Raw genomic sequence first — 40,504 nt, 5'->3', positions numbered from 1 at the left:
TATGGAAAAATTGTGAGCGTAAACTTAACACCAGCTTGCAGTTTATTCATCTGGCCTTCATGGCACTGATACTCAGAAGATCATAAACAGATTCTAAGACCCTGGCCACACCCACTATTTTAGGCATTCCCAGCTGGGTGATGATTCGCTCAACCTAAACACGCAGCGGAACTGCCGCTTAGGTCAAGCTATTGAGAGTGATCTTGCTATCGAAGTGCTTGTTGAGCTATCGCATCGGTGAAAAACTCATACGCACCTGCCAGGATGAACTGTACACCGATGGCCACCAGGATCAAACCAAAAAAGCGCAGTAATATCTTCTGACCAAGAGGGCTAAGCAGTCCTTGGACGCCTTGCGACAACAGGAGCACGACCCAGAGCACCATCGTCAAGACCACGATCGCCGTCAAAGCGACAGACAGGTTCTTCCAATAGGGCTCGGCAAGCGCAATGGTGATCACGGTGGTGATCGCTCCGGGTCCGGCAACGAGCGGCATGGCGATGGGCACAAAAATCTTGCTTCGACGTTCGTTGTGAGTGAGTGACTCCTGCTGGACACTCGAAGTACGGCCTTGCAGCATCGTCAGCCCCATCAGCAGGATCACCAATCCGCCACCACAACGAAACGCGGAGATGGAAATACCGAAAATGTCTAGCATCCAGTTCCCCGCGACGGCGGCAACGAACAGGATGGTGAAAACAGAAATCGCCGCTAGCAAAGCGGATTTCCGTCGCTGCGTCCTGTCGAGACCATCGACCGCTTGCAAGAACACAGGAACTGCAGAAAGTGGGTTGGCAATCGCAAGCAATGCGACAATCGCCTGTATGTACTGGTCCATTGGGTTGATCATTCTAATAGAATCGTTGCAGCAGTTTTCGGGGGATTACGTGTCAGCGAAGGGGAGCACAAGCGTTCGGTTGTTGCCATCCCTGCTTTCCAGCTTCACAAAGCCATGGTGCCGGTAGACGCATCGAACTCGTCATCCTTTGCAACTACAGCCAATGCAAACACACTGATATCGAGTTGCCGAACCTTGTAAACTGCGTCGGCCAAAAGAGATCGCGCAAGCCCGATGCCTTGATAGAATTGGTCAACCGCTAATCGGCCCATCATCACGATGGGAACCACAGGGTATCGCGGCAGCCGCCTCAAAAGGACATTCGATAGTCGGTAAGACTAACCGAACCGGATGACAGCGTTAAGGGTATGGGAAAAACAAACGCCCTTTTTCATAAAAACCGAATGTACTGGGAAACAGTTTGGTCGTCAACCTGACCGGGAAGCCACCCGAAATTCTTAAATTTATTGTTGATCAGCAGCAAAAAGTGTTGGTTTGAGGCTCTTTTTCGCTATCTGCGTGAAAGACACCCAAAGGTCAAGGTCAGCCCAGTGATGAAGAGAACTGATAGGAACGAGCACAGGATCAGGTTGGCTCGAACGGATTAAAGATCTGCGCAGGTACTCTAGGCGGCGCTCGGGGGGACAAGCCAGGATAGTCAAGAATTTTAGTGATTGCGCCAGATTCCAGGATGGCGGCGATGATTTTCAGGGTCCCCCCGCAATGCGGGCAATCCTCAATCAATATTGAACACCCGCTTGAGCAAACGCGCAGCGCGGCCCCCTCGGTGCGCCGGCCAAATCCGAGTGCCAGCACGAAGTGCTCAGCGCAACCGCCAACAACATCCTTTTATATCAGCGATACGAATATGCTACTTACTGGCTTATTACCCACTAAAATGGGTAGTACAGGTATTTTTTATTGCTACGGCACTGGACAAGTGACAACCTCTTACGAACATTACTGGCCTGTGAAGCCAACACAACTCTGATTATCGGAGATAATTTATCTGCTGCAGTATTTTTCTGATCGTAAGTTGACCCAGCCTGCCAATTACCTGCTTCAGCACGAAAAACTCTAATCTCAGGGAAAAACCATGAACCCTCCCAGCATTGTCTCCACATTCCCCGCTACAGAAGAACTTATTGTATTGTCCAGGGAGCGCACAGCCAAATCCCTGGATTTCAGCAAACTGGTGGATGCCATTGCCACCGCCGCCCTAGAGTACGATGCCGGCCAGATTCAGAGCCCGGAACGCATGGTTGTACCCTTTGGGATTGGTGGCGTAATGCTGAGCATGCCGGCCACCGCGCATGATATCGGGATTCACAAACTCGTGACTGTACAACCCGCAAACAAGGAGCGGCAACTGCCCACCATCCACGGCACGGTAACTGTGTGCGACACGGAAACCGGCAAACCCATCTGCCTGCTTGACGGCCCGGAGGTGACTGGACGGAGAACGGCCGCTGTCACGATGCTTGCAATCCGTACCTTCCTGAAGCAAGCGCCTCATGAAATCCTGCTGATTGGAACAGGTGTACAAGCGCGCCACCACGTTCAGGCGCTCTACGCATTGTATCCACAATCAAAAATATGGGTACGTGGACGCAGTGAAACTGCTTCGGCAGCTTTCTGTGACCAGTATCAGTCCCTCCATGGCAAGCTTGTTCCCGCAGAGCAGTTGATTTCCGATAATGTAAATGTCGTCATTACTGTCACGACAAGCACACAAGCTGTCTATAACGAAACTGCCTTACGCGATCGCCTGGTGGTCGGCGTAGGTGCTTTCACGCCGGAGATGGCCGAACTTGGCAAGGTCACACTTAATAGTAGCGCTATCTTCGTTGATGATCTGGTCAGTGCGCGTCATGAGGCTGGCGATCTCATTCAGGCTGATGTTGACTGGTCTTGCGTGCGCTCGCTGGCTCACGCCCTTCAAAACCAGCTCGACGAATCCCGCCCCAGGGTTTTCAAAAGCGTTGGCACTGGCGCCTGGGATCTCGCGGCCGCGCGTGTGGCACTGCAAGCCATTTAGACCAAAAAGCACCAAGTCAGGTATCAAGACCAGACGTATCAGACACATATCCCGATCCTGTTTTCATCCCAAACTTTGTATGCGTACGCTCCTTTAGATGCCCATTAAATGCAAGCGGCGATCTCGATCCACAGGGCAAAGCGAACCAGGCATTACTCGCGATGCCACCGCACAAGATTCGCTTCATCCAGAAATTTTCACAGTGTCTGATCAACCTGTAAGCTCACATGCATCCTTGCTTTATGAGGTAATGGGACGATTGATGCTTGGGTTTGGATTGATACTGATTGCTTTCAATTTACGCCCCCTGTTTGCCAGTCTTTCTGTCCTGCTACCCGATATGTTGCAGCAGCAAGTACTCACCTCTGCACAGGCTGGCTACCTGACAACCTTACCAGTGTTGTGTCTCGGTATTTTTGCACCACTGGCACCCTGGCTGTCGCAACGAATAGGAAACAAACGAACCCTTTTGGTCGTCATGGTACTGTTGACTGCAGGTACAGCCATGCGTGGATGGGGAAATATCTTGCCCCTGTTTCTCGGGTCAGCCATGGCAGGCATGGCTATTGCAATCGGCAATGTACTATTGCCTGCCATGGTCAAAAAGGAGTTTCCTCAATCCCCTGCATTAATGACCGGATCGTATACCATGGCACTGTGCGCGGGTGCTGCCGTTGCAGCAGCCGGCACTTTACCACTCACCCAATCGCTGGAAACAACCTGGGCAACCGGACTGGCACTCTGGGCGCTACCCGCAGGAATAGTGATGCTGCTATGGTTGCCGTATGCTGTTGTGCCAGATTCGGCTCCACAAAACAGACAACTTCAGACAGTCAGTTTATGGCGAGACTCACTCGCCTGGCAGGTAACGTTTTTCATGGGATTACAGTCTGCACTGGGTTACAGTATATTCGGCTGGATTGTCCCTATTTTGCATGATCGGGGTTTAGATGGCGTACAAGCCGGATGGATACTGTCCATTTCTATCGTAGTGCAACTGATCGCCTGTTTTGTCCTGCCCTCTCTGGCAGTACGCTGCAAGAACCAGAGCCTAATCAATGCAGCAATGGCGCTCACTGCTGCAATCGGCTTTCTGGGAATGTTGTTCGGCCCAATTGAATTAGTCTGGGAATTCGGCATTTTGCAAGGAATCGGGCAGGGTGGCTTGTTTGCACTCGCACTGACCATAATCGTCCTGCGTTCTCCCGACGCTCACATCGCAACACACTTATCCAGTATGGCGCAGAGTGTTGGTTATACGCTGGCGGCACTGGGCCCCTTGCTGATTGGCATGCTGCACAGTCTCACTGGCGGGTATGCCGCCAGCGGCTGGTTATTTACCGCTCTGTGTCTGGGAGCAGCCATCAGTGGCTGGGGTGCCGGACGCACCAGGCTGGTGCAGGCATGCTATACAAGCAAGGTGCGCCATTAAGGAGCCGCTGCTTGTGAGCTGACTTTGCCGTCTTTGCGAACATCCAAGGGGTGAAGCAATCCAGCGAAGTGGTAACGACAACACTGGATTACCACATCACTGCGTCCCTCGTGATGGCAGGGAAATTACATACCAACTCGACTCAATCCCTTTGAAATCAGGGCATGGGTGTTTCTATGGAAGATGATATGGGTGAGGAAATCACCTTAGGTCTCAATCCCTTTGAAATCAGGGCATGGGTGTTTCAATGGAAAGGTGTTTGCTCGTCGAAGTCTATCCGGTCTCAATCCCTTTGAAATCAGGGCATGGGTGTTTCGAAATAACCGGATCGACCCCATACAGGCCAGCGACGTCTCAATCCCTTTGAAATCAGGGCATGGGTGTTTCAATGGAAAGGTGTTTGCTCGTCGAAGTCTATCCGGTCTCAATCCCTTTGAAATCAGGGCATGGGTGTTTCGTCTCATCCAAATGCATTAGTGTTTGGATGTGAACGTCTCAATCCCTTTGAAATCAGGGCATGGGTGTTTCAATATCTCTAATGTTGAACACTTCTTTTTTCTTGTGTCTCAATCCCTTTGAAATCAGGGCATGGGTGTTTCGAATATGAGCGCCGGCATCAGAATGGTATTGGGTCTCAATCCCTTTGAAATCAGGGCATGGGTGTTTCTAAATATGAATGTTTGAATGACGCATTTGTAGGTGGTCTCAATCCCTTTGAAATCAGGGCATGGGTGTTTCGATGCGATAAATAACAAAGTAAAGAAACTAGGACTGTCTCAATCCCTTTGAAATCAGGGCATGGGTGTTTCTACGAGATAGGTGAAAAGTACGTCAAATCTCGTGACGTCTCAATCCCTTTGAAATCAGGGCATGGGTGTTTCGCTGCTGCTGTTCTCATATTAGCCCTACATTTAGGTCTCAATCCCTTTGAAATCAGGGCATGGGTGTTTCTGATTGCTGTCATTTTTCTCTTTATAATCAATCCACTGCACGGGGCAAAGAGGAAAAATAGCGGGATGCAGCAAGATGTCTCCTCCAAACAATAATTTCTTTCAAAAACGCTTCATTTTACCAGGCAGCTGGTGGCTATTTTTCCCTGGGCCACAATCTGTCATCTGCAGTGTTTTCAGCCACCAACAACCAGCAATTTCCAAGGGAACAGGCAGATATTACTGCTTTTTCTGTCCTTTCAGTTTGTAAAAGTATTGCCATTTTTCATCCATATTCGCGTGACCGGTCTTCGACCGAAATGAAATCGTATATCTCCATTCTGATCAAGGCAACACGTACTCTGACCGGCAAGCTTGCCGTCAGCTTGTCGGCCAGCAGCTAATACACAATGCACTCCGTTCTGCTTACCGGAGTAATTTTTATATGTTCGAGCTGGCACCAACTTGTCGCGTTAATCAGATTACTGAAAAAGCAGCGAAGGATATGGCGTATGTAACCAAGAGTACCTACACCAAGCTCTCTGGCGGATGGTTGCAACCAGAAGGCAGGGTATCCATAGACTGGATTTTTGATTTTATTTACGAAGAAAGCCTGGCTTCAATCCTGAATCAACCCGAAGCAGAGCGGTTGTATGTACAAAAATTGATGCTAGAGGGGAAGTATCAGTCCTTGCGTATCAAAAAACAAACATTCTCGCCTAAGTATGTTTTTAGTGTAGGCATGCCAAAATTCCATAAAACCAACGAGTGCCACTATCTCACTGTGGATTTCACCAATTATCTCGTTCCACCACAAATTAGCGCGCGTGGTGCGCAGGAAGTTAGAAAATTTCAGGCGTTTTGCGAGCAAACCAAGAAAGAGCTTAAGGGAAGGCCGGATGATGTCTTCTGGGCGCGCGTGGGTGCCAAGTTCCACATTCAAATTAACCCTCAATCGGTATGCTATGAAAACAGCGGAGTTCAGGGCGTATCGGCAATGACGATCGCAGAGCTGCAACAGCAGATTCGTAAAACTGTTGACGTATCTCTCGATATGCAAAATGGAGATGATGGCGCAGTCATCAAAAGAGTTCGCCACGCTCCACACATTCAAAAAGCACTTGCCTGCACAGCTGATCCTAAAAGGAGAGCGATTGTGGAACAGTTTTTCACGTTGAAACGGCAGTTGATCAACCTGCTGTTTGAGCTGTACCGGAAGCAGATGCGCGTAGTCAACCATGTGCTTCCCATTCATTTACTGCAGGCCAGTGGGCTCGAACCCTGCCGGAAATGTTGGGGTGAGCGAGAAGCAATCCAGAGATTCTCTCTGAAAAACGCAGACGATGGTCTTCCGCCAATCAAGGCAGAAATAGCCTGAAAATGTTCATTTACTGCCTGTAAACAGTATTTTTCCACCCTTTTGTTATTTCATTTCGCAGAAGTACTGCCATCTTTCGCCGGTATTCGTGTGATTAAACGGCCGGTCAGGGTGGAATCATCTATTCCTGTTCCAGTCAGCGGATGCAGGTTGTCAGGGATAGCATGTTTATCCTGCTTGGCAAGCTTGCCCCCGCACTTGTCAGTCAATGGACGATACACAATGCGCAATCGTCTTGTTTACCGGAATAATTTTTATATGTCACTTCTACATTCATCCTGTCGCGTAGCCTTTTCTGCCTTGTTACATGATCTTGGCAAGTTTCACGAAAGAACCGGTCAGCCGGTTAACGGTGATCTCGCTGCACTAACCACGCTCTATAAATATTCGCATGCTGCCCATACCGGGGGGATGTGGGATGTCGTGGAAAAGTTTGCTCCAGATCTTCTGCGCGGTGATGTCTCTCCTTTCTCTGGCCGTACCAGCGGTGTCGATATTACCGACAGCATGGCCAATGCTGCGGCTGCGCACCACAAACCGGGAACACTGCTGCAGTGGATCATTGCTACTGCTGATCGGGCTGCTTCAGGCTTCGAACGCAAAAAATTTGACGAATACAATGCCGATGCCGAAGGGGAAACGCCGCAGCATAAAAACCGTTTTCAGGCACGGATGATGAGCTTGTTCGAACAGATCAGAACCAATCCACAGGCCCCTGCCGGCCAGTTTGCGTATGCCTATCCCCTGCGGGCGCTCGGGCCGGAGGCCATTTTTCCTGACAAACGTGCGGCTGTTGAGCCGGACGGAGATAAATCAGCACAGACTGAGTATGCTGCATTGTGGGAGCAATTCATGCAAGCGCTGGCATCCATTCCACAATCGCACCGCAACAACTGGCCACTGTGGCTGGATCATTTTGATTCCGCCTGGCTGGCATACACACAGGCCATCCCTTCAGCGACCAACCGAGGGGTGGTACCAGATGTTTCTCTCTACGACCACAGCAAGGCAGTGGCTGCACTGGCAGCCGCCCTGTGGCGCTGGCACGAGGAAACCGGTAATACCGGTGCCGATGCACTGGCAAAATTGAGCAATCCGGAACGCCCTGACTGGGATGAACAAAAGCTGCTGTTGATCCAGGGGGATTTTTTCGGAATTCAGAACTTCATCTTTGCGCAGGGCGCACAAACCCAAAAGCACGCCCACAAACTGTTGCGCGGGCGCTCCTTTCAGGTGGCACTGCTAGCTGAAATGGCGGCACTCAAATTGCTGGAGACCCTGCAACTGCCATCGACCAGCCAGATTATCAATGCTGCCGGCAAGTTTCTCATCGTCGCGCCTAATACCCAATCGGCGCGCGAGGCGGTGGAAACCTGTCGACACAGTTTCGATCAATGGTGCCTGCAGCACACCTATGGCGAGATTGGTGTGGGGATTGCTCAAACAGCAGCCAGTTGTAATGATCTGGTCAGCAAACAATTCAAGGCGCTCACGCAGCGGCTGTTTACCGAGCTCGATATTGCCAAACATCGGCGTTTTGACCTGTGTGACAACACTGCTGCGGTGCGCGAAATTTCCTTTACTGATGGCCCTTGTGGCTATCATGGCCGATACCCGGCTGATCGCGCCGCCAAGGGAGAAAAACCAGCTTCCTGCGCGTTGTCACGCGACCAGATCGCCATTGGCGAAGCGCTCACCAAACATGCACGACTGCTGGTATTGAACACAGCTGATAGCTTCAAAAACCCACTCGATCTGGATTACTTCGGCTACCGCCTGGTGTTTGTCAACGAAGCGGATGCTTCCGGTCATCACGGCAAACTGGCCGAACAAGGGGAACTGGTACGCGCCTGGGATTTTGATCTGCCAGAAGCGGATGGTTCGTGTTTTCACGGTTATGCCCGCCGCTTCGTCAACAGTTATGTGCCGATATTCGATAACTTCGATCAGCAACTATCTGACAAGTACGGTCGCTGGGAAGATGAGGCTGAATTTGATCGTGAGCACCCAATCAAGACATTACACCATATCGCCTGCGAAAATCGTCGGTTGCAGGAAAACGGTAAATGGCTGGGTGAAATTGCCCTGGTTACGCTCAAGGGCGATATTGACAACCTGGGTGCATTGTTCCAGAACGGGTTGGAGGAACCCACTTTTGCCAGCTGGGCGGCATTATCTCGTCAGGTGAATGCGTTCTTTGCCTTGTGGCTGCCGTGGTACTGCGCCCACGGTGAAAATGGGCGCTTTCGCAACACTTACACCGTATTTGCCGGTGGAGATGATTTTTTTCTGATCGGCCCCTGGGAATCAACGCTTGAGCTGGCGAGCGCCATGCGCAAGGCTTTTACCCGTTATGTTGTGCGTGATGATATTACCTTCTCGCTCGGTGCCGCCATGACACAGCCGAAAGTACCGGCGCGCCAGCTTGCCATTGCTGCCGAAGCCGGATTGCATGCCGCCAAGCGGCACGATGACGATGCAAAGAATGCCGTCAGCCTGTGGGATGTCACTGTCAACTGGACTGAGTGGCGAACACTCATGGAGGAACGTCGCGATGCGCTGGCGCAGTTGATCAGTGAAGCAGGCAATTTATCCACTGGTTTTATCTACAACCTGCTGTTGTTATCTGACCAGGCGGAACGTGATCGCCCAGAAACAGCCAATCGCCGTCCGGAAGATGCGCTGTGGCGTTCACGCCTGGCGTACCGTTGCGCCCGGTTGCCGAAACATCAACAGGCGACTGGTAAAGCGCTTGCCCGTGAATGTGGCGAAGCCTTGAAACAATATCGCGGCGCTTACCGCTTGCCAGTTTCGGTGCTGCTGTATCGCCAGCGACAATGACGACAAGCTTGCCGCCCGGCAATCAAACCGGGCAGCCATTTATTATCAACACCTACTATCGACAACATACGGAGATCACAAAATGACACTTGATCTGAAAACCAATCCGCCCCCTGCCACCCTGTTTTCGAAAGATGCAAAAGATATTGCTGAGTTGCTTAATAAGGACACAAGCAAAAACAAATCAACTCAAATCCGGCGCTTTTATGATGAACTGGTCGGTTGGCAGGAACGCATCGGAACAGATGAACAAAAATTCAAGGATTATGAAGCGTTTATCCACATGCTTAATGCCAAGGCTGCCTATGCACAGGGCCGCAAACTGGTCACCCAGGAATTCGTTGAGTGGTTGAACAGTTGCATCAAACAGGTAACAGATACGCGTACATTGAATCATTTCCGGCTGCACTTTGAAGCCATGCTCGGATTTCTTAAGTTCTTCAAAAGAGATTAATTGTGCCCGTGACATCAACTTTCCAATTATTTGTCGCCTAAAGGAATCCATCATGCAACTGACTCAAATCCAGAAAATCATCGGTACCATTGTTCTTCAATCCGGCCTGCATATTGGTGCGGGCGACAGTGAAATGCGTATCGGGGGAACCGACAGCCCGGTAGTCAAGGACCCGCTTACTGGTCAGCCTTATATTCCCGGCTCCTCATTGAAAGGCAAAATCCGCAGCTTGCTGGAATGGCGTCACGGCCTGGTGCTGGCAGCGGGAGGTGCGCCTTATTCATTCAAACAGCTTGCCCAGGATGAAAACAATTCCGCCGGGCGCGCTGTTATCAAACTATTTGGTGGTGCACCGGACAAGGCGGAAGATCAGCTCGTCACCAGCATTGGTCCCACTCGCTTGGCTTTTTGGGATTGCCCGTTGAGCAACGATTGGAAAATAGAAGAAGTCGATTCCCGGAACTTGCTGATTACCGAAGTCAAGTCGGAGAACTCCATCAACCGTATTGCTGGTACAGCTGAAAGTCCGCGCTTTATCGAACGGGTAATTGCTGGTGCATGCTTTGATTTCACCCTGACGCTCAAGGTATTGGCGGGTGATGATCTGCTTGATACCGTGCTACTTGGTCTGCGACTGCTGGAACTGGATAGCCTCGGCGGGTCCGGCTCGCGCGGCTACGGCAAGATCAAATTTGCGGCGCTGAAGCTCGACGGTACAGATTTGATGGAACAGTTTCACGCCATCATCCCATTCAATCAAACGGCTTGAAACAATGACTCCACTGCGTGTAACTCTTCGGCTGCGTTCGCCACTGGGTACCCCGTTGGCGGGTGATACCTTGTTTGGTCAGCTTTGTCATGCTGTCCGCGAAATGCTCGGAGAAGAAAAACTTGAAACCCTGCTCACCGGTTATTCCGCCGGCTGCCCCTGGCTGATAGTTTCTGATGGCTTCCCGAGTGGCTATCTGCCGCGCCCCACCGTTCCGGCTGCATTACAGGCAAACAACGAGGAAGACCCGGCAAAACGTAAGGAAGCCAAGGGCAAACGCTGGATTCCACATGATAAGGTACATTTGCCGCTGCGTCAGCTACTGGATATCGCCGCCTCTGATGAAGATGTTTACGGTAAAGAGGTTTGCGGTAAACAGAACAAGCCGATCCAGGCGGCTGCATTTCACAACACGCTTAACCGGCTGACCGGCACAACGGGCACAGGTGAATTTGCACCCTACACCCAGTCGCAAATTTTTTATCAACCGGATCAGCGCATGGATTTGTGGTGTGTGCTTGATGAAGATCGCCTGCCATGCGCAACACTGCTCCAGTTGCTTGAATATATTGGCAATGTTGGCTACGGCCGTGATGCCAGCATTGGCCTGGGTAAATTCGCTGTGGAACAGATAGAAGAAGCGACATTATTCAAACAAACGTACCCAGATGCCAATGCGTACTGGACACTGGCACCCTGTGCACCGCAAGGGCAGGGTTTCGATATCACGCGCAGTTACTGGCAGGTGCTGACCCGCTTTGGCCGGCATGGCGGCACGCTGGCGCTGGGTGCCAATCCGTTTAAGCAGCCGTTACTGCTGGCAGCAACCGGCGCCATTTTTACGCCCACAGGCAACAGAGCGCAAACCCGCTTCATTGGCAATGGCCTGGCAAAGGTATCACTGATGCAAAAGACGGCAGTGCACCAGGGTTATGCACCAGTGCTGGGAATCTGTATGGAGGAATCCGCATGATGGCCCCGCATAGCTATCCACTGAAAATTTCCACGTTATCGCCAGTACATATTGGCTGCGATGAGGTTTTTGAGCCGACCAATTTTGTTATCAATGAAGGGTTGCTGCATGTACTTGATCCGGCAGATATTGCCGCTGAGCTTGATGAAAAAGAGAAGCAGCAGCTAATACAACTGGCCGATAGCCGCCAACCAATCGGTTCGATCCAGCATTTTTTCAAGGAAAGACGCGCCCGGCTTGCGCAAATTGCCAGTCAATGGGTGGATGTTGCACCGGATATTGCCCATGAATATGAGGAAAAATCTGGCAAGCCACAGCAGCGAAGTGGGGATGGCAGGACTGTTTACAATCTGTTCCCCATGGCGCGCACAGCCTTCAAGCCGCTGGATGGTGCGCCGTATCTGCCCGGCAGTTCGCTCAAAGGTGCGATCCGTACCGCCTGGCTGAATTATCAGAACAGAGGAAAGCCTTTGCTTGAAAAGCAAGAAAGCCCGACACAGCTTCAGCAACGGTTGCTGGGTTATCAGGCAGGTAAATTTGAAAATGATCCTTTTCGCAGCGTGGCGCTGGCGGATGCGCGTGTGCCAGATGATCGTATGGCACCACCTACGCGCATCATTTATGCCGTCAGCAAAAAGAAGAAACCGAGCGAGCGCGGCAGTTCACCTGAACTCAAGGTATTTCTTGAGACTGTGCGGGAAACCATGGTTGATGCCTTTGCGGGCGAGTTGCGGTTGACGGGCAGAATCGGCTGGCAATCCTTATGTGATGCCTGTAATGCGTTTTACCGCCCACAACTGGAAAATGAGCTTGATCATGAACAATTCCGCACACTGTTTGATCCGCAGTGGCGCACATTAATCAAACAATTACTGGCCGGAGAATTGGGCGAGCTGATGAAAACACGGCAGGGATTTTTGCTGCGTGTTGGCAAGCATTCAGGCGCTGAATCCCTCACGCTGGAAGGAGTACGCAGCATCAAAATTAAAACTCCAAATGGAAAGCCGGATCAATATAGACCCACCACTACCGAAAAACGCTTTGCCAGTACAACGCGCGCAGCGACCAGTCATCTGCTGCCATTTGGCTGGATCTGGGTGCATGCTTGTGATGATGCACACCAATATCTGGCAGCCGCTGTACAAAATCAAGTTAATAAATATGCAACGCCGATTCTGGAAGCGCATGGTGAGCGCATCGTAGCAGCTGACGAGCGTATCGCGAATCGTGCCAAAGCTCGTGAAGAAGCAGTCCGCCGCCAGGCAGAAGCCGCTGCAGCCGAGCAGGCCAAAGCCGCAGCACAAGCCGCTCGTGAAGCTGCACTGGCGGCCATGACGGAGAATCAGCGCCGTGTTGAGGCTTTTGTATCCAGGTGTGTTCGGCGCGCGGAGCAGCTCCGGGGCGGCAAGGAAAATCCCAATGCTGCTATTCACAATGAAGCACGGGCATTGGTAAAAGCAGCGCAGGAAGGCGCGGACTGGACAATCAACGAGAAACATGCTGTTGCCGATGCGATCGAAGAATGGCTGCCCAAACTGGTCAAGGTGGAACTTAAGGAGGAACGTAAAAAGCTGAAGTTGTCAGCCTTACGCCTCTAAATGAACCTATCCGATCGGAATTATGAATACACATTACCTGACTGAACCTGCCTCTCCTGTCCTGTCGTTGGGGCGTTACCGCCTTGACTGGCGAGTAACTCGTTCGATTCGATTGCCGGATTATGCCGGTTCCATGTTACGCGGTGCATTTGGACATGCTCTGCGCAGCATAGGCTGTATCACACGCGAGAAAGATTGTGCAACCTGCCCGTTACGGCGCGATTGCCCCTATACCCTGCTGTTCGAGTCGGTTCCGCCGGAACATCACCCATTGCAGGATTTCAGCAGGATTCCGGCTCCTTATATCATCGAGCCCCCCGAGTGGGGCGCGCGCGTGCTGCACCCCGGGGATACGCTGACTTTCCATTTTACGCTGGTTGGTCGTGCCGTGGAGGAACTGCCCATTGCCATCCTTGCCTGGCGGCGGGCACTGGCGCGCGGGATTGGCTCAAGCAATGGGCAAGCAGAGCTGATGGGTATCTGGCTGGAACGACCGGAATCTTCGCTGGCCATTTACACACCGGAAAATGGCAGCATTCAGAAACATGACACACGATTGGCTTGCCCACCTTTGCCCGGCGACAGCGTGCGCCTGCATCTTGTCACCCCGCTGCGTCTGCAAAATAACGGAGTTCCCCTTAAGGCGCAAACCATTACTGAGCGTGCTTTGTTGATGGCGCTGGTGCGACGGCTTGCACTAATGAGCGAATTTCATGGCGAGCTTGCCTGGCAACCGGATTTTCACCATCTGGGTGAACTGGCCAGCAGCATCCAGGGTAACCGACAACTTTCCTGGCGCGATTGGAAGCGTTATTCCAGCCGTCAACAACAGGAAATGGCACTGGGTGGCGTTACCGGTCGCTGGAATTTGCACGGCAAGCTATCTGCATTCTGGCCGGCATTATGGTTCGGGCAATGGCTGCATGCCGGTAAAAACGCCAGCTTCGGGCTGGGCCACTATCAAATTTGTGTTGCATGACCATCTGGCTTGTTACCCGCCACCCCGGCGCAATCGAATGGGCTGCTCGCCAGGGTATCCAATGGGATAAACATGCTGCCCACCTTGATCCGTGTGAAATCACTGCGGGCGATACCGTCATTGGCTCGCTGCCGATCAATCTTGCCGCAGAAATCTGCAATCGCGGCGCACGTTACTTCAATCTTTCGCTTAATCTGCCGGCTCATCTGCGCGGCCAGGAGCTGGATGCCGCAATCCTAACGGCGTGCGAAGCAAGGCTGGAAGAATATATCGTAAAAAAGGCAAATTCATGACTACCCTCATCAGCTTCCTCGGCAAAGGAATTGCCGATAAAACCACTGGCTATCGCACTGCAACCTACCATTTCGATGATAGCAGTAAACGTACTACTCCCTACTTCGGCTTGGCACTGGCTGACTATCTGAGGCCCAAGCGTCTCATTCTTGTCGGTACAGCAGGCAGCATGTGGGATGTGTTCTTCGAACAACAAGATGCTTCTGATGACGACATGCTGGATCTGCTGATTGAAGCAGTGCATGAGTCTCGTGTCGATGCTGCAATGCTTTCCATTCAAGAGGAAAGGTTGACGAAAAATCTAGGTTTGCCGGTCATTTGTCGATTGATTTCCTATGCCCGAGATGCTGCAGAACAGACAAAAGTCTTGCTAACTCTGGCTGAACTGGTGCATCGCGGTGAAAAGGTTTTCCTTGATGTTACCCATGGTTTTCGCCATCTGCCTATGCTAGCGCTGGTCGCCGCACGTTATCTTGCTCATGTTAAAGACGTGAAGGTTGGGGGGCTTTATTACGGCGCACTAGAAATGACTCCGACAAATGGTGAAACACCCGTGTTGCAACTGGATGGTATGTTGCAGATGCTTGATTGGGTTGAATCTCTGGCCACCTACAACAAGGACGGTGACTATGGCGTTTTTGCACCTCTTTTACAACAGGATGGACTACCTGAAGACAAAGCCAAACAGCTTACCCGCGCTGCTTATTTCGAACGTAGCAGTAACCCGGTCAAAGCACGTGAAACTCTGGGCAGTGTCTTTTCTGCCATCAAAACGCATAACGGGCCGATGGGTGCACTGTTCCGCGATGCGCTGACAGAACGTATCAACTGGTTTAGTGGCTTGGATCGTGCTGCTTGGGAATTGGCACTTGCTGATGCCTACCTTGAACGCCGTGATTATGTGCGTGCTGTGATTTATCTCTATGAATCTCTTGTTACACGTGCCGTGCTAGAGCGCAAATTCAATCCAAACGATTTTTCCCAGCGTAATGAAGCTTGGAAAGATGCCAAGCAAGGTAACAATCAGGTCAAAAATCTCGAGTACCTGCGCAACTCTTTGGCGCATGGCATTAAATCTGATAATGCCAAGATTAAAAATCTTGTCATTGATGAAAACCGTCTCGCCGCTGAGCTCAAAAAATTTCGTCATGACCTGTTCGATTGATAACGGCAAGCTTGTCATGCGCCATCATGGCAATGCAAAACGATAAACTTTGCATCTGTCAGATTTTCTCGTGTTGTGTCATGAATCCATGCAAGGTATGACCGAGTTATCTGCCTACATTGGAAATGATTTACTTTTTCAAATCAAGGAGAACAAAATGTTAGACTCGATTATTGATGTTCTGGGAGATGTGTTGGAAAAAGCCAAGGATATTCCGCCAGAGAACCTCGCCATCATCGGAGTGACCTTTATGGGCATCATTGCAATCCTCAAAAGTTCCGATTCAGAGAGAAATTCCCTCTGATTGGTGATTCTCCAATCACCCATTTTGGCTGTCATCGCGAAGCCACAAGCCGTGGCAATCCAGTATCTTTGTATTACCAGCTTGGGTTGCTTCGGTGTATCCACCTCTCAACCATTGTTCAAACATAGGAAGACAGTGTCTTTACTGCTATAGATTTGCTTGCTGAATATCTGCTAGGGAAATTGTTCCACTATGTCAAAACTACTGCAACCCCATGAATATCCGCGTCGCATCCTGCTATGTGTTACAGGACTGTCACCGCAGATTGTTACTGAAACGCTGTATGCCCTGGCTGTGGCACGGACCCCACCCTTCATTCCGACAGAGGTACATTTACTGACCACCACTGATGGAGCGCGATTGGCGCGGGCAGCATTGCTGCATCCCGATGGTGGCCATTTCCATGCGCTGCTGAATGATCAACCGCAGATCGGCCATCCTCGTTTTGATGAAGACTGCATCCACATCATCAGCCATCATCAGAAAAAGCTCGCCGATATTCGCACACCAGCCGAAAATGCCGCCGCAGCTGACACAATCACGGCGCTTGTCGCTCAACTGACCGGCAACGCAGATGCGGCGCTGCATGTTTCGATTGCCGGCGGGCGCAAGACCATGGGCTTTTATCTCGGTTATGCCTTCTCACTGTTTGCCCGGCCGCAGGATACGCTCTCTCATATTCTGGTTTCATCCCCCTTTGAAGGGCATCCGGATTTTTTCTATCCGCCTCGTCAGCCCCGTCGACTGGTAACACGGGATGGGCATCATATTGATACCGCTGAGGCCGTTGTCACCCTGGCTGAAATTCCTGTGGTACGGTTGCGACACGGCCTTCCTGTTGCGTTAATCACCGGTCGTGCAGGATTCAGTGAAACTGTCGCCACCTTGCAGCAAAGTTTTGCACCACCACGCCTGCTGATCGATCTGGAGCAAAGACACGTTGTCTGTGGCACAACTACAGTTACCATGAAACCGCAATTACTTGCCTGGCTGGCGTGGTGGGCTACGCTTGCCCGACAGGGACAGCCTGAAACAACCTGGCGTGAAGCTGACGCTGGATTATTTCTCGATATTTACCGGGCAGTAGTTGGTATTGATGTCATTGATTACGAGAAAACTGCCGAGCTACTCAATAACGGGATGGAGAAGGAGTTTTTTCAGACCAAAAATGCCAAGGTGGAGCGTATATTAAAAGATGCACTTGGTTCGGCAGCAACTCCCTATCTATTGATGACTGCCGGTAAGCGTCCGCATACCCGGCGCGGCCTGACCTTGCCGCCGGAAAGTATTCAGATCAGCGGCTTTGACAACAAGCAAGATTAACCGGCAAGTTGCTGATTATCCACAAATCAGTACCCATGGAACAAAAAATCCAGCGCTGCTGTGCTGCGGGCTTGCATATCAGCAAACGAGGCCACGGGGGATTTCAAGATACGCCGTGGCACCGCACTCATCTTTGGAGTTTCCAGCAAATAATCTTTACCCTCGATGGCCAGTAGCGGTGTAAGACGTGTTGGCAATCTGACCTCCGGGAAGTTTTTGAGCCGCGCAGTGGAATTACCATTCGGCTATCCAGCCCATCAAGCAAATCGCTCTGCACATCCAGTAAATAGAGCGTTGTTGGCATGGCTGCCCGGATTGATATAGACATCGAAGCCCGCCATCAGAAGCTTTTCCACTCATCCAGTGGCAAGCCTTCGGCTTCGATGGTGGCATTGTAGGTAGCGATGAATTCGACGTGATCTTCACGCTATTTTCGCTCCTGCTCACGACGAACGATTTCACGCAGGTGATTATCGTAAATCTGGGAAATGTTGATGTCGAGTTGTCTGGCTGCATCCAGCACATCAACTGCTTAAGCTCAGATTGATTGCTCGCTTGCCGGGCAAGCCGGTGCGAGCGCGCCGCGTATTGTGTATATCTGACATGGCAATCTCCGTGCGCATTTTAATTCGCATTCTTCCCAAAATCCATGGCATCACCGAGATCGCACTGTTCAAAACGCCGAGCCATTTCTCCCAGTTGATGTTTGATCAGGACCACTATTGGTATCTGTCGCATCCCGCATATAGTGCGGCATCATCGCAAATATTACGATCCATCCGGCAAACAATGTACACAGATAGTTACTGATACTGGTCTGTTTGATGCTGCCAGTGGCAAGCTTGCCGGCGTACAGTCTGCGCAAGGTAAACCCTACAATGCTGCACATGAACCGAAGCCTGTATCTCGTCGCTTATGATGTCTGCAATCCACGCAGATTGTATAAAGTTTGCCGCTATCTCAAACGTTATAAGGTGGGTGGCCAGAAATCGGTTTTTGAACTTTGGGTAACATCAGCCGAGCTGCGCACCATTCGCGCTGATCTGGATGAACTAATGGATGCGCAGGAAGATCGCCTGCATATTCTCAGTCTTGATCCACGTATGAAGCCGCGTTGTTACGGCAAAGCCAGCACATTCACGGCACAGTATTTCTGCATCACCTGAAAACAAGGAAAAACGATATGACCAGCCTGTTTGTTGATCGTCGCGGAGTAGTGCTTGAACTTGAATCCGGTGCCATTGTTTTTCGCGAAAATGGCGAACGTATTGGCACGGTGCCCATTGCGCCACTGACGCGCGTTTTTCTGCGTGGTGATGTCAAGTTGCCAGCCGCCCTGTTGGGGAAACTGGGTGAACAGGGGGTGGGTGTTGTCATCCTGAGCGGGCGGATTGGCCGTCCCAGTTTGCTGCTGGCACGCCCACACAACGATGCAGCCCGGCGTGTTGTCCAGATCCGCCTGAGTTTTGACAAACCGTTCTGTTTGCAGATTGCCAAGGCACTCATCGAACGTAAGCTGACACGTCAGATCGAATGGTTTGCCGAGCTACGCGAAAACGATATGCAGGTACGTTACGAACTCAGCCACGCCTTACGCGCACTGGAGGAGCATCGGTCTCGTATCGGCCATGTCAGCAGTGCTGCCAGCTTGCGTGGTGTAGAAGGTTCCGCTGCTGCGCGCTATTTTTCCGGTTTGCAGGCTGTTGTTCCGGATTCACTACATTTTAGTGGCCGCAACCGTCGCCCGCCGCGTGATCCTTTCAATGCCCTGCTTTCGCTCACTTATACCCTGCTGCATAGTGAAATTGCCATTGCGCTGTATGGTACCGGGTTTGATCCTTACGTTGGTTTTTATCATCGTCTGGCCTTTGGTCGGGAATCACTCGCTTCCGATTTGCTGGAGCCTTTGCGCCCGCTGGCGGATCAGTTTGCGCTTGCACTGATACGCAAGAAAGTATTGGAAAAAGATCATTTTTCGACGACAGAAGCAGGTTGCCTGCTTGGCAAGGCTGGCCGTACGCGCTATTACGCTGCCTATGGGGAGCACAGTGAAACCCTGCGCAAAGGCATTAACCAGGAAATTGAGTGGTTAACAGCGCAGGTGAACGAGATTCTGGCCACAGCGGAAGATGATGTGCAACCAGATGATAGTTTTGAAGATTTCGGCTAGAGTAGTTAATGAGTGATTTTATTATCTGTTATGACATTACGCACCCGCGACGGCTGGCGCGCTTGCATCGCTATCTGGTAAAACGTGCCGTACCGTTGCAATATTCTGTATTTTTGTTTAGCGGAGATGATCGCCAGCTTGAACACTGCATGCAGGGGGCGATCGAACTGATTGATGAAAAAGTGGATGATTTGCGTGTTTATCCGTTGCCGAGTCGTGGGCTGAAGGCTCGCATCGGTCAACCCGCCTTGCCAGAAGGCATCCAATGGAGTGGATTGCCCACTGCGTGGTAGCGTACAGCTTTTCTGAAGCGATCAATCGTCTGAAAAGAAAGCCAGATCAGTTACAGTTCGCTCTTGTAAACATGGCGGGATCGTTCAAAATATCAGAAAATAAACCAACCTCAGATATTTAAACTTTACCGATTATTGTATTAATGGAACAAATAACCAACTGACAGGAGACATCTTGCAGCTTCTTACCATTTTTCCTCTACACCCTTTTCAAGGTATTGATTGTAAAGAGAAAAATGACAGTAGTCAGAAACACCCATGCCCTGATTTCAAAGGGATTGAGACAACTAAGAACATTGACACCAGCATCTGACAGGTCGAAACACCCATGCCCTGATTTCAAAGGGATTGAGACCGTATGATGAGTAACCTTCTCCGCCTTCATTTACCGAAACACCCATGCCCTGATTTCAAAGGGATTGAGACCTTCACCTGATTGGGGATTGGCGTACGCGTATGGAAACACCCATGCCCTGATTTCAAAGGGATTGAGACCGTGAGGAAATCTTCCAATTCTTCTTGGTTGCAGGGAAACACCCATGCCCTGATTTCAAAGGGATTGAGACTGATCTCGTGAGCGTGCTTGACGGTGGCGGCAAAGAAACACCCATGCCCTGATTTCAAAGGGATTGAGACGTTTGGATCTTCCGCTTGCGCCCATTTGTACACGGAAACACCCATGCCCTGATTTCAAAGGGATTGAGACGCTGGCCATCCTTGATTTTAAACTTTCCAAACAGAAACACCCATGCCCTGATTTCAAAGGGATTGAGACCGCTGTCTTAAACAGCGTATTAATATAACTACTATAGAAACACCCATGCCCTGATTTCAAAGGGATTGAGACGAACGTTTGTATCATTTGGTATTGGGTCGAGTGAGAAACACCCATGCCCTGATTTCAAAGGGATTGAGACTTGTTTTGAGCCGGGTATATCGTGTACATAATTGAAACACCCATGCCCTGATTTCAAAGGGATTGAGATTGGCATACAAGCCGGTATTTGTTTTCCTCGTCATCACGAAGCCGTCAGGCTATGGTGATCCACTACCACCGCTACCACTTCACTGGATTGCTTCACTCCTTGGGTGTGTGCAAAAGCAAGGGCAGTGAACTGGGTTGCTACGTCAGCCTGGCCACTACCTGCTTTCCGCTGCATTATGCTTGTGGGCGCAGTCGCAGTTAAAGGCTGGTTTGCTCACAATGGCACGTCAGCTCACCAAGACAAGACGCTGTATGCTTGGCTTCGCACGGTTCATTCCCCATACCCCCCCTGCACAACTGTAAAATTACAGAATTACGCAGAAGTCTTTTTGTAAAAAAGACTGTTATCTTGGACAAGGAGTTTTCGTAATGGATAAAGCAATATATAAAGAAAGGTTTCCGGATTTCTTTGCTGATGCGCCGGCTGTAACCCTACGCGATCCGCTGGCACAGTTTCTCGGCACAGCACGTGACGGGATCATGGAATACCGGTATGCCGATGCGGTACGGTTGGCAGGGCATTCCTGCCCGACAGTAGCTGGCACCTGGTTGATGACGCTACATGGTCTGCGTGCGCTGTACGGGAATGAATTGCCGGTACGCGGTGAAATTGAAGTCTACATGGCTGATGCACGCGATGCTGGCACTACCGGCGTCGTGGCTACTGTGGTGCAACTTGTTACCGGCGCAGCACCAGAAACCGGCTTTCATGGTATTGGTGGGCGTTTCGGGCGTAATAATCTACTGCATTTCGATCAGCCCTTACAGGGTGAAATCGGCCTGCGCCGCAAGGATACGGGCGCAGCAGTACAGGTGGTGCTCGATGCTTCCGTCGTACCCTGGCCGAACGAGATGCGCCAGTTGCTTCCGAAGGCAGTCAGTGGACAGGCCAGCTCTGCCGAATTGCAGTACTTTGGCGAGTTATGGCAGGAACGGGTGCGCCAAATGCTGATTGAGCACGCCGGCGATGCCAACCTGGTACAAGTGAATACCTGGGTTGTAAATTAATTGATCCTGCGAGTTATCAATCTTTATCATGTCAGCGTTCGCTCAAAAAACACTCAGGCGCTTCTCAAGGGAATTGAAATGCCGTCGCAGTAGCTCGACCGCAAACATCACCCGTCTGAATTTTTGCGTTACTTGTTATACTGCCTGATAAAAATTAGCGATCAAACTATATCAATGGAGGGATAAATGGACGTTTTGAGTCTGGTGGCAGGATTTTTGCTGGGTGTTGTCGCAACTTATCTGATAAGCGCCTTTCTGTTAAAACCTGGCCTGCAAAAGTCATCCGATGCAGCGACAGGGGTGATTATCACAAGCGATACCCAGAATCTGTTTGATCAATTATGGCAAGCACATGAGCACTTGTTGAACGAGATGAAACAGGATTTGGACAATCCGGATTTCAAGTTTCATCGGGAATTTTATGTGTTAAAGAAAAACTGGTGGGACTGGAACCGCTGGGGATTCCATCGTAAAGGACCCTGCCTTGCCTACTTTATTGATGATCACAACGATTTACTGCCACTGCTTGATGCGCTGACCTCGCACGGATTGATTAGCCAGATAGGGGAAGCTGACAAAAAGTCGGCCAAATTTCAGTTAAGCGAGAAACTGATTGAGCTGCTACACGGGAAAAAGCCAACCAAGCATGCAGCCTGATTGATCCCACATAGTTATATTGTGTTTTACAGACGGTACTCAAAAGCAATGAATGAGCGATTCCTTCACAAGGAACGCGATACTGTCATCCGTCTGTAAAGCCAATACTCGAAAGGAGTAACAAACAGGCTGCCTTTTTTACCAGTACTGCTACTGGATTGCTCCGTACCTGTTGGTGTTCGCAAAAACAGCCACAATAGACAATAGGATCGTAGCAATACCGTCAATCCTGCAGTAACAATTTCTCCAATGTCAACCGGTATATACGAGATAGTCGCTCTATATCCGCAACTTCCACGGATTCATTAATCTTATGAATAGTTGCATTGCGTGGTCCGAATTCGACCACCTGCGAACAGATATCAGCGATAAAACGACCATCGGAAGTACCGCCCGAGGTGGAAAGTTCCGGCTCAACGCCTGTTACTTCGCGAATGGCTGCACTGAGTGCATCGGCCAGTATTCCCTTGGGCGTCAGGTAAGGCTTGCCGGAAAGCTCCCAGACCAGTTCATACTCCAGTCCATGCCGATCCAGAATCTCATGCACGCGCGTCTTGAGTGATTCAACCGTACTGGCGGTAGAAAAACGGAAATTGAACAGCAGATTGACTTCTCCCGGAATAACGTTGGTTGCGCCGGTGCCGCCACGGATATTGGAAATATGCCAGGTGGTGGCAGGGAAATATTCATTGCCATCATCCCATACGGTTTGGGCAAGCTCCGCAATGGCAGGTGCAGCAGTGTGAATTGGATTTCTGGCCAGATGAGGATAGGCAATGTGTCCCTGGATACCTTTAACCGTCAGATTGCCTGACAGACTGCCGCGCCGCCCATTTTTAATAGTATCCCCTAGCCGGTCTGTACAGGTAGGTTCGCCCACGATACAATAATCAATCACCTCTCCGCGTGCCTGAAGGGTTTCCACGACTTTAACTGTCCCCTCCACCGCCGGCCCTTCTTCATCCGAGGTAATCAGCAACGCAATCGAACCCTTGTGATCCGGGTGCAACTCAACAAATTCCTCAATCGCAGTAACAAAAGCAGCGATAGAGGACTTCATATCTGCTGCACCACGGCCATAGAGAAAGCCATCGCGGACTGTTGGTGTAAAAGGATCGCTATCCCACTGCGCAACCGGCCCAGTCGGCACAACATCCGTATGCCCGACAAAACATACCAGCGGCCCGTCAATACCTTTTCTCGTCCAGAGATTCTCCACCTCACCAAAGTTCATGGCTTCACTGTTGAATCCCAGTCCGGCCAGCCGGTGAACAAGAATTTTCTGGCAACCGTCATCATCTGGCGTCAGGGAACGACGTGCAATCAGCATCTGGGCAAGTGTCAGGGTACTATTGGGCATGGGAGTTTCCTTGGTTTGAGATTTAAGTGAAATAATTTGGCAGCAAAATCAGAGTTGCTGAAAAATGCGTAATGCATTACGCCCGCGTGCCCCTCCAAAAAAATCTTTAATAAACGGATGTCGCCCGTTGGCAATAATATCCGGTATCGGCCCCAGCGCGACAATGCTCCGGTTAGCCAGCACAACCACTCGATCGGAAATTGCAACCAGTGTATCCAGATCATGTGTGACCATGACAATCGTCAGCGCCAACTCTTCACGCAAAGAGCGTATCAGCTCAACAAAACTTTCACTCAATGCGGGATCAAGGCCGGCAGTTGGTTCATCCAGAAATAACAGCTCCGGATCCAGCGCCAATGCACGCGCCAGGGCAACCCGCTTGATCATTCCGCCTGATAATTCTGACGGCATCTTGTGAACGTGCTGTGCCTCAACCCCGACCATACCGAGCTTCAGCATGACCAGATCGCGAACCATGGTTTCGCTCAATATACGCAACTCCCGCATGGGCAAAGCAATATTGTCAAAGACCGTCAAAGCGCTAAACAGCGCTCCCTGCTGAAATAAGACACCCGAGCGAGTGCGCAGCTCCCTTTCTTTTTCATGGCCGCAATCATAGTGCGTCGCACCGAATACTTTGACGCTGCCTTGTGCGGGGGTGATCAATCCAAGCATCTGGCGCAGTAGAGTGGTTTTGCCGCTACCAGAGCCACCGACCAGTGCCAGCACCTCTCCCTTGAGCACAGTCAGATTGATATTTTCATGAATGACATTCTGGCCGAAGCGAGTAGTCAATCCGGCAATTTCGATAACTGGTTCAGCAGTTGTCATCAGCCTGCAACCCTGATGCCGATACTGGAAAAAGCCACTGCAAAAATGGCATCAATGATGATCACGGCAGTAATCGAAGTCACCACTGAATTGGTAGTGCCTTCTCCCAGGCTTTCGGTATTCGGTTTGATGCGCAGCCCGAAATGACAGGCAATCAGGGCAATTGCCATGCCGCAGACCACTCCCTTGCCCAGTCCTAACCATAAATTAGCGATTGGTACCGCATCGGGCAAGGTAGTCACCGCGTAACGAATACTTAATCCCACTTGCAGATCCGCCGCTAAAAGCCCGCCCAGCAGCGCAACTGAGCTAGTCCAGAGCACGATCAGCGGTAAAGCAAGACTCAGACCGATAATTTTGGACAATACTAGTCGCAGGCTATGAGGAATACCCATTACCGTCAGTGCATCCAGTTCTTCGGTCACACGCATGACCCCCAGCTGGGCAGTCATGGCGGAACCGGAGCGCCCAGCAACCAATATGGCAGCCAGCATTGGACCCAGCTCCCGGATGATACTCATCCCGAGAATATTGACAATGTAGATATCCGCTCCAAGCATATGTAGCTGTTCAGAGGAAAGATAGCTCAGCACAATACCGATCAAAAATCCGACGATGGCAGTAATGCCAAGTGCCTGTGCGCCAGTACGATACAAATTCGCAGAAATTTCCCGCACAGGAATCCTGCTTGGATGGGTCATCAGGTAAACGATATCCAGCACAATCTGGCCAGAAAGGCTAATCATGCCAGCGAGGTGATCAAAAAAACGGAGGAGCTGTTGCCCGAGCAGGGAGACAGGCAAAAACCATTTGCGCTGTGTCGGTTCAGGCAGCGATACCACTTTTTCCAAGCGCTGAAACATTTGTTCTTGCTCGGGGCGCAGCAGCAGATGATCAGGACGCTGCTCGCCCCAAATCTGCCACAACATCACGGCGCCCGCGTAATCAAGCTGGTGGATATTCGTCAGATCCCAGTACAGGCCAGGTTGACTGGCCAGCTGCGCCAGCTCCCTTGCAACTGCGGGTAATGATGGGTTAAGCGAAACGAGGGTATAGCTACCGGTAAGCTGCAGACAGGAATTACCTGCTTCTGTGGTAATAAGTTGATGCCGGGGATTGTGGTCAACCGGCAAATCAGAGGGCATGACTATCCCAATCCATTTTGACTGTTAGCTCCGGTTTTTGCGTTTGTTCCGCGAATCCTGGGCAATCTTTTCCGGCTTTTGGTCATGCCGGTATGCCCAGAACACCAGTGCGACACCGGCTGCAATCATCGGCAGTGATAACCACTGACCCATACTAATCCCCAGGGTCATGACGCCGAGAAAACCGTCATCCGGTTCGCGAAAGAATTCGCAGAATGAGCGAAAAACGCCATAACCAATCATAAACATTCCGGAGATAGCACCCAGTGGTCTTGGTTTGGCTGAATAAAGCCACATCAGAATGAAAAATGCCAACCCCTCCAATGCAAATTCATATAGTTGGGACGGATGCCGTGGCAGATTGTCTACATACGGAAAAATCATCCCCCAGGGCACATCCGTAGGTCGTCCCCATAATTCCCCGTTGATGAAATTACCAATACGTCCTGCACCCAGGCCAAGCGGAACCAGTGGTGCGATAAAATCAGTGACTGATAACCATGACAGCCTGTATTTGCGTGCCAGCCATATCATAGCCACAATAACGCCGAGAAATCCGCCGTGGAAAGACATTCCACCATGCCAGATCGCCAGAATCTCCAGTGGATGCTGCAAAAAATAACCTGGCTCATAAAATAAAACCTGCCCCAGCCTACCACCTAGCACGACACCCAGCACGCCGAAAAACAGTGCATCATCCAGCATTTCCCGGGTAAAGATACAACCGGGCTGATGCCGGATACGATAGCGCCCGAGCACAATGAACAAGAAAAACCCGAGCAGGTACATCAACCCGTACCAGCGAACAGCAAGCGGACCTATGGAAATCGCAATCGGATCAAATTGTGGATGAACGAACATGGCAGCAGCCTGACTTACGGTAAAATACGCATTATACGGCAACATCTGCTGACCACAGCAATCACCCCCAGCAATCGTTACCTTGCCTAACTATATTCATCACATCTATCTATCTATCTATGAGGGAATAATATGCCAGACAATCGACGCAGCCAGGCCATCACTAAAGGTGCGAAACGTGCTCCCAATCGCGCCATGTTACGTGCAGTTGGATTCGGTGACGGAGATTTCGATAAGCCCATTGTCGGCATTGCCAACGGCTTTTCCACCATCACGCCTTGCAACATGGGGCTGGATACGCTTGCCAAATGTGCGGAACATGCATTGAAAAATGCCGGTGCCATGCCGCAAATGTTCGGCACGATTACGGTATCGGATGGTATCTCCATGGGCACCGAAGGCATGAAATACTCACTGGTATCACGCGAGGTAATCGCTGATTCCATTGAAACCTGCGTGCAGGCGGAAAGCATGGATGGCGTCATTGCCATTGGCGGGTGTGACAAAAACATGCCTGGTGCCCTAATCGCGCTGGCTAGACTGAACGTGCCATCCATTTTTGTCTATGGCGGCACCATCAAGCCCGGTCACTACCAGGGTCGCGATCTGACAATCGTCAGTGCGTTTGAAGCGGTTGGGCAACATAGCGCACACAAGATTGATGATCAGGAACTGCTGGAAGTTGAACGCCATGCCTGTCCCGGCGCAGGTTCGTGCGGCGGCATGTACACCGCCAACACCATGTCCTCTGCGATTGAGGCGATGGGCATGAGTCTGCCCCATTCCTCCACTATGGCTGCGGAAGATGAGGAAAAGCGGATCAGCGCCACCCGCTCTGCCGAGGTGCTGGTGGAAGCAATCAAAAAACAGATTCTGCCGCGCAGCCTGATTACCCGCAAGTCACTCGAAAATGCAGTAACGGTAGTCATGGCCGTAGGCGGCTCGACCAATGCTGTGCTGCATCTGCTGGCCATCGCCCACGCAGCAGAAGTAGATTTTCATATTGACGATTTCGAAGCGATTCGTGCCCGTGTGCCGGTGTTGTGTGACCTGAAACCTTCCGGGCGCTACGTCGCCACTGATCTGCACAGAGCAGGCGGCATTCCACAAGTGATGAAAATGCTGCTCGTGCACGGTCTGCTGCATGGTGACTGTCTGACCATCAGCGGACAAACTATCGCTGAAGTACTGAAAGATATTCCTGAACAACCGCGCGCGGATCAAAACGTCATCCGCACCTGGGACAACCCGGTGTATGAACAAGGTCATCTGGCGATCCTGAAGGGTAATCTTTCGCCGGAAGGTGCGGTGGCCAAGATTTCCGGTGTAAAAAACCCCAATATTACCGGGCCCGCCAGAGTGTTTGAATCCGAAGAAACCTGTATGACTGCCATTCTCGATCGCAAAATCAAGCCGGGTGATGTTGTCGTTATTCGCTACGAGGGGCCACGCGGCGGTCCCGGCATGCGTGAAATGCTCTCCCCTACTTCGGCGCTAATCGGTGAAGGATTGGGTGATTCGGTCGGATTGATTACCGATGGCCGTTTTTCCGGCGGCACCTACGGCATGGTCGTAGGCCATGTAGCACCGGAAGCATACGCCGGGGGAGTGATCGCTCTGGTGGAAGAAGGAGATTCAATCACAATCGATGCGCATCGCCGCCTGTTACAACTGAATGTTTCAGAAACAGAATTGGAACGCCGCCGGGCTGCCTGGCAGCCGCCTGCGCCGCGCTACACACGCGGTGTACTGGCAAAATATGCCAAACTGGTATCAACCGCCAGTCGTGGTGCGGTTACTGATTAATCTCCCTACAAAAAACAATGCCTAACCACCTTGCCGGAGAAACCAGTCCTTACTTGCTGCAGCACGCAGACAATCCTGTGGACTGATCCATGGGGGAAAGAGGCATTGTAAATCGCACAAACACAGAATAAGCTGATATTGCTTTCCATCGGCTATTCCGCCTGCCACTGGTATCATGTGATGGCGCATGAATCATTTGAAGATGCTGAAGTGGCTGCGCCATGAACACGCATTTCGTCAATATCAAGGTTGATCGTGAAGAACGCCCTGATATTGACCAAATTTACCAGAGTGCACACTATGCGCTGAATCATCGTTCCGGCGGCTGGCGGCTGGCCACTGACCATGTTCCTGACACCCGAACAAAAGCCTTTTTTCGGTGGCACTTATTTTCCAAAGGAAGCACGTCACGGTATGCCGGGATTCCTGCAACTACTGCCAAAAGTGGCAGAGACTTATCACACTCGTACAGCGGATATCGAACAGCAGAATGCAGTATTACTGAAATTGCTTGCTCAATCACTGCCCACACCCAAAACCGATGCTTCCGTACTTTCCCGACAACCAATTGACCAGGCATGGCAACAGTTGAATCGCCAGTTTGATGAAATGTATGGCGGATTTGGCGATGCGCCCAAGTTCCTTCATCCGGCTGAATTGCAGTTCTGCCTGCGACGTTATATCGCTGATAATAATACTCAGGCACTGCATGTTGTGACCCACACTCTGGAAAAGATGGCGCAGGGTGGTTTATATGACCAACTGGGCGGAGGATTCTGCCGCTATAGCACTGATCGTTACTGGCGGATTCCACATTTTGAAAAAATGCTGTATGACAATGCGCTGCTGCTGTCCCTCTATGCAGAAACCTGGTTGATAACCGGCAACCCGCTTTTCAAACAGGTTGTTGAAGAAACAGCAGCCTGGGTCATGCGGGAAATGTAAGCCAGTACAGCAGCAGGTGGGGGCTGTTTTGCCTCACTGGATGCTGATTCTGAACATGAAGAAGGCAAATTCTACGTCTGGGATCGGCAGGCGATTGCCGCGATTCTCACCAGGGAAGAATATGCGGCGACAGCCCCTTACTTTGGCCTTGATCGCCATCCCAACTTCGAAGGTCAGCATTGGCATCTTGAAGTGGTGCAATCAATCGAGGCAGTTGCAGCAAATAATCAAATCCATTCGGAAGCTGCGCAACAGCTCATTGACAGCGCACGCAAGAAGTTACTAAACGAACGTGAGCAGCGTATCCGGCCGGGACGTGATGAAAAAATACTGACCAGCTGGAATGCGCTGATGATCAAGGACATGGCGCGCGCCGGACAGATTTTTGAACGTGGGGAATGGATTGATTCAGCCGTGCAGGCAATGGATTTCATCCACGACAGGCTATGGCAGGATAGCTGCCTGCTGGCAACGTTCAAGGATGGCAAAGCGCATCTGAATGCCTATCTGGATGATCACGCCTTCCTGCTGGATAGTCTGCTGACGCTGCTGCAAGCCCGCTTTCGACAGGCAGATCTTGATTTTGCCATCACCCTGGCAGATACACTGCTCACCCGGTTTGAAGATGAAACATCCGATGGATTTTTTTTCACCAGTCATGATGAGATACTTATTCATCGGCCTAAAACCGGTCACGATGGCGCCATTCCAGCCGGAAACGGTATTGCCAGCATAGCCTTGCAGCACCTGGGCTATCTAGTGGGCGAGCCACGCTACCTCGAATCTGCCAAACGTACACTGGATATTTTCTCTGATGTGTTGTCACACCAGGCCAGTTCGCATTGCAGCATATTGGTCGCGCTGGAGGAATTTCTGGAACCAACCCGGACAGTGCTCCTGTCTGGAGATGAAGCAGAATTGCAGACATGGCTTAAGGCACTGGTTCCCTGTTCATTGAATATGATATCAATCGCATTGCCTCATGAACTTTCCGGGTTACCCGATGGTCTTAAAAAACGCTCTGCCCCAGATGGAAAAATCAGCGCTCAAGTATGTGAGGGCAGGCGTTGTCTTCCGGAGATTCATTCACTGAATGAACTGCTGCAAGTCTGCAGGGTTCACGGTAGAATGGCACTCCCTTAATCATTCATAAAAGGAAAAAACTGATGAAAACAGCTTGGTTAGGTGTATTTGCTGCTTCAGCGTTGTTAGTGGCCGGTTCTGTTCAGGCCAGCCCCGAATTGGCAGCAAAAAATAATTGTGTCGCTTGTCATCAGGTAGATGCAAAACTTGTTGGCCCTTCATTTAAAGAAATTGCAACCAAATATGCGGGCAAGGATGATGAGACCGGATACCTGGTAAGCAAAATAAAAGGGGGCAGCACTGGTGTATGGGGTCAGATTCCAATGCCTCCAAACGTCAATGTCAGTGATGGGGATGCCAAAGCACTGGCAGAATGGATCTCGACACTTAAATGATCTGATCATCAGCTATAAATTTAAGCCGATACCGGGAACCGTATCGGCTTTTTTGTTTCCGGGCCGCCAATCCAAGCTATCAAGAAAGACCGCTTTATTTGACAACGTACCTGGCTTTCAATACATTTCTTTGAAACATTCTTTTTAAATATCCAGCCATATAACAATTATGCTTACGGTTTTCCTTGATTTCGGCTCCGTCACGCGCGGTGATATTGATCGGGCAGCGCTGGAGCAGGCCGTATCTCCCTGGATTTATCATGACAACACCTCCCGTGAACAGGTTACAGAGCGGATCAAGGGAGCTGAAATCATCATCAGCAATAAAGTGCAGCTGGATCGGACAGCCATATTTGCAGCAGATCAGCTAAAACTGATTTGTGTCGCAGCCACCGGTTATAACAACGTCGATCTTGCTGCAGCCGCTGAGCGCAATATTCCGGTATGTAATGTACGCAACTATGCCACTAGTTCCGTTGCGCAACACACGCTTATGTTCATGCTGAACTTTGCCTGCCGTTTCGTGGAATATCGGCAGCTGATAAAAAAAGGGGGATGGCAGACCAGCACCTACTTCTGCCCGCTTGATTTCGGCGTTATGGAATTGGCAGGAAAGACGCTTGGTATCATCGGGCATGGCGAGCTCGGTAGTGCTGTGGCAAATATAGCCAAAGCATTTGGTATGAAACTGTTGATCGCCGAATATAAATCCGCCTCATCCATCCGGCCTGGGCGCATGGCATTCAATGATGTTATCCAACAAGCGGATTTCATTACGCTGCACTGCCCGTTGTCGGCAGATACCCGGCATTTGATTGGCAAGTGGGAATTTGATCTGATGAAACCCTCGGTATACCTTATTAATACAGCCAGAAGCGGCCTGATCAATGAAGACGACCTGCTGCAAGCCCTTTATTCTGGCCGTATTGCCGGCGCAGCTATCGACGTCCTGCAAGCAGAGCCGCCGGTTAATGGCAATCCCTTGCTGGATTACCCTCATCCCAACCTGCTTATTACACCCCATTCCGCCTGGGCCAGTGTGGAATCTAGACAACGCATGATCAACCTGCTGGCAGATAACATACGTAATTTCCTGCAAAACAAGCCTTTTAACCAGATTAATACAGCGTTGCAGTAATTCTGGATACGCATATAGACCAGGTAATGTCCACCGCCGCACTCTACTGCTTAGAACCTGTTCAAGGAAAAATCTGAATGAAAGCCACACCTCTTGCGATTCCTGATATCTATCTAATCGAACCCAAAGTATACGGCGATGAACGCGGCTTCTTTTTTGAAAGCTTCAATCAAGCCAGTTTTGAAGAAATCATCGGCAGGCCGGTTCAGTTCGTGCAGGATAATCACAGCCGCAGTATGAAGAATGTCCTGCGCGGCCTGCATTATCAGATTCAGCAACCGCAGGGCAAGCTGGTGCGTGTGGTGCAAGGTGAAGTGTTCGACGTAGCGATTGATCTGCGCAAAAGCTCAGCAACCTTTGGCCAATGGACGGGGGAAATCCTTTCTGCAGAAAACAAATACCAACTCTGGATACCTGAAGGATTTGCCCATGGTTTTGTCGTACTGAGCAATACCGCCGAATTTCTCTACAAAACCACGGATTACTATGCACCTGTCCATGAGCGCTGCATTCTCTGGAATGACCCAACACTCGACATTGCCTGGCCAGCAGGTATTCAGCCTGCTCTATCCACCAAGGATGCCCTGGGAACCCCATTTGATCAGGCCGAGGTCTTTGACTAACGCAAGAGCTTCTGCAACACCAATGGAAATGTGCGCCAACTCCTGGCGCAATACGGCTTGAAGTATCCTGACAGCCCGGAAATCTCGAAGAAACTGATTTGACTATGTCCCACCCTTTTTATCAGCATCGCCGCATACTGATTGCAAGCCTAGTCGGCACAACCATCGAATTTTATGATTTTTATATTTATGCCACGGCAGCGGCACTGGTATTCGGACCTTTATTCTTTCCTGCAGAATCTCCGTCTGCACAATTAATGTTGTCATTCCTGAGCTTTGGACTCGCCTTCCTCGCGCGGCCGGTTGGCGCAATATTATTCGGCCATTTTGGTGATCGTATTGGAAGAAAATCAACACTGGTCGCCTCATTGTTGCTGATGGGCATATCAACCCTGCTGATTGCATTCTTGCCCACCTACGCGACAGCAGGCTGGATAGCTCCGTTACTATTGTGCACCCTGCGTTTTGGTCAGGGACTGGGACTTGGCGGCGAATGGGGCGGCGCGGCTTTATTGGCTGTTGAATACGCTCCCCCGGGATGGGGTGCGCGGTTTGGTATGATTCCTCAGTTAGGTGCTCCAATTGGATTCATTGCCGCAAACGGATTGTTTTTGCTTCTCGGTACGGCGTTGAGTGAAACAGACTTTGCAGCATGGGGATGGCGAATCCCATTCCTTACCAGTGCAATTCTGGTTGGACTTGGTTTATGGGTGCGGCTGAAAATTAATGAAACACCCGAATTTACCCGGGCACTGGCAAAAGATCCTCCCATTCCGGTTCCCATCGGCGAGCTGATACGCAAGCATGCCGCTATCACCTTTGCCGGAACGTTTACAGTAGTTGCCTGTTTTGCCATCTTTTATCTTTCAACCGCTTTTGCACTGGCTCATGGCACTACGACACTTGGATACGATCGTGAGCTGTTTCTGCTCACTCAGCTTGCAGCAATATTATTTCTGGCTATTGGTATCGTTCTCTCGGGAATACGTGCCGATCAGCATCACGCAAACCAGGTACTGGTATGGGGATGTGCAGCGACAATTATCCTGGGCTTAATATTTGGACCAGCCTTGGGGGCGGGATCGCTATGGCTGGTCTGGATGGTGCTTTCGCTTGCCCTGTTTATAATGGGGTTTGTTTACGGCCCGCTTGGCGTATGGCTACCATCACTTTTCCCTCCGCGAATACGCTATACAGGCATATCTGTTGCCTTCAACTTAGGAGGTATTCTAGGCGGCGCACTCGCCCCCCTTGCCGCACAGGCACTTAATGATGCGGGAGGCACATCCTTTGTTGGCCTTTATCTGACAATGGCAGGCATATTCAGCCTGGCAGGATTAAAAATGGCCAGGAGGCTGGCGCCAAACAAAGCGTAATAAAAAAGACTTACAACCCGCATAATATGTCCATACAAATTTAACTACAGCTATCCTTTTCTACCTCCGTTCTATTATGAACCTCGTGTAGTCATATAATCGGACACTTGAGCGCAAATGTCACCCATTTACGCTCATTACAAATAAAACCCATGGAACAACTAATCAATAAATACAAAAGCCTTAACGATTTACCTACGAACTACCAGAAATTATTTGAATTAGGTGAAAAAACAAGCTTTGATTTATCCAGAGACTGGTTTCTTCTGTTAGAGACCAATGTTATCCAGCAAACAAAAGAAATCTGTATTTACACTTCAGAAGAAGGGAGCGTTATGCAAGGGATCTGGCCAACGTTATTACGAAAAAAAGGAAAGTTAAGTGCTCGGCAGATTAACGGCTTTACCTGCTTTTATTCCTCACTGTATCAACCTTTGATTCTTCCCAACCTGACAATTGACAACCTGGCTGATTGCTTAAGAAAGATTGTGTCAGACACACGAGCTGACGTACTGCGCTTTGACATTATGGATCCGTCCTGGTCAGGTTTTGACCTCCACGAACAAGCTTTAAAGAAAATTGGTTTTAAAACTGATCGGTTTTTCTGCTGGGGGAATTGGTATCTGCCTGTAAACAACCAGTCATTCTCTGCTTATTTACAGGGGCTTTCCTCTCGGGTGAGGAATACACTGGAACGGCGAAAGAAAAAATTTCTGGCAGGAGGGCGAGGAAAACTGGAAATCATTACAACTCACGACAAGCTCTCCATCGCAATTGATGCCTGGGAAAAAATTTACGGGGCAAGCTGGAAAATACCGGAGCCTTACCCAGAATTTATGCCTTCTTTAATCAGTCTTTGTGCAACCAGAGGCTGGTTGAGGTTAGGAATTGCATACTATGACGAAGAACCAATTGCAGCACAGCTCTGGATAATAAATCATGGCCGGGCAGCAATCTACAAATTAGCGTACGATGAAAAATATGCCAACCTATCTCCCGGCACCATTCTGACTGCGCACCTGATGCAATACGTAATTGACGTGGACAAGGTGCATGAAGTTGACTACCTTACCGGGGACGACGCTTACAAAAAAGATTGGATGAGCCACCGACGTGAGCGCTTGGGATTAGTTGCCTATAATCCCGTATCTTTCTGGGGACTAGCTTGCATGTCTAAACATATTGCGGGGAAAATCAGGAAAAGAATCAGAAAATTCATGAAATAACTTCGTAGAATACTTCGATTGCGAGGCTGCTTCAACTTTATCTATCTACTCAAAAATTACAACTGCTGCGCAATAACACTGTTTTGATATCCGGACATCTTTAATCTATCAGCATATTGTCTCTTTTATCCCATATGCAAAAATAGATTCCAAAAACTGCCAATGAGACAACTTCTCCTTGATATTACTGAAATCGGCCCGCCGTCACTGGACAACTTTATTCCTGAAGGGAACGAAGAGTTGCTGTACACACTGAGGAATCTGGTTGCCGACAATCGTCAAGATCGTTTTTATTATCTGTGGGGAAATACAGGAAGCGGTAAAAGCCATCTGCTGCAGGCGGTAACCAATATTTTTATGGAACAGCAGCGCAATACACACTACATTGATTGCAATCAGGCTGATGAAATTGATTTCAATCTAACCGCAGATTGCATAGCAGTTGATAACATTGAACAACTGGATGATGCTGAACAAATTAGACTGTTTAATCTTTATAACCAGATCCGTGAAAGCAAGTATGGGATATTTTTGGCTGGTGGCACCCGACCGCCTGCACAATTGGGTTTGCGTCCGGATCTGACTACTCGCCTGGGCTGGGGATTGGTATATCAAGTACACGAATTAACGGATGAAAAAAAAATAGAAGTTATGCAAGACTATGCAATCCGTTGCGGATTTGAGTTGCCTCTGGATGTTTGCAACTACTTACTGAAGCATGAACAACGGGACTTATCCTCCCTGATCAGGCAGGTCAGCGCGCTGGATCAGCTTTCGCTGACTAGGCAGCGCCCCGTCACCCTTCCCTTGCTGCGTGAACTGTTATAATCAGCACCGGTTTCGGACGATCGTCAATCTCGGAATATCAGATGATTGCAGTTGCTCCGTTCAACTTTGAAACGAATCTGCTGTTTTTCCTTACACAGCTTTATTACATCCATTTTTTCTTATACCGATCAGCATCATGAAACTGGCATTATTTGACCTGGATAACACACTCCTGGCTGGTGACAGCGATTTTCAATGGGCACAGTTCCTGATTGAACAAAATGTTCTGGATCGGGAGGTCTACGAAGCTCGTAACATTGAATTTTACGAGCAATACAAAGCGGGCACACTGGATATTCATGAATTTCTGAATTTTCAGTTAAAGCCTCTTTCCCGCCACCCGCGCGAACAATTAAATGAATGGCGCAGTCGTTTTGTCAAACAAAAAATTGCACCATTGATTGCTCCCGGCGCTTGTGAATTAATTGCCGGGCATCAGGCTGAAAAGGATTTGTGCATTATTATTACTGCCACCAATAGCTTCGTAACCGCCCCCATTGCCAGCATGCTGGGTGTTGATCATCTAATTGCCACCGAACCGGAACTGGAAAATGGTGAATTTACCGGCCGCGTAACCGGCACTCCCTCTTTCCGGGAAGGTAAAATAACCCGGCTGGAACAATGGCTGGACATGCATAACCTCACCTGGCTTTCTTTCCTGCAAAGCTGGTTTTATAGTGACTCGCTCAACGATCTGCCACTCCTCAAAAAGGTGACACATCCTGTTGCGGTGGACCCGGATGCCACACTCCATGAACATGCGAAAGAATGCGGGTGGCGTATTATTAGCCTGCGCCAATAGCACCTCAATCAGATAATTTACATTCTTTAACAAGGAGAAAACAAAATGAAACATACTTCCATAGCATTCCTACTACCAGCAATTTTGAGTCTTTTACTTTCATTTAGCGCACAGGCTGCTGACAGCTATCCTGAAAAAGCAGGAGAAAAGCTGGCTACAGGCGTTGCCAATATCGTTACTGGCATTGGTGAAATCCCTAAAAATATGATGATTTCCAGCCAGAAAAAAGGAACTATCTACGGTGTAACAGCAGGATTTTTCGTGGGCATCGTTCAAACAGTGGGGCGGACATTAAGTGGTGCGCTTGATATCGTCACCTTCGTAATACCCACTACTTCCCTCGTTCAACCGACTTATATCTGGAATGATTTCAATCGGGAAACAACCTATTCAGCCTGGCGTATGCGTTGATAATATTGAGTTTGATATCAATTACCCTTGCCAGGATTCGCTCCGGCTGGAAGAAACACATGAAGTCAAGACAGACAATACAGCTGGTTCCGATATAATATCGGTTTTGTGAAGGATCGGCAGCATGCGACTCATACAAAAAGCACTCACCTTCGACGATATATTACTGCTTCCCGCTCATTCCGAAGTCTTGCCCAGGGATGTTGACCTCACCACACAGCTAACCCGTTCTCTCCGGATCAGGATTCCGATTGTTTCAGCCGCGATGGATACAGTTACCGAAGCACGACTTGCTATTGCTATCGCCCAAGAGGGCGGGATCGGCATTATCCACAAAAATATGCCGATCAGCGCCCAAGCAGCGCAGGTTGCACAAGTAAAACGCTTCGAAAGCGGCATTGTCACTGATCCGATTGTCGTCTCTCCAGACATGACCGTCAGAAGCGTTCTGGAACTGATTCGGCAACACAACATATCCGGCTTGCCCGTAGTAAAGGGCAAAAAGGTTGTAGGCATTGTTACCAACCGCGATCTGCGGTTTGAAACCAACCTTGATCAGCCGGTCAAAAATATCATGACCCCGAAGAAGCGTCTGGTTACTGTCCGAGAAGGCATCTCACAGGAAGAAGCACTGGCCTTACTGCATAAACACAGGCTTGAGAAAGCACTGATTGTCGATGAAAACTTCGAATTGCGCGGGATGATTACCGTCAAGGACATCACCAGAACAACCGAACATCCCTATGCCAGCAAGGATGAACGGGAACGTTTATACGTGGGTGCTGCAATCGGGGTGGGGGAAGGCAGTGACGAACGTGCCGCCGCTTTGGTGGAAGCTGGTGCAGATGTAATTGTCGTGGACACAGCACATGGGCATTCGCAGGGCGTATTGGAACGCGTGTACTGGGTCAGGAGAAATTTTCCTGAAATTCAGGTAATCGCTGGTAATGTTGCCACGGCTGCAGGAGCCAAAGCATTGGTAGATCATGGTGTTGATGCCGTAAAGGTTGGAATCGGTCCAGGTTCAATCTGTACCACCCGGGTCATTGCTGGTGTTGGTGTCCCGCAAATTTCAGCAATTGATAATGTTGCTACTGCACTGCAGGGTACAGGTGTACCAGTTATCGCAGATGGAGGTATTCGTTATTCCGGTGATATTGCCAAGGCCATTGCTGCAGGGGCAAGCGCAGTCATGCTGGGAGGTCTACTGGCTGGAACAGAGGAATCCCCAGGTGAAGTCGAGCTACTCAAGGGTAGAGCCTATAAAAGTTATCGCGGCATGGGCTCATTATCTGCCATGCAACAAGGATCAAGCGATCGCTATTTTCAGGAAACCGAGCGCCATGAAGCAGAAAAACTGGTACCCGAGGGCGTGGAAGGTCGCGTTCCTTACAAAGGCTCTCTCGCCAATGTCATCCATCAACTGACAGGAGGTGTCCGTTCCAGCATGGGTTATCTGGGATGCCATACCATCAGTGAAATGCATGAAAAAGCTGAGTTTATCGAAATCACGTCTGCCGGAATCCGGGAATCTCATGTGCATGACGTTCAGATCACCAAAGAAGCCCCCAATTATCACGTTGAATAACCCTTTACTGATATGCATTCAGCAATTCTTATCCTGGATTTTGGCTCGCAGTACGCTCGTTTAATCGCACGGCGCATCCGGGAAACCAGTGTTTACTGTGAACTCCACCCCTTTGATGTCAGCCCGCAATTTATTCGGGAATTTTCTCCTGTTGGCATCATTCTCTCCGGCGGGCCGGCATCCATCTTTACCAATGACGCGCCGCGTGTGCCTCAAATTGTGTTTGAACTGGGTGTCCCTGTTCTCGGCATATGTTATGGAATGCAGGCCATGGCAGCTCAGCTCGGAGGAGAGGTGGAAAATGCGCAAACGCGCGAATTTGGCTATGCAGAATTGTTAACAGAACCATGCAGGCTGTTCCAGGACATCAAGGATCGCATCAACTCTGATGGCAAACCCGCTCTTGATGTATGGATGAGCCACGGTGACCGGGTTAATAAATTACCGCCTGGGTTCACAGCCATTGCCTTCAATGCAGCCACTCCCTTTGCAGCCATGGCTGACGAAACACGCAGGTTCTACGGTGTCCAGTTCCATCCTGAAGTCACTCACACCCTTCAGGGAAAAGCTATCCTCGATCGTTTCGTTCATGATATCTGTGATGCGGGCTATGACTGGAACATGCCGGATTACGTAGAAGAGGCCATTGGCCGGATACGCGCGCGCGTCGGCGGCGATAAAGTCATCCTGGGATTGTCTGGGGGGGTAGATTCTTCAGTAGCCGCCGCACTAATCCACCGCGCCATCGGTGATCAGCTGGTATGCGTATTCGTAGACAACGGCCTGCTCCGCCTGAATGAAGCCAAGCAAACCATGGAAACCTTTAGCCGGAATCTTGCGGTCAACGTCATCTACGTTGATGCTAGCAGACAATTCCTGGAGCAATTGAAAGGAATCACTGATCCGGAACAGAAACGCCGCACCATCGGCCGCGAATTTGTGGAAATCTTTCAGCAGGAAGCCGCAAAAATTGAAAACGTCAAATGGCTGGCGCAAGGCACCATTTATCCGGATGTCATTGAATCTGCCGGCAGCCACACAAAGAAATCAGGATTAATCAAATCCCACCATAACGTTGGTGGTCTACCAGAAACACTTCGCCTCAAATTGCTGGAACCACTGCGTGAACTGTTCAAGGATGAAGTACGAGAACTTGGCTTGGCACTGGGACTGCCGCGTGACCTAGTATTTCGTCATCCCTTTCCCGGGCCGGGACTGGGTGTCCGTATTCTTGGAGAAGTTAAATATGAATACACAGAATTATTGCGCCAGGCTGATGCCATCTTTATTGAAGAGCTGAGAAACGCTGGATGGTATGAAAAAACCTCCCAGGCATTTGCTGTTTTCCTGCCAATAAAATCAGTTGGCGTTATGGGAGATAACCGCAGTTATGAGTATGTCATCGCGCTGCGCGCCGTTCAGACTGAAGATTTCATGACGGCACAATGGGCTGAACTGCCTTACACCCTGCTGGCCAGAATCTCCAACCGCATCATCAACGAAATTCGTGGCATCAACCGTGTGGTTTACGATATCTCAGGCAAACCCCCCGCGACCATCGAGTGGGAATGATTCCGCGTCTGGCACAGCCAGGCACCTGATGGCATGAAATGCCGCTAAGCCCGCGTAATTGCGGGCTTTTTTTTGTTTGTGTTTG

40 protein-coding genes, 4 pseudogenes and 2 CRISPR repeat arrays are annotated in these 40,504 nt (G+C 50.2%); of the genes and pseudogenes, 33 read left to right on the top strand and 11 right to left on the bottom strand.

The window, feature by feature from the left end:
- A pseudogene (locus C8R14_RS09845) lies at positions 1–86 on the top strand (IS5/IS1182 family transposase); the annotation flags it as partial.
- A gap of 120 nt (positions 87–206) precedes the next feature.
- On the opposite strand, the gene C8R14_RS09840 reads toward C8R14_RS09845, so the two are convergent.
- Both C8R14_RS09840 and C8R14_RS13560 read right to left on the bottom strand, forming a co-directional pair.
- Positions 207–839: a MarC family protein gene (locus tag C8R14_RS09840; protein ID WP_041353861.1), complete on the bottom strand. Its 633-nt coding sequence runs from the start codon at positions 837–839 to the stop codon at positions 207–209.
- A 104-nt stretch (positions 840–943) separates the two neighbouring features.
- Positions 944–1,114 carry a hypothetical protein gene (locus C8R14_RS13560; RefSeq protein ID WP_166485023.1) on the bottom strand — a complete coding sequence of 57 codons (171 nt, stop codon included), beginning with the start codon at positions 1,112–1,114 and terminating at the stop codon, positions 944–946.
- A gap of 821 nt (positions 1,115–1,935) precedes the next feature.
- Between C8R14_RS13560 and lhpI the strand changes: the two genes are divergently transcribed.
- From lhpI to C8R14_RS09820, 3 genes are all read left to right on the top strand, one after another.
- Complete coding sequence (lhpI, locus tag C8R14_RS09835; RefSeq protein WP_011635222.1) at positions 1,936–2,877, top strand: bifunctional Delta(1)-pyrroline-2-carboxylate/Delta(1)-piperideine-2-carboxylate reductase; 942 nt, start codon at positions 1,936–1,938, stop codon at positions 2,875–2,877.
- 202 nt (positions 2,878–3,079) lie between these two features.
- Entirely contained in the window at positions 3,080–4,309 is a 1,230-nt protein-coding gene (locus C8R14_RS09830) for a CynX/NimT family MFS transporter (protein ID WP_207204473.1), read from the top strand.
- Positions 4,310–4,448: 139 nt separating this feature from the next.
- Positions 4,449–5,260: a CRISPR direct-repeat array (repeat unit 36 nt; unit sequence GTCTCAATCCCTTTGAAATCAGGGCATGGGTGTTTC).
- 423 nt (positions 5,261–5,683) lie between these two features.
- Positions 5,684–6,616: a hypothetical protein gene (locus tag C8R14_RS09820; protein WP_011635224.1), complete on the top strand. Its 933-nt coding sequence runs from the start codon at positions 5,684–5,686 to the stop codon at positions 6,614–6,616.
- A 50-nt stretch (positions 6,617–6,666) separates the two neighbouring features.
- Here the strand turns inward: C8R14_RS09820 and C8R14_RS13555 are convergent, their stop codons facing one another.
- Entirely contained in the window at positions 6,667–6,837 is a 171-nt protein-coding gene (locus tag C8R14_RS13555; RefSeq protein WP_160803437.1) for a hypothetical protein, read from the bottom strand.
- Between the two features lie 37 nt (positions 6,838–6,874).
- On the opposite strand from C8R14_RS13555, the gene cas10 reads away from it, so the two are divergent.
- From cas10 to csm6, 10 genes are all read left to right on the top strand, one after another.
- A complete protein-coding gene (cas10, locus tag C8R14_RS09810; protein ID WP_041353579.1) occupies positions 6,875–9,457 on the top strand; it encodes a type III-A CRISPR-associated protein Cas10/Csm1 in 2,583 nt (860 codons plus the stop codon).
- Positions 9,458–9,539: 82 nt separating this feature from the next.
- On the top strand, positions 9,540–9,911 hold the full coding sequence (gene csm2 / locus C8R14_RS09805; RefSeq protein ID WP_011635226.1) for a type III-A CRISPR-associated protein Csm2: 372 nt from the start codon (positions 9,540–9,542) through the stop codon (positions 9,909–9,911).
- A 52-nt stretch (positions 9,912–9,963) separates the two neighbouring features.
- Positions 9,964–10,680, top strand: a complete 717-nt coding sequence (gene csm3 / locus C8R14_RS09800; RefSeq protein WP_011635227.1) for a type III-A CRISPR-associated RAMP protein Csm3 — start codon at positions 9,964–9,966, stop codon at positions 10,678–10,680.
- Positions 10,681–10,684: 4 nt separating this feature from the next.
- Positions 10,685–11,653 (top strand): type III-A CRISPR-associated RAMP protein Csm4, encoded by a 969-nt coding sequence (gene csm4, locus C8R14_RS09795; RefSeq protein WP_011635228.1) that lies wholly within the window; start codon positions 10,685–10,687, stop codon positions 11,651–11,653.
- Positions 11,650–13,251, top strand: a complete 1,602-nt coding sequence (gene csm5, locus C8R14_RS09790; protein WP_011635229.1) for a type III-A CRISPR-associated RAMP protein Csm5 — start codon at positions 11,650–11,652, stop codon at positions 13,249–13,251. Before csm4 ends, csm5 begins: the two co-directional genes overlap by 4 nt.
- 22 nt (positions 13,252–13,273) lie before the next feature.
- Positions 13,274–14,230 (top strand): CRISPR system precrRNA processing endoribonuclease RAMP protein Cas6, encoded by a 957-nt coding sequence (gene cas6 / locus C8R14_RS09785; RefSeq protein ID WP_011635230.1) that lies wholly within the window; start codon positions 13,274–13,276, stop codon positions 14,228–14,230.
- Positions 14,227–14,523, top strand: a complete 297-nt coding sequence (gene csx16, locus C8R14_RS09780; RefSeq protein ID WP_011635231.1) for a CRISPR-associated protein Csx16 — start codon at positions 14,227–14,229, stop codon at positions 14,521–14,523. Before cas6 ends, csx16 begins: the two co-directional genes overlap by 4 nt.
- Positions 14,520–15,689, top strand: a complete 1,170-nt coding sequence (gene csx2 / locus C8R14_RS09775; protein ID WP_011635232.1) for a TIGR02221 family CRISPR-associated protein — start codon at positions 14,520–14,522, stop codon at positions 15,687–15,689. Before csx16 ends, csx2 begins: the two co-directional genes overlap by 4 nt.
- Positions 15,690–15,777: 88 nt before the next feature.
- A complete protein-coding gene (locus C8R14_RS13550) occupies positions 15,778–15,993 on the top strand; it encodes a hypothetical protein (RefSeq protein ID WP_011635233.1) in 216 nt (71 codons plus the stop codon).
- 192 nt (positions 15,994–16,185) lie between these two features.
- Complete coding sequence (gene csm6, locus C8R14_RS09765; protein ID WP_011635234.1) at positions 16,186–17,316, top strand: CRISPR-associated ring nuclease Csm6; 1,131 nt, start codon at positions 16,186–16,188, stop codon at positions 17,314–17,316.
- A gap of 26 nt (positions 17,317–17,342) precedes the next feature.
- Here csm6 and C8R14_RS09760 read toward each other — a convergent pair.
- From C8R14_RS09760 to C8R14_RS13545, 3 genes and pseudogenes are all read right to left on the bottom strand, one after another.
- Positions 17,343–17,557: pseudogene (locus tag C8R14_RS09760) on the bottom strand (CcdB family protein).
- Between the two features lie 99 nt (positions 17,558–17,656).
- Positions 17,657–17,839, bottom strand: a pseudogene (locus C8R14_RS09755) (type II toxin-antitoxin system CcdA family antitoxin).
- A 150-nt stretch (positions 17,840–17,989) separates the two neighbouring features.
- The gene (locus C8R14_RS13545) at positions 17,990–18,205 is read right to left on the bottom strand and encodes a hypothetical protein (RefSeq protein WP_074685601.1); all 216 of its coding nucleotides are present in this window, start codon (positions 18,203–18,205) and stop codon (positions 17,990–17,992) included.
- Here C8R14_RS13545 and cas2 (C8R14_RS09750) point away from each other — a divergent pair.
- Genes cas2 (C8R14_RS09750) through cas2 (C8R14_RS09740) form a run of 3 tightly spaced genes read left to right on the top strand, consistent with a single transcriptional unit; the run spans position 18,204 to position 19,779 of the window.
- On the top strand, positions 18,204–18,482 hold the full coding sequence (gene cas2 / locus C8R14_RS09750; protein ID WP_240142320.1) for a CRISPR-associated endonuclease Cas2: 279 nt from the start codon (positions 18,204–18,206) through the stop codon (positions 18,480–18,482). The two genes, C8R14_RS13545 and cas2 (C8R14_RS09750), sit on opposite strands and share 2 nt — an antisense overlap.
- A gap of 17 nt (positions 18,483–18,499) precedes the next feature.
- Positions 18,500–19,486: a CRISPR-associated endonuclease Cas1 gene (gene cas1, locus C8R14_RS09745; protein WP_011635238.1), complete on the top strand. Its 987-nt coding sequence runs from the start codon at positions 18,500–18,502 to the stop codon at positions 19,484–19,486.
- Between the two features lie 8 nt (positions 19,487–19,494).
- Entirely contained in the window at positions 19,495–19,779 is a 285-nt protein-coding gene (gene cas2, locus C8R14_RS09740; protein WP_011635239.1) for a CRISPR-associated endonuclease Cas2, read from the top strand.
- 249 nt (positions 19,780–20,028) lie between these two features.
- Positions 20,029–20,765: direct repeats of the CRISPR family, unit length 36 nt; unit sequence GAAACACCCATGCCCTGATTTCAAAGGGATTGAGAC.
- A gap of 33 nt (positions 20,766–20,798) precedes the next feature.
- On the opposite strand, the gene C8R14_RS13540 is transcribed toward cas2 (C8R14_RS09740), so the two are convergent.
- On the bottom strand, positions 20,799–20,939 hold the full coding sequence (locus C8R14_RS13540) for a hypothetical protein (RefSeq protein ID WP_160803436.1): 141 nt from the start codon (positions 20,937–20,939) through the stop codon (positions 20,799–20,801).
- A 194-nt stretch (positions 20,940–21,133) separates the two neighbouring features.
- On the opposite strand from C8R14_RS13540, the gene C8R14_RS09735 reads away from it, so the two are divergent.
- Together C8R14_RS09735 and C8R14_RS09730 are read left to right on the top strand one after the other, a co-directional pair.
- Positions 21,134–21,772: a hypothetical protein gene (locus tag C8R14_RS09735; protein WP_011635241.1), complete on the top strand. Its 639-nt coding sequence runs from the start codon at positions 21,134–21,136 to the stop codon at positions 21,770–21,772.
- A 186-nt stretch (positions 21,773–21,958) separates the two neighbouring features.
- Positions 21,959–22,429: a hypothetical protein gene (locus C8R14_RS09730; protein ID WP_011635242.1), complete on the top strand. Its 471-nt coding sequence runs from the start codon at positions 21,959–21,961 to the stop codon at positions 22,427–22,429.
- Positions 22,430–22,652: 223 nt separating this feature from the next.
- Here C8R14_RS09730 and dapE read toward each other — a convergent pair whose 3' ends face one another.
- The 4 genes from dapE to lgt are packed head-to-tail and all read right to left on the bottom strand — an operon-like array spanning position 22,653 to position 26,626.
- Positions 22,653–23,789: a succinyl-diaminopimelate desuccinylase gene (dapE, locus tag C8R14_RS09725; protein ID WP_011635243.1), complete on the bottom strand. Its 1,137-nt coding sequence runs from the start codon at positions 23,787–23,789 to the stop codon at positions 22,653–22,655.
- 48 nt (positions 23,790–23,837) lie between these two features.
- Entirely contained in the window at positions 23,838–24,620 is a 783-nt protein-coding gene (locus C8R14_RS09720) for an ABC transporter ATP-binding protein (protein ID WP_011635244.1), read from the bottom strand.
- Positions 24,620–25,765 carry an MlaE family ABC transporter permease gene (locus C8R14_RS09715; protein WP_011635245.1) on the bottom strand — a complete coding sequence of 382 codons (1,146 nt, stop codon included), beginning with the start codon at positions 25,763–25,765 and terminating at the stop codon, positions 24,620–24,622. The genes C8R14_RS09720 and C8R14_RS09715 overlap by 1 nt, the downstream gene beginning before the upstream one ends.
- Positions 25,766–25,789: 24 nt before the next feature.
- Positions 25,790–26,626, bottom strand: coding sequence for a prolipoprotein diacylglyceryl transferase (lgt, locus tag C8R14_RS09710; protein WP_041353581.1), 837 nt, complete (start codon positions 26,624–26,626; stop codon positions 25,790–25,792).
- Between the two features lie 132 nt (positions 26,627–26,758).
- Here lgt and ilvD point away from each other — a divergent pair, with 132 nt between their 5' ends.
- The 14 genes and pseudogenes from ilvD to guaA all read left to right on the top strand — a co-directional run bounded on the left by ilvD (position 26,759) and on the right by guaA (position 40,419).
- On the top strand, positions 26,759–28,432 hold the full coding sequence (ilvD, locus tag C8R14_RS09705) for a dihydroxy-acid dehydratase (protein ID WP_011635247.1): 1,674 nt from the start codon (positions 26,759–26,761) through the stop codon (positions 28,430–28,432).
- Between the two features lie 138 nt (positions 28,433–28,570).
- Positions 28,571–28,785, top strand: a pseudogene (locus C8R14_RS14425) (DUF255 domain-containing protein); the annotation flags it as partial.
- Complete coding sequence (locus tag C8R14_RS14145; RefSeq protein WP_011635248.1) at positions 28,778–29,377, top strand: thioredoxin domain-containing protein; 600 nt, start codon at positions 28,778–28,780, stop codon at positions 29,375–29,377. The pseudogene C8R14_RS14425 and the gene C8R14_RS14145, both read left to right, overlap by 8 nt.
- Positions 29,378–29,569: 192 nt before the next feature.
- Positions 29,570–30,520 (top strand): YyaL domain-containing protein, encoded by a 951-nt coding sequence (locus C8R14_RS14140; RefSeq protein WP_011635249.1) that lies wholly within the window; start codon positions 29,570–29,572, stop codon positions 30,518–30,520.
- A 23-nt stretch (positions 30,521–30,543) separates the two neighbouring features.
- Complete coding sequence (locus tag C8R14_RS09695) at positions 30,544–30,855, top strand: c-type cytochrome (RefSeq protein ID WP_011635250.1); 312 nt, start codon at positions 30,544–30,546, stop codon at positions 30,853–30,855.
- Positions 30,856–31,024: 169 nt separating this feature from the next.
- The gene (locus C8R14_RS09690) at positions 31,025–31,993 is read left to right on the top strand and encodes a 2-hydroxyacid dehydrogenase (RefSeq protein ID WP_011635251.1); all 969 of its coding nucleotides are present in this window, start codon (positions 31,025–31,027) and stop codon (positions 31,991–31,993) included.
- Between the two features lie 77 nt (positions 31,994–32,070).
- Positions 32,071–32,616, top strand: coding sequence for a dTDP-4-dehydrorhamnose 3,5-epimerase (gene rfbC / locus C8R14_RS09685; protein WP_011635252.1), 546 nt, complete (start codon positions 32,071–32,073; stop codon positions 32,614–32,616).
- A 104-nt stretch (positions 32,617–32,720) separates the two neighbouring features.
- Positions 32,721–33,992 carry an MFS transporter gene (locus C8R14_RS09680; protein ID WP_011635253.1) on the top strand — a complete coding sequence of 424 codons (1,272 nt, stop codon included), beginning with the start codon at positions 32,721–32,723 and terminating at the stop codon, positions 33,990–33,992.
- 152 nt (positions 33,993–34,144) lie between these two features.
- A complete protein-coding gene (locus C8R14_RS09675; protein ID WP_011635254.1) occupies positions 34,145–35,218 on the top strand; it encodes a GNAT family N-acetyltransferase in 1,074 nt (357 codons plus the stop codon).
- Between the two features lie 162 nt (positions 35,219–35,380).
- Positions 35,381–36,046 (top strand): DnaA regulatory inactivator Hda, encoded by a 666-nt coding sequence (gene hda, locus C8R14_RS09670; protein WP_011635255.1) that lies wholly within the window; start codon positions 35,381–35,383, stop codon positions 36,044–36,046.
- 136 nt (positions 36,047–36,182) lie between these two features.
- Positions 36,183–36,848, top strand: coding sequence for a histidinol-phosphatase (locus tag C8R14_RS09665; protein ID WP_011635256.1), 666 nt, complete (start codon positions 36,183–36,185; stop codon positions 36,846–36,848).
- A 45-nt stretch (positions 36,849–36,893) separates the two neighbouring features.
- Positions 36,894–37,259: an exosortase system-associated protein, TIGR04073 family gene (locus C8R14_RS09660; RefSeq protein WP_011635257.1), complete on the top strand. Its 366-nt coding sequence runs from the start codon at positions 36,894–36,896 to the stop codon at positions 37,257–37,259.
- A 124-nt stretch (positions 37,260–37,383) separates the two neighbouring features.
- Complete coding sequence (gene guaB / locus C8R14_RS09655) at positions 37,384–38,847, top strand: IMP dehydrogenase (protein WP_011635258.1); 1,464 nt, start codon at positions 37,384–37,386, stop codon at positions 38,845–38,847.
- A gap of 12 nt (positions 38,848–38,859) precedes the next feature.
- Entirely contained in the window at positions 38,860–40,419 is a 1,560-nt protein-coding gene (gene guaA, locus C8R14_RS09650) for a glutamine-hydrolyzing GMP synthase (RefSeq protein WP_011635259.1), read from the top strand.
- Positions 40,420–40,504: the final 85 nt, after the last annotated feature.

This window comes from Nitrosomonas eutropha (assembly GCF_003201195.1).
Lineage (GTDB): Bacteria > Pseudomonadota > Gammaproteobacteria > Burkholderiales > Nitrosomonadaceae > Nitrosomonas > Nitrosomonas eutropha.
This window is presented reverse-complemented; position numbering and strand designations above follow the sequence as displayed.

Excerpts from the sequence above, each read along its gene's own strand:
- C8R14_RS09840 (WP_041353861.1), bottom strand. The coding sequence starts at position 839 with ATGGACCAGTACATACAGGCGATTGTCGCATTGCTTGCGATTGCCAAC.
- C8R14_RS13560 (WP_166485023.1), bottom strand. The coding sequence starts at position 1,114 with ATGATGGGCCGATTAGCGGTTGACCAATTCTATCAAGGCATCGGGCTT.
- lhpI (WP_011635222.1), top strand. The coding sequence starts at position 1,936 with ATGAACCCTCCCAGCATTGTCTCCACATTCCCCGCTACAGAAGAACTT.
- C8R14_RS09820 (WP_011635224.1), top strand. The coding sequence starts at position 5,684 with ATGTTCGAGCTGGCACCAACTTGTCGCGTTAATCAGATTACTGAAAAA.
- cas10 (WP_041353579.1), top strand. The coding sequence starts at position 6,875 with ATGTCACTTCTACATTCATCCTGTCGCGTAGCCTTTTCTGCCTTGTTA.
- csm2 (WP_011635226.1), top strand. The coding sequence starts at position 9,540 with ATGACACTTGATCTGAAAACCAATCCGCCCCCTGCCACCCTGTTTTCG.
- csm3 (WP_011635227.1), top strand. The coding sequence starts at position 9,964 with ATGCAACTGACTCAAATCCAGAAAATCATCGGTACCATTGTTCTTCAA.
- csm4 (WP_011635228.1), top strand. The coding sequence starts at position 10,685 with ATGACTCCACTGCGTGTAACTCTTCGGCTGCGTTCGCCACTGGGTACC.
- csm5 (WP_011635229.1), top strand. The coding sequence starts at position 11,650 with ATGATGGCCCCGCATAGCTATCCACTGAAAATTTCCACGTTATCGCCA.
- cas6 (WP_011635230.1), top strand. The coding sequence starts at position 13,274 with ATGAATACACATTACCTGACTGAACCTGCCTCTCCTGTCCTGTCGTTG.
- csx16 (WP_011635231.1), top strand. The coding sequence starts at position 14,227 with ATGACCATCTGGCTTGTTACCCGCCACCCCGGCGCAATCGAATGGGCT.
- csx2 (WP_011635232.1), top strand. The coding sequence starts at position 14,520 with ATGACTACCCTCATCAGCTTCCTCGGCAAAGGAATTGCCGATAAAACC.
- C8R14_RS13550 (WP_011635233.1), top strand. The coding sequence starts at position 15,778 with ATGCAAGGTATGACCGAGTTATCTGCCTACATTGGAAATGATTTACTT.
- csm6 (WP_011635234.1), top strand. The coding sequence starts at position 16,186 with ATGTCAAAACTACTGCAACCCCATGAATATCCGCGTCGCATCCTGCTA.
- cas2 (WP_240142320.1), top strand. The coding sequence starts at position 18,204 with ATGAACCGAAGCCTGTATCTCGTCGCTTATGATGTCTGCAATCCACGC.
- C8R14_RS13545 (WP_074685601.1), bottom strand. The coding sequence starts at position 18,205 with ATGTGCAGCATTGTAGGGTTTACCTTGCGCAGACTGTACGCCGGCAAG.
- cas1 (WP_011635238.1), top strand. The coding sequence starts at position 18,500 with ATGACCAGCCTGTTTGTTGATCGTCGCGGAGTAGTGCTTGAACTTGAA.
- cas2 (WP_011635239.1), top strand. The coding sequence starts at position 19,495 with ATGAGTGATTTTATTATCTGTTATGACATTACGCACCCGCGACGGCTG.
- C8R14_RS13540 (WP_160803436.1), bottom strand. The coding sequence starts at position 20,939 with ATGCAGCGGAAAGCAGGTAGTGGCCAGGCTGACGTAGCAACCCAGTTC.
- C8R14_RS09735 (WP_011635241.1), top strand. The coding sequence starts at position 21,134 with ATGGATAAAGCAATATATAAAGAAAGGTTTCCGGATTTCTTTGCTGAT.
- C8R14_RS09730 (WP_011635242.1), top strand. The coding sequence starts at position 21,959 with ATGGACGTTTTGAGTCTGGTGGCAGGATTTTTGCTGGGTGTTGTCGCA.
- dapE (WP_011635243.1), bottom strand. The coding sequence starts at position 23,789 with ATGCCCAATAGTACCCTGACACTTGCCCAGATGCTGATTGCACGTCGT.
- C8R14_RS09720 (WP_011635244.1), bottom strand. The coding sequence starts at position 24,620 with ATGACAACTGCTGAACCAGTTATCGAAATTGCCGGATTGACTACTCGC.
- C8R14_RS09715 (WP_011635245.1), bottom strand. The coding sequence starts at position 25,765 with ATGCCCTCTGATTTGCCGGTTGACCACAATCCCCGGCATCAACTTATT.
- lgt (WP_041353581.1), bottom strand. The coding sequence starts at position 26,626 with ATGTTCGTTCATCCACAATTTGATCCGATTGCGATTTCCATAGGTCCG.
- ilvD (WP_011635247.1), top strand. The coding sequence starts at position 26,759 with ATGCCAGACAATCGACGCAGCCAGGCCATCACTAAAGGTGCGAAACGT.
- C8R14_RS14145 (WP_011635248.1), top strand. The coding sequence starts at position 28,778 with ATGTTCCTGACACCCGAACAAAAGCCTTTTTTCGGTGGCACTTATTTT.
- C8R14_RS09695 (WP_011635250.1), top strand. The coding sequence starts at position 30,544 with ATGAAAACAGCTTGGTTAGGTGTATTTGCTGCTTCAGCGTTGTTAGTG.
- C8R14_RS09690 (WP_011635251.1), top strand. The coding sequence starts at position 31,025 with ATGCTTACGGTTTTCCTTGATTTCGGCTCCGTCACGCGCGGTGATATT.
- rfbC (WP_011635252.1), top strand. The coding sequence starts at position 32,071 with ATGAAAGCCACACCTCTTGCGATTCCTGATATCTATCTAATCGAACCC.
- C8R14_RS09680 (WP_011635253.1), top strand. The coding sequence starts at position 32,721 with ATGTCCCACCCTTTTTATCAGCATCGCCGCATACTGATTGCAAGCCTA.
- C8R14_RS09675 (WP_011635254.1), top strand. The coding sequence starts at position 34,145 with ATGGAACAACTAATCAATAAATACAAAAGCCTTAACGATTTACCTACG.
- hda (WP_011635255.1), top strand. The coding sequence starts at position 35,381 with ATGAGACAACTTCTCCTTGATATTACTGAAATCGGCCCGCCGTCACTG.
- C8R14_RS09665 (WP_011635256.1), top strand. The coding sequence starts at position 36,183 with ATGAAACTGGCATTATTTGACCTGGATAACACACTCCTGGCTGGTGAC.
- C8R14_RS09660 (WP_011635257.1), top strand. The coding sequence starts at position 36,894 with ATGAAACATACTTCCATAGCATTCCTACTACCAGCAATTTTGAGTCTT.
- guaB (WP_011635258.1), top strand. The coding sequence starts at position 37,384 with ATGCGACTCATACAAAAAGCACTCACCTTCGACGATATATTACTGCTT.
- guaA (WP_011635259.1), top strand. The coding sequence starts at position 38,860 with ATGCATTCAGCAATTCTTATCCTGGATTTTGGCTCGCAGTACGCTCGT.